The following is a 51,297-nucleotide window of genomic DNA, read 5'->3' on the forward strand; positions in this document are numbered from 1 at the left end:
CTCCGCCGGGGCGCCCGCGTTCGGCGCCCCGCCGCCCGGCGGCCCGAGGGACGCGTACATCGGCCGCGCCCCGATGCGGAACGTCGACGGCACCGACTGGCCGCGTTGGTACGCCGAGCACCGCGTGCTGCCCTACCTGCGCCTGGCGGTCGACGACGGCACCGTGCGGCCCGCCGAGGCGGCCGTATTCGAGAGGGTCTGCGAGCGGCTGCCCGAGCTGGCGGGCCCGGCGGAGCCGCCCGCCCGGCTGCACGGCGACCTGTGGAACGGCAACGTGCTGTGGGGCGCCGACGGCCGGGCGTGGCTGATCGACCCGGCCGCACACGGCGGACACCGCGAGACCGACCTGGCGATGCTCCACCTCTTCGGCTGCCCCCACCTCGACGAGGTGCTGGACGGCTACCAGCAGCAGGCGCCGCTCGCCGACGGCTGGGCGGACCGCATCGGGCTGCACCAGCTCTTCCCGCTCCTGGTGCACGCCGTGCTCTTCGGTCGCGGCTACGCCGAACAGGCTCTCGGGCAAGTACGAGCGGCCCTGGCGCGCTGATCCACCAGGCGCCAGGGCCGCCGTACGAGCGCCTTCCGGCGTGACGTCGAGGGCGAGGAAAGCGAAGGGAGCAATTCGAACTGCCGCGCCGCGACGTCGCCCTCCCCGGCGGGTCCCGCGGGGGAGGGGATGCGATGGGTGTGCCGGATGACCAGCGGTTCCAGACGGTGGACCATCCCGGAATGATCGCAGGGCGGCGGGCGCCGACGCACACGAGTTTTCGAGTGCGCGGCCCCGGGGAGCTCAGGAACGCTCGGCGTTCTTCTCCTTGATCCGCGCCGCCTCCTTGCGGACCTCGGCCTGGGTGGCGCGCTCCTTCTCCAGCCACTCGGGCCGCTCCTCCTTGAGCGCCTCGATCTGCTCGGTGGTCAGCGCCTCGGTGATCCCGCCGCGGGCCAGGCCGGCGATGGAGACCCCCAGCTTCGCCGCGACCACCGGACGCGGGTGCGGGCCGTCGCGTCGCAGTTCCCGCAGCCACTCGGGCGGGTTCGCCTGCAGCTCGTTCAGCTCGGAGCGCGTGACGACGCCTTCCTGGAACTCTGCGGGGGTGGCCGGGAGGTACACACCCAGCTTCTTCGCCGCGGTCGCGGGCTTCATCGTCTGGGTGGTCTGGTGCGACTTCATGCTGTCCAGACTATCGACCGCGTACGAGACCTCCGACCACGGCGGGTAGCCTGGCGTGGTGAAAGGCTCGGCAGCATCCTCCTCCTTCCGCCTCGCGTACGTCCCCGGCGTGACCCCCGGCAAGTGGGTGCGGATCTGGAACGAACGCCTGCCCGACGTCCCCCTGGAGCTGATCACGGTGCAGGCCGCCGAGGCATCCGACGTCTTGCGCGCCGGCGACGCCGACGCCGCGTTCGTACGGCTCCCGGTCGACCGTACGGTCTTCAGCGCGATCCCCCTCTACACCGAGACGACCGTCGTCGTGGTCCCCAAGGACCACCTCGTCACGGCGGCGGACGAGGTGTCGTGCGCCGACCTCGCCGAGGAGGTCGTGCTGCACCCCCTCGACGACGTCCTGGACTGGGACCGGCCGCCGGGAGAACCCGCCTTCGAACGCCCCGCCACCACCGCGGACGCCGTCGAACTCGTCGCCGCGGGCATCGGCCTCCTCGTCGTCCCCCAGTCCCTGGCCCGCCTGCACCACCGCCGGGACCTCACCTACCGGCCGGTCGTGGACGCCCCCCAGTCGAGCGTCGCGCTGTCCTGGCCGGAGGACGCGACCACCGATCTGGTCGAGGATTTCATCGGCATCGTCCGCGGCCGGACGGTCAACAGCACACGCGGTCGCGCCAAGCCCCCGGCCACGGCCGAGGCGGAGCGCAAGCGGCCCGAGAAGAGCGGCGGACGCAAGCCGGCAGCGGGCAGGTCGACCGGAAAGGGCGCCCGGGGCGTATCCGGGGCGCGCGGCGGTTCCGGCGGTTCCGGCGGTGCCAAGGGCGCGCGTCGCGGCAAGCCCCGCCGCAAGTCGTAGCGCAGGCCCGTCACTTCTGGTGAACCCGGTGCCGGCGTCGCCGCGGCGAGTGCCGTGGCCTGGAGAAGGTGCTGTCCGGGGAGTGGTGAGTTCCGATCAGGAAGCCGGAGTCGAGCTCACCAGCCAGTCGTACGCGGCACGCGCCGTGAACTCGGCCTGACCGCCGGGCAGGAGGAGACCGGCGGTGGCGAACTCATGGGCGTCGGCCTGTGCGGCGACATACGGGATCGCGATGCAGCGCATACCGGCCGCGTGCGCGGCGGCGGCACCCGGTGCCGCGTCCTCCAGGACCACGCAGTGGGCCGGGGCCGCACCGAGCAGGCGGGCCGCTTCCAGGAAGACGTCGGGAGCGGGCTTGCCCTGGGCGACCTCGTCGGCCGACACGACGGTCCGCAGGTAGGTGCCGAGGCCCGTACCCGCCAGGATCGCGTCGATGGCCTCGGGCGACGAACCCGAGGCCACAGCCATCGGGACCCCCTCGCCCGCCAGCAACTCCACGAACTTCCGCATCTCGGGGTACGCGCGCGTGGAGGCGCGGGCCAGTTCCAGATAGCGGCGGTTCTTGGCGGCCAGGATCTCCTCCACCGGGGCGCGCAGTCCGTAGCGCTCCTTCCAGTCCGCGACCGTGTCCTGCGTGCCGATGCCGACGTACCGCTCGTGGTCCGTCCAGGTGAAGTCCGGGACGCCGTGCTCGGCGAGGGTCTGCCGCCCCGCTTCGTAGTAGTTGGGCTCGCTGTCCACGAGCGTTCCGTCGAGATCGAAGATGACTGCGGTGTCCCCGAGAATGCTCATGATCCCAGGATGTCAAAGGTCATTTCCGAGCAGTTCGCCCGATCGACTCCACCAGCGGCAGCAACCGGTGCGGGACGCGCTCCCGCAGGGCCACCTCGGTGCGGGTGCGGACCACGCCCGGCAGGCTGATCAGCTTCTGGATCACGTCCTCCAGATGCGCGTTGTCCCGTGCCACCACCCGCGTCAGCAGATCCCCGCCGCCCGTGATCGAGAAGGCCTCGACGATCTCCGGTACGGCGGCCAGCGCGTCGCCCACGTCGTCCAGATGCCCCTGGGTGACCTCGATGTGCACGAAGGCGAGCACCGGGTGGCCGAGCGCGGCGGGGGACAGGGACGGCCCCGTGCCGGTGATCACCCCGTCCCGCTCCAGGCGGTCGAGACGGGCCTGGAGCGTGCCGCGTGCGACCCCGAGGATGCGGGCGTACTCGCGCACGCTCGTGCGCGGCTGCTCCAGCAGCAGCCGCAGGATGCGGGTGTCGAGCTCGTCGACGACGGCCATGGTGTCAGTCTCCTCATACCTCGTCCGTATACCTGGTCCGTTGGCCCCTCGGTGGACGGGTCAAGACCGCTTTGTCTGTGCCAACGGCTCAGCATCCTAGGTATCACTTGAACCAAGTTGCCCCTCGATGCTGCAATGAACGCGTCGATGGCGCTGCGGACCCCGCGGCGCCTTTTTCGTGCCGGTGTCTTTCGTGCCGGTGTCCAAGGAGCGGGAAGCAATGCTGAAGAGGGTGTTCGTGGCGCCGGACCCGGGGCGGGCGCGGCTGCGCTTCGCCGCGCGGGCCGTGCTCGGCATCGGTCTGGCGGTCGTCGTGTGCGGGATCGCCGGGCAATCGCTGGTCGGGGTCGTGACCGGCGGACTCGCCGCGCTGCTCGCCCTGTTCACGGTCACCGACGCCACGGTCCGCGGGCAGGCGGTCACCACCGCGTTGCTGCCCGCCGTCGGCCTGCCCGTGCTCGCCGCCGCGGCCGAACTGCACGATCACCCCGTCGCCCGGGACCTCACCTTCCTCGCCGTGGTCGGCGCGGGCGTCTACGCGCGCCGCTGGGGCCCGCGCGGGCACAGCCTCGGTGTGTTCGCGTTCATGACCTTCTTCGTGGCGCAGTTCCTGCACGCGACCACCGACCAGCTGCCCGAGCTGTACGCCGCCGTCCTGCTGTCCCTGCTCACCGCGGCGGCCGTCCGCTTCGGCCTGTGGTGCTACGAGCGCCGCCTGCCCCCGGCCCCCGTGCCCGCCCCGCCGGGCGGCACCGGCCTCGCCCGCGTGACCACGCGCCAGGCGATCCAGGCCACCGCCGGCGCGGGCTTCGCCCTGGTGGTGGGCCAGCTGGTGTCCGGGCAGCGCTGGTACTGGGCCGTCGGCGCCGCCTGGTGGGTCTTCGTCAACACCACCTCGCGCGGCGAGACCCTGGTACGCGGCTTCCGCCGGGTCCTCGGCACGGTGGTCGGCATCGGCCTCGGCCTGCTCGTCGCCGTCCCCCTCGACGGGGCCGCGCTGCCGACCGTCGCGCTCCTGACCGCCTGCGTCTTCGGCATCTTCTACACCGCCGCGGTCTCGTACACCTGGATGATGCTCTGCGTGACGGTCCTCGCGGAGCTCCTCTACGGCCTCCTGGGCGTCCTCGATCCCGCGCTGCTCGCGCTGCGGCTCGTGGAGACGGGTATCGGCGCGCTCGGTGCCGTGCTGGCGGTGCTCCTCGTCCTGCCCGTCACCACCCACACCGTCACCGACGCCTGGATCCAGCGGGCGCTGCGCTGTGTCCACGCCTGCACCGCCGAGGCCGCCGCCCGCCTCGCCGGCTCCGAGACCGCCGACCCGGCACCCCGCGTGGCGGAACTGGAGCAACTGCTCGGCCGGGTACGGCTGTCCGTCGCCCCGCTGGTCCACCCCCTCAACCCGATGCTCGGCCGCAAGCGGCGCGCCCGCCGGGTGCTGGCCCTGCTCGACGACTGCGCCCGCGAGATCCGCGGCCTGGTCACCGTCGCCGCCGACCCGGAGGCCTCGCACGACGCACGCCTGGCCGCCGCCTGCTGGCGCGTCGAGACCGCGGTCGAGGCACTCACCGGCGGGACTCGCGAGAACGCCACCCCGCTCGCGCCCCTGCCGCCCGCGGCGGAACCCGCGCTGGCCCACCTGCACGGCCTGGAGCGCGCCCTCGCCGAACTGGCCACGCCCCTGCGGGCACCGTCGGGTTCACCGCTGGTGGGCACCTGAGGCAGCGGCGGCTTCTCGCCACCGGCACACCGTCCCTTGGTCTAGACCTTCCGTGATCGACTGCTACCGTCACCCCGAACGACACAGCACCGAGAGGGGACCGCGGTGACAGACGGCGGCAGGCGGCGACGACGGGCCTTCATCGGATCCTTCACGGCGGCCGGAGGTCCCGGGATCGTGACGGCGGCCGTGGACCGGGACAGTGGCGCACTGACCCTCCTCAGCGGCGCGAACAGCCTTGCCGACCCGTCGTACCTGGCGCTCTCGCCCGACGGGGCCACGCTGTACGCGGTCAGCGAGACGGCCGAGGGCGCGGTGGCCGCGTACCGCGTGACCGGCGACAAGCCCGAACCGGCCGGCCCGCCGGTACCGGTCGACGGCAGTGGGCCCACCCACCTCAGCGTCCACGCGGGCCACGTCCTGACCGCCAACTACGGCTCCGGCAGCGTGACCGCCGTGCCCGTCCGCGCCGACGGCACCCTCGCCGACGCCCCGTCCGGCGTGCTCCGGCACACCGGCTCCGGCCCGTACACGCCCCGCCAGCAGGGGCCGCACGCCCACCAGGTACAGCCAGACCCGAGCGGACGCTGGGCCGTCAGCGTCGACCTCGGCACGGACTCGGTGCGGGTGTGCACGCTGGTCGACGGCGCTCTCGTACCGCACCGCGAGATCGCCCTGCGGCCCGGCTCCGGGCCGCGCCACCTGGCCTTCCATCCGGACGGCCGGTACGCGTACGTGGTCAACGAACTCACGCCCACCCTCACCGTCTGCCGCTGGGACCCCGCAGACGGCACCTTGGAGCCGCTGGCCGAGACACCGGTGCTGCCCGGCGCCCCGGACGGCGACGCCTACCCGTCGGGCATCGCCGCCGCACCCGACGGCCGCTTCGTGTGGACCGCCACCCGCGGCGAGGACGTCCTCTCCGTATTCGACGTCGTCGCCGAGGACGAGGGCGGCCTGCGGCTGCTCGGCACGGTGCCCTGCGGCGGCCACTGGCCACGTGCGATCACCGCGTCGGACGGATTCCTGTACGTCGCGAACGAGCGCTCCGGCGACGTGTCCTGGTTCGCCATCGACCCGGACACGGGACTGCCGCGGTACGGCGGCTCGGTCGAGGTTCCGGCGGCTTCCTGCGTGGTCCTGGACTGAGAGCCTGTGTCACAGGCTCTGACACCTCGGCGCCCATGGCGAAGGGCCCGCTTCCGTGGGGAGCGGGCCCTTTCGCCGTACGAAGGTGAACGCGGTGCGCGTCAGCGGACCGGCGTGCCCTGCGGCTGCTGCGGGGCGATACCCAGCGCGGTCGTGTACTTGGCCAGCGCCAGCTTGCCGATGGCCGGGTACGGGCCGAGCGCCTCCGCGGCGGAGCAGTCCGCCTCCCTGGCCGCCTCCGTGATCAGCGCCGGGTCGATCTCCGGCCCTATCAGGTAAGGCGCCAGCGCCAACTGCTGCGAGCCCGAGGATCGCAGCTGCTCGGCGACGGACGCGATCGAGCCCTCCTGGTCCAGGGCCGCCGCCATCACCGGCACGGCCAGACGCGCGGCGAGCAGCATGCCGGTGATCCCGGCCGCCTGCACGGCCTCCTCGCCGCCCACCGAGGCCAGGATGATGCCGTCCGCAGCAGTCGCCACGGTGAACAGGCGGGCACGGTCGGCGCGGGCCAGACCGGCCTCCGACAGGCGCACGTGCAGCGCCTCGGCCAGCAGCGGATGCGGGCCCAGCACGTCGGTCAGCTCCGTCGCGACGCGGCTGTCCATCACGGCCTGGCGGATCCGGCGCAGCAGCGCGCTGTCCGGGCCGGCGAGCAGCGGTACGACGACGGCCACCGGGCCGTCGGGCTCCCTGACGTCCATACCGGCGGCCCTGGCCTGCTCATAGCGCGCGGTGCGCTCCTCGGCGGCGTGCGCGAGCACGGCCTGCAGCGCGGGGAACTCCGCGTCGCCCCCGTCCAGGTACCCGATCCGGGCGTCGAGGCCGGGGAGCTCGGAGCGGGCGATGCTCACGACCTCCGCGGCGAGACTGCGCGTGGCGGTGCCCGGAGTGCCCGGCACCGCGAGGACGAGCGCGGGCGCACCCTCGGGAGCCGCCAGGGGCTCCGGACGGCGGTGCCGTCCGGGCTGGCGGGGTCGCGGCATTCGTACTGGCAGGCCGGACGCGGGCCCAGTGGGGGAGCTCATGGCGTCGCATGTTACTGGCTTCTTGGGCTCCCCTGTTCGGGGAGGGTGCAGGTGAGCGGTATCCGTCCGGTTTTGTCTGATGAGTTACCTACGGATGAGTTACGCGGAGATCTGAAGTGATCAGTGGGTTTCCCGACGGCGGGATCAATCACCTTTCGTGTTCACCACGCAAAGCATCCTCTCGTCACCCGGAAGGGTGAGCGAACCGGCCGCCAGGTCGGTGGCGATGCGGACCGAGCCGTGCAACGGGTCTCCTTCGGCGGGCACCCGCCGAGCATGCGGCAGCCGCCTCGCCAACTCCTTCTCGAGCGGTACGACGAGAGGGTCGCCCATCTTGAACAGGCCGCCGGTGAGGGCGAGGCGGGGCTCGCCGTCGGGCGGGCAGACGGCGGCCACGGAGTCCGCCATGTGCCGGGCAGCCGCACGCAGGATGCCCACGGCGACGGGATCGGCGTCGGCGGCGCACGCGGACACCCGGGGCGCGAAGGAGGCGAGGACGGCGGGGCGGTCGGGGCGCGGATAGACCTTGCCGGGCAGCTGTGGCATCGGACCGAACAGTTCCTCGGCGCACGCCAGCAGCCGGGCGGAGCCGCCCTCCCGCCCGTCATGGGCGCGCAGCGCCGCCTCCAGCCCCGCCCGGCCGATCCACGCGCCGCCGCCGCAGTCGCCGAGCAGATGCCCCCAGCCGTCCGCGCGGCGCCAGCGGTTCAGGTCGGTGCCGATCGCGATCAGACCGGTACCGGCGGCGACGACCGCACCAGGCCGTGGGCCGAGGGCGCCGGCGTAGGCGGTGACGGCGTCGGCGACGAGGGCGACCGTGCGTACACCGAACTCCCGTGTCAGGGCGGCCGGGAGTTCGGCTCGCAGCGCGTCGCCCAGCGTGGCGAGCCCGGCGGCGCCGATCACGGCCGTGCCCAGCGGGCCGACACCCGTCTCGGCGACCAACGCGCGGACCAGGGGGGCCAGTTGCTCCATGAAGTGCCCCGGATCGATGCCGCGGTCACCGGTGCGCACCGGCTCCCGGGACTCCCGCTGGGCCGACGGGCGGGACTCGGCGGATCCGGCGGCGCCGACAACGATGCGAAGGCCGGAACCGCCGGAGTCGACGGCGAGGATCCCGTCCCCCGCACCGGTCACGGCAGACGCCAGTCCACCGGCTGTCCGCCCTGCCTGACCAGCAGGTCGTTGGCCCGGCTGAAGGGACGGGAACCGAAGAAGCCACGGTCGGCCGACATCGGGGAGGGATGCGCGGACTCCACCGACGGCAGGTCGCCCAGCAGCGGGCGGAGGTTGCGGGCGTCGCGGCCCCACAGGATCGACACCAGCGGCTTGCCGCGCCCCGCCAGGGCACGTATCGCCTGCTCGGTGACCTCCTCCCAGCCCTTGCCGCGGTGCGCCCCCGGACTGCGCGGTGCCGTGGTGAGCGCCCTGTTGAGCAGCAGCACGCCCTGCTGGGTCCATGGCGTCAGGTCACCGTTGGACGGCCGCGCCAGCCCCAGGTCGGTGTCGAGCTCGCGGAAGATGTTGATCAGGCTGCCCGGCAGCGGACGTACGTCGGGCGCGACCGAGAACGACAGGCCCACAGCGTGCCCCGGCGTCGGGTACGGGTCCTGTCCGACGATCAGGACCCGTACATCGTCGAAGGGTTGCTGGAAGGCCCGCAGGACATTCGGTCCGGCCGGGAGATAGGTGCGTCCCGCGGCGATCTCCGCGCGCAGGAAGTCGCCCATCTCGGCGATCCGCCCGGCGACGGGTTCCAGGGCGTTCGCCCAGCCCGGTTCGACGATTTCATGCAAGGGTCGTGGAGCCACGGGCGTCACCCTACTGCCGTACGGGCGGCGGAGATCAACCGGTGGCCAAGGCCGGTCCGTAACCCTGTCGGCGTCGGCCGCGCTCGCCTCCGGGTCATCCGACCACCGCGGCCCGCACACACAGCACGTCCGGCAGATGCGACGCCAACTGCCGCCAGCTGTCGCCGTCGTCGGCCGAAGCGAACACCTCGCCGTTGCGGTTGCCGAAGTACACGCCCGCCGGGTCCGTGTCGTCCGTGCACATCGCGTCCCGCAGCACCGTGCCGTAGTGGTCCTCCTGCGGCAGGCCCGCCGTGAGCGGCTCCCAGGTCTTGCCCGCGTCCGCCGTGCGGAAGACCCGACAGCGCCGGTCGGCGGGGACCCGGTCCGCGTCGGCGTTGATCGGGAACACGTACGCCGTGTCACCCCGGTGGGGGTGGGCGGCCACCGCGAAGCCGAACGTGGAGGGCAGGCCCTCGCCGATGTCCGTCCAGTGCGCGCCGGCGTCGTCGCTGCGGTACACCCCCCAGTGGTTCTGCAGGTACAGCCGGTCCGGCGTCGCCGCGTCCTGCGCGATCTTGTGCACGCACTGGCCGAACTCCGGGTTCGGGTCCGGCAGGAAGACCGCGGAGACACCGGAGTTGGACGGCTCCCAGCTCGCGCCGCCGTCCTTGGTGCGGAACACCCCGGCCGTCGACACCGCCACCGTCACCGCGCGCGGATCCCGCTTGTCGGTGATCACGGTGTGCAGGCCCTCACCGCCGCCGCCCGGCACCCACTGCGACCGCGTGGGGTGCTCCCACAGGGGCCGGACGAGCTCGAAGCTCTCGCCGCGGTCCTCGGAGCGGTACAGCGCGGCCGGTTCCGTGCCCGCGTACACCACGTCCGGCTCCGCGGCCGCCGGATGCAGCTGCCAGACCCGCTCCAGCGACGCGTTCGTGTCCTTGGGGAACTTCACGGCGGGCTGTGCCGGTTCGGTCCAGGTCCGGCCCAGATCGTCGGAGTGGAACACCGAGGGGCCCCAGTGCGCGCTGTCCCCGCCGGCCAGCAGCCGTGGGCTGTCGCCCCGGGTGTCGATGGCGACCGAGTACACGGCCTGTGCGTTGAAGTAGGGGCTCTCGTCGAACTCCCAGGCGCTGCCCTTTCTGCGCCCGATGAACAGGCCTTTGCGTGTGCCCACGGCGAGCAGTACTTCGGTCATGCCGATCACCTCCGCGACGTCTTCGTCTCAGACACCGGTCAGTCTGCACCCCACCACTGACACTCACCCCCGCAAAGAGCTTCGCCGCAGGTCAGAGCGGCGATGGCGGCCGGGCCGCGGGGAATCGCGGGCCGCGTTCGGGAAGATGCCCCGCACGGGCGAGGAGGGCATGGGAGCGCCTGAGCCGGAAACCCGGCGTGAGCATCCAGGACACGTCTGACGTATGGGAGGGCGGTCCGGCATGTTCGTGTGCTCGTGAGGAGGATGCCTTCGATGGCGTTCCGTGGTCGGAAGGTGTGGCTGTGGCGCTGGCGGCGCAATCCACTCAAGCGTCGGGCCGACTGGGTGGAGGGCTGGGTCGTGCTCGGCGCCTGGGTGGTCACCGTCCTCGCCGGGGTGCTCGCCGGTCTGGCGGTCGCCCGGTCCGTCGAGCACGATCTGGCGCGGGAGCGCGCCGAGTGGCGACCGGTCGTGGCGCACCTCACCGAGCCCGCACCCGGAACGGCCACCACGCAGTCCGGCAGGTCCAGCGGCGATCGGGTGTGGGCCGAGGTGCGCTGGACCGTGGCGGACGGTTCCGCACACACGGGCCAGGCCCGGGTCCGCCCGGGCAGCGCCCTCGGGGCTCCGGTCACGGTGTGGACGGACCGGGAGGGCCGGCTGGTGACGAAGCCCGCCACCGTGACCCAGGCCAGGGTGCGGGCCGCCATGATCGGCAGCCTGATCGGGGTGACCGCCGGGTCCGTGCCCTTCGTCGGCGGCCGTGCGCTGCGCGGCCGCCTGGAGCGCCGCCGCCTGGACCAGTGGGACGCCGAGTGGGCGCGGTTCGGTCCGCTGTGGAGGCGTACGGCGGGCTGAGAGCCTGTGTGGGATGTGACGGACACAGGCTCTGAGCGTGGGCCGACGGCGGGGACCGGCGCCGAGGACGGCCCCGGCCGTACGAATTCGCGTGCGGGAAGCGGGAAACCGAACGCAGGCGAGTGTCGAGTCGAGGCCCCCGCGCGCGGCGAATCAGCTCCCGTCGGGCAACGCGCGCGCCAGGATCGCGTCCAGGTCGGCGGCGTCGGGAAGCGTGCCGAAGGCGTGCCCCCAGTCGCCCCCGAGCCGACTCGCGCAGAAGGCGTCGGCGACGGCGGGCGGGGCGTGCCGGACCAGGAGCGAGGCCTGCAACGTCAGGGCCATCAGCTCCACCAGCCGCCGCGCACCGATCTCGGACGTCTCGGCCAACTGCCCCTTGAGACGGGCCACCGCGGCGTCCAGTCGGGCGTCCGCGCTCCGCGCCGAAGCGAGTTCGTCGAAGAGGGCCTGAGCGGCACCGGACTCACGCCGCAACGCCCGCAGCACATCGAGCGCGTTGACGTTTCCCGATCCCTCCCAGATCGACAGCAGGGGAGCCTCGCGGTAATGCCGGGGCATCCCCGACTCCTCGACATAGCCGTTGCCGCCGAGACACTCCAGGGCCTCGGCGGTGAAGGCCGGGCCCCGCTTGGTGACCCAGTACTTGCCCACGGCGGTCGCGATCCGGCGGAAGGCGGCCTCACCGGTGTCCCCGCGCACCGCACGGTCGGCCGCGCCGGCCAGCCGCAGGGTGAGCGTCGTCGCGGCCTCGGACTCCAGCGCCAGATCGGCCAGCACGTTGCGCATCAGGGGCTGGTCCAGCAGTCGCGCCCCGAACGCGCTGCGGTGGCGTACGTGGTGCCCCGCCTCGACGAGCGTCTTGCGCATCAGGGTGGCCGACATCATCACGCAGTCCAGCCGGGTGCAGTTGACCATCTCGATGATCGTCTTGATGCCCTGTCCCTCGGGGCCGACCAGCCAGGCGACCGTTCCGTCGAACTCGGGCTCGGAGGAGGCGTTGGACCGGTTGCCCAGCTTGTCCTTCAGCCGCTGGATGCGGAAGGTGTTGCGGCTGCCGTCGGGCAGTACACGCGGCACCAGGAAGCAGGACAGGCCGCCCGGAGCCTGCGCCAGCACGAGGAACACGTCGCACATCGGCGCCGAGGTGAACCACTTGTGCCCGCGCAGCGTGTACACGCCGGACTCGGCGGTGGGCGTGGCCGTCGTGGTGTTCGTCCGGACGTCGGAGCCGCCCTGCTTCTCCGTCATCCCCATGCCCGCCAGCAGGCCGCGCTTCTCGGTCGGCACCTTGAGGCCCGGTTCGTACTCACGGCTGGTCAGCAGGGGTTCGTAGATCTTGGAGAGTTCCGGCTGCCTGCGCAGCGGGGGGATCGCGGCGTACGTCATCGACGTCGGACAGCCATGGCCGGCCTCGGTGTGCCCCCACACCAGTCCACCTGCGGTACGGGCGACATGGGCGCCCGCCCGGTCCTCCGCCCAGGGCGTGCCGGCCAGCCCCTCGGCGACCGCGGCCCGCATCAGGTGATGCCAGCTCGGGTGGAAGTCGATCTCGTCCACGCGGTTGCCGTACCGGTCGTGCGTGCGCAGCTCCGGTTCGTGGCGGTTGGCCAGATCGGCCCACTCCTGCGCCTCGGCGCTGCCGGCCCTCAGTCCGAGACGCCGGATGCCCTCCTCGGCCCACCCCGCACCTTCCCGGCGCAGCCCTTCGAGCAGAGCCGTGTCCGCGGACGCGTCGTACGGGGCCAGGGGAGGGGGCTGGTTGGTGACGGCGTGGGTGGCGGAGCCCTCGTATTCCATACGAACAGTGTTGCACTATCTCTTCGGTCGCAGCAATCATGCAACATGCGTCCCGTACAGTACGGCCCCATGCGGATCAACGTTTCGGCGCAGTCCGCCGAGCTGGAGCTGCGTCCGCTGTCCGCGCGGTCGGTCGTGCTGAGCCTGCTGCTGGGTGTGCATCCCCCGGAGCTGACGGCGAAGGACCTCGTGCGGGCCGTGGAGCCCTTCGACGTCGGCGGCTCCACCCTGCGGGCGGCGCTCAGCCGGATGACGGCCGCGGGGGACCTGCGGCGCACCGACACCGGCTACCGGCTGAGCGACCGGCTGCTGGAGCGCCAGCGCCGTCAGGACGACGCCGTAGAGCCGCACGCGCGCGCGTGGGACGGCGACTGGGAGATGGTCGTGATCACCGCGACGGGCCGCGGCCCCGCCGAGCGCGCCGACCTGCGGGCGCGACTGGCCGGTCTCAGACTCGCCGAACTGCGCGAGGGCGTCTGGCTGCGGCCCGCCAACCTGCGCCGGCCGCTGCCCGAGGACCTCGACCGGGTGGCCCGGCACTTCACGGCCCGGCCCGACACGCCCGCCCGCGAACTGGCGGCGAACCTGTGGCCGCTCGACACCTGGGCGGCCACCGCCCGGGCGCTGCTCGCCCATGTCGCCCGCACGGACCGGCCCGCCGACCGCCTCACCGCCTTCGCGGCCCTCGTACGCCACCTGCTCGCCGACCCCGTCCTGCCGCCCGAACTCCTCCCCGCCGACTGGCCGGGAGCTGACCTGCGCGCCGCGTACGCGGACTACCGGCGCGAGATCACCGCGGCGGAGTGGGCGCGCGGACACCGGACATGACGGGGCGGCCGTACGAAGCGCCGTGCGGGGACGCTTCGTACGGCCGCCTTCACCGTGGGGGGATTACTTGTAGGTGATGTCCGAGGTCTTGTACAGGCAGTTCGTGCTGTCGGGGCCCGTACCGACCGCGGTGGTGTTGTTGTACTTCTGGCAGGGGACGACCTTGCGGCCGGCGTCGTTGAGGATCGTGATGCCCCTCAGCGTCGCCACGTCGTTGCGGTTGACGTTGATGCCGACGAGCCGCGCGGTGGAGCCCGTTCCGGTCACCTCGATGTTGCTGAGGTTCACCTTGCGCGTGTACTGCGTGGAGCAGTCACCGCAGGAGCGGTAGAGCGTCTTGAACTCGCTGACGGCGAAGTTGGAGATGTTCACCGTGCCGGGCCCGTTGTGCTGGAAGACCTTGTCGGCGGCCTTCTTGGCGCCACCGCCGATCACGTTGTAGGTGGAGCCGCCACGGAAGGTCGCGGCGTCCTCGCCGACGTCCGCCCACCACACGTTCTGCAGGGTGCAGTTGCCCTTGCAGTGAATGCCGTCGGCGCCGGGTGCGCCGATGATGACGTTCTTGAGCGTCGCGCCGGGCTCGAGCTCGAAGATCGGGTCCTGGCCCTCCTCCTGGCCGTCACCGGCCAGCTCCCCGGTGCCGTAGAACTGCTTCATGCCGTAGTCCTTGGTGCCGGACACGGAGATGGTGGAGGAGGTCCCCTGGCTGCCGTTGGGGGTCGGCCAGGTGGCGGCACTGGCCGGCGTGAGCGCGCCGGATGTCATGATCATGCCAACCGTTAAGCCGAGCGAGGCGAGCCCGCCGATGACCTTTTGCCGCCCGGAAATCCGGCGGCGGTGCTGCGTCTGTGAAGTCATGTCCCGTTTTCCTTCTCCGGTGGGGGTCAGAGCTTCCCGGCACCCGCGCCCGACGTCACCGAGGCGACGACACTGGAGGCGGGCTCTGCCGTGTAGCTGTAGGGCGGATTGGTGAACGTGCCGACCCGCGAGACCTCGGTCGCGGCTCCACCGAGGTCGTTGCCGCGCAGGTTGGCGTATCCGTCGACGTCACTGCTGCGGTTCGTGGTGACCGCGACCTTCGTCGAACGGAAGACGTTGTTCTCGACGAGCATCTGCGCGCCCATGCGGGAGTGCACGGCCGTCTCGGCACCGACGACGTAGTTGTCGTAGAAGTGACCGGTGCCGAAGCGCAGGCTGGGGATGCGCGAGTACACGTTGCTGAAGTGGTTGTGGTGGTACGTCACCTTCAGGTGCCCGGTGTCCTCGCTCGCGTTGTTGTCGCTGTGGCCCACGAGCGAGCCCTTGAAGTGGTCCTTGAAGGTGTTCCAGGACACCGTGACGTTGTCCGCGCCGTGGTTGATGTCCAACAGGCCGTCGTAGTAGTCCTTGTCGTGCGTGCGGTCGGCCGAGAAGGAGTTGTGGTCGATCCACACCTTCGTCGACGCCTCGACGGTGATGCCGTCGGCGGGCGCGACCGGCTTGCTGATGTTCAGATTGCGGATGACTACGTTCGTCACCCTCTTCAGCCGCAGCCCGCCCCCGGTGAACCCGGACGACGAACCGACGCCCAGGACCGTGGTGTTGGAGCCGATGTCGACCTGACCGCTGAGCGAGATCAGGCCGTTGACCTTGACGACCTTGGCCGCGTTGCCGGTCACGGCCGTCTTGAACGCGGCCAGCGTCGAGACGGTGACCGCCGAGGCGCCGCCGCCGCCGGTCGTCCCGGCGCCGAACCCGATCGGCGAGGTCTCGGCCGCCCCGGCCGGCTGGGGAAGGGCCAGGACGACCACCGTCGCCAGAGCGGCCGCACCGGCTGCCAGTGCGGATCTTTGCGCGTTTCTGCGTGGGGGACGAGTACGCATGCGGGTGCGTCCCTTCAGGGTGCCTGGTGGGTCATGTACGTGAATGTTGTTCGCCATGTTGTTCGCCGCGCATGTGCAGAGTGACCGAGTCGGAGGCTCCGCCGTAGTCCAGGGAGTGCACTTCCCTTGACTTCTCGGGCTCCAGTGGTCGTCGGCGCCATTCGCGAGATGACGGTGACGGGTCACACTGCTGAACGGAACGTAGGGGGCAAGCGCTTTCTAGTCAACGCCTCGCGCAGAACACATTCGGCCGACCCTGGTGAGCGGCGCGGCGAATCCTTTCGGAGAGTGGGAGCGCTTCCATGGCGGCCATGTCCATGCCACGATGCTGCGGATGCTTCCCTTCCGAGAGGGGCGAGTCGATGACGACTCCACGGATGCGTACGTCTCCACGGATGCGTACGTTCATCAGCGGGCTGGTGCCGGCGTTACTCGCCGTGTGCCTGACGGCCCTGTCGCCCGGACCGGCGGCCGCCGAAGTGGCCCCGCCCGGCCGGGCGGACCCGCTGCCCGGCTCCTTCAGCTGGTCCTCGACCGGCCCGCTGATCAGCCCCAAGCCGGACGCCGCACACCCGATCGTCTCCGTGAAGGACCCGACGGTGTTCCGCTACAAGAACCGCTGGCACGTCTACGCCACCACGGCCAACACCGCGGGTGCGTGGAGCCTGGCGTACACCAGCTTCACGGACTGGTCGCAGGCGTCCGCTGCACCGCAGACCTTCCTGGACAGCAACCCCAACATCGGCAACCGGTAAGCGGCCGCGCCCCAGGTGTTCTACTTCGCGCCCCAGAAGCTGTGGTACATGGTCTACCAGACCGGTCCGCCGTCCTACTCCACCACCACCGACCCCAGCAAACCGGGCAGTTGGAGCGCGCCGAAGTACTTCCTCGACAGCGAGCCCCCGATCGTCACGGAGAACAAGGGGCCCGGCAGCTGGCTGGACTTCTGGACGATCTGCGACAAGACCGACTGCTACCTGTTCTTCTCCGACGGCAACGGTCACCAGTACCGCTCCCGGACCACGCTCGCCGAGTTCCCGAACGGCTTCCGCGACACCACGATCGTGCTGACCGAACCCAACCGGTTCGACCTGTTCGAGGGGAGCAACGTCTACCGCCTCGGCGACAGCGGCAAGTACCTGATGCTCGTCGAGGCGCTCGCCACCAAGTCGGACTGGCGGCGCTACTTCCGGGCCTGGACGGCCGACAGCCTGGGTGGCACCTGGACACCGTTGGCGGACACCGAGGCGAACGCCTTCATCCGCTCCGACAACGTGACCTTCGCGGCCGGGCAGCCCGCCTGGACCACGGACTTCAGCCACGGCGAGATGATCCGCGACGGTGTCGACCAGACCCTCACGATCAACCCCTGCCGGCTGAGGTTCCTCTACCAGGGAATGGACCCGTCCTCGAGCGGCGACTACTCACAACTCCCTTGGAAGCTTGGCCTGTTGACCCAGACGAACTCCTCCTGCTGAACGAACACGGCTGAATCGAACACTACGGCTGAATCGACACTGCTGAAGGAACGCCGCACCACGTCCCCGAGCCGCGACCAGAAAGGGACAAGGACGTGTCCACCACCCCCCGCAACACCGCGAGGAGACCCCTGCGTTCGGTGCTCGTGGCGCTCCTCGGAGCGCTGGTGCCGTTGCTCGCGGCCACCGTGCTCACCGCGCCCGCCGCCACCGCCGGCCCCAGGGCGGCCGAGGCGGTCCCGACCGCGACGCTCACCGAAGTGACGAACTTCGGCACCAACCCCAGCAACCTCCAGATGTACCTGTACGTGCCGGACAACGTCACCGCGCGCCCGGCGGTCGTGGTGGCCGTGCACTACTGCACGGGCTCCGGGCCGGCCATGCACTCCGGCACCGAGTGGGCCCAACTGGCCGACCGCCACGGGTTCGTCGTCGTGTACCCGTCGGTCACCCGCGCCAGCAAGTGCTTCGACGTCGCCTCGCCGCAGGCGCTGAAGCGGGGCGGCGGCAGCGACCCGGTCGGCATCAAGTCGATGGTCGACTGGGTCACCCGCACCTACTCCGCCGACACCGGCAAGATCTTCGCCACCGGTATCTCCTCCGGCGCGATGATGACGAACGTCCTGCTGGGCGACTACCCCGACGTGTTCGCGGCGGGCGCCGCGTTCTCCGGCGTGCCCTTCGGCTGCTTCGCCACCACCGACGGCTCGGAGTGGAACAGCGCCTGCGCGAACGGCACGGTGACCCGCACCCCGCAGCAGTGGGGCGACCTCGCCCGCGCCGCGTATCCCGGCTACACGGGCCCCAGGCCGCGTATGCAGCTGTGGCACGGCACCGAGGACGACGTCCTGCGCTACCCCAACTTCGGGGAGGAGATCAAGCAGTGGACGAACGTGCTCGGCGTCAGTCAGACCCCCGCGGCCACCGACTCGCCCGTCTCCGGCTGGATCCGCACCCGCTACGGCGCCACCGGTGACCGGGCGCCCGTCGAGGCGATCAGCCTCCAGGGCGTCGGCCACAACCTGTACGCCTGGGGCATGGCGGACCGCGCGCTCACCTTCTTCGGCCTGGACGGCTCGGGGCCCACGCCCCAACCCCAGCCCGGCGCCTGCAAGGTGATCGCCACGACCAGTGCCTGGAGTACAGGCCTGACCGCCTCGGTCACCATCACCAACACCGGCACGAGCTCGGTCAACGGCTGGCAGCTCGGCTTCACCCTGCCCGCCGGCCAGACCATCACCAACGGCTGGGGCGCCACGTACACCCCGTCGTCCGGCTCGGTGACGGCGACCAACGCGACGTACAACGGCACGCTCGCGCCCAACTCGAGCGTGACCATCGGCTACCAGGCGAGCCATACCGGCAGCAGTGCGGCACCGGGCGCGTTCACGCTCAACGGCAAGGCCTGTACGTGACCCCGCGCTGATCAGACCGACCGGTGGTACTGGTCCGGCACGTGCACCTGCGCGTCCCCGCCCAGCTCCCGTGCCGCAAGCCGTGCCCACGACGGGTTGCGCAGCAGTTCGCGGCCCAAGAGTACGGCGTCGGCCTCGTCGTTGGCCAGGATCTTCTCGGCCTGTTCGACCTCGGTGATCAGGCCGACCGCGGCGACCGGAAGAGTGGTCTCGGCCTTGACGCGGGCGGCGAAGGGCACCTGGTAGCCCGGGCCGGTCGGGATGTGGACGCCGGAGGCGTTGCCGCCGGAGGAGACGTCCAGGAGGTCGATGCCGTGCGCCTGGAGGTCCCGGGCGAAGCGGACCGTGTCGTCGGGGGTCCAGCCGCCCTTCTGGAGCCAGTCCGTCGCCGAGATGCGGAAGAACAGCGGCTTGTCGTCCGGCCACACCTCCCGTACGGCGTCGACGACCTCGAGGGCGAAACGGGTGCGGTTCTCGTACGAGCCGCCGTAGGCGTCGGTGCGGTGGTTGGAGTGCGGGGAGAGGAAGTTGCCGATCAGGTAGCCGTGGGCGCCGTGGATCTCGGCGATCTCGAACCCGGCGTCGAGCGCACGGCGGGCCGCGTCCGCGAACTGGCCGACAACTTCCTGGATCTGGGCGAGCGTCAGCTCGGTCGGCACCGGGTGCCGCTCGTCGAACGCGAGCGGGCTCGGGGCCACCGGCTGCCAGCCGTGGGCGTCCGGCCCGACCGGAGCGCCGCCCTTCCACGGCTGGTCGGTCGACGCCTTCCGGCCGGCGTGCGCCAGCTGGACGGCCGGAATCGTGCCCTGGTCCGACAGGAAGCGCGTGATCCGGCGGAAGGCCTCGACCTGGGTGTCGTTCCAGATGCCGAGGTCGTAGGGGGTGATCCGGCCCTCGGGTCTGACGGCGGTGGCCTCGACGATGATCAGCCCGGTGCCACCCGCCGTGCGTGCCGCGTAGTGCGCGAAGTGCCAGTCGGTCGGGGCGCCGGCGTCCGGTCCCTCGGGCGCGGCCGAGTACTGGCACATCGGTGGCATCCACACACGGTTGGGGATCGTCACATCGCGCAGGGTGTAGGGCTCGAAGAGCGCGCTCACGGCCAACTCCATTCGTCACGGGGCCGGTGGTCCGACTCGTACGATAAGCATCGTAGTACGGCGGATGTCAAACTACGAGGGTTCTCGTACAATGGAGTTCCCCGTAGAAGTGGAGCCGCCGTGACCACCCCCGCCGTCAGCAGCCGTGACCTCCCGCACCCGGCGCGCGAGGAGATCCGGTTGGAATCCGTGATGCACGCGCTGTCCGACCCCATGCGGCTGCGGATCGTGCGAGAGCTCGCCGCCGACGGCGACGAGCTCTCCTGTTCGCACTTCGACCTGCCCGTGACGAAGTCGACCACCACGCACCACTTCCGGGTGCTGCGCGAGGCCGGAGTGATCCGGCAGATCTACCGGGGCACGGCCAAGATGAACGGCCTGCGCAGGGACGACCTAGACGATCTCTTCCCGGGGCTTTTCGACTGTCTGCTCGCCGCCGCCGACCGGCAGGCCGTCCGCCTCGGGAGCGACTGAACCGGCCTTCGCCGGCAGGTGGTTGAAGAGCAGGTTCAGCACGATCGCCGTCAGGCAGCCCGCGCTGATGCCGCTGTTCATCACCGTCTGGAACCAGTCCGGGAACTTCTCGTAGATCGTCGGCACACCGACCGGCAGTACGCCCATGGCCACCGACACGGCCACCACCGTCAGGTTGTTGTTGCCCTTGAAGTCCACCTGGGCCAGGGTCCTCAGGCCGCTCGCCGCGACCGTGCCGAACATCACCAGACCCGCGCCGCCGAGGACCGGCGCCGGAATGGCCGCGACCACCGCGCCCAGCTTGGGCAGCAGACCGAGCAGGACGAGGATGCCGCCGGCGGCGGCGACGACCCAGCGGCTGCGCACGCGGGTCATGCCGACGAGGCCCACGTTCTGCGCGTACGCCGTGTAGGGGAAGGTGTTGAAGACGCCGCCGAGGACGGTCGACAGGCCGTCGGCGCGCAGGCCGTCGGAGAGGGAGCGTGGCTCGACCTTCCGTCCGGTCATCTCGCCCACCGCGATGAAGTCACCCGTGGTCTCGGTCATCGTCACCAGCGCCACCACCAGCATGGAGATGATCGCCGACGCCTCGAAGGTGGGCGCACCGAAGTGGAACGGCGTGCTGATCCCGACCCAGTCGGCGTCCCCGACCCCGCCGAAGTCCGTGAACCCGAAGGGCACGGCGACCGCCATGCCCACCACGATGCCGATCAGCACCGCGATCCGGCTGAGGAAGACCGGCGCGAACCGCTGCACGCCCAGCACCACCGCGAGCACGAAGGCGGCCAGCGCGATGTTCTTCGGCTCCCCGAAGTCCTCCGCACCGGCGCCGCCCGCCACCCAGTTGCCCGCGACCGGCAGCAGCGAGATGCCGATGACCAGGATCACCGTGCCCGTGACGAGCGGCGGGAAGAAGCGCAGCAGCTTCCCGAAGACCGGCGCGAGCAGCACGATCGCGAGCCCCGCGACGATCACCGAGCCGTAGATCGCGGGCAGTCCGCCACCCGTCGTACCGATGAGCACCATCGGCGACACGGCCGCGAACGTACAGCCCTGCATGATCGGCAACCGCACGCCGAAGCGCCAGAACCCGATGCACTGGATGAGCGTGGCGATGCCGCACACCAGCAGATCGGCGGTGATCAGATACGCCAGATCCGCGGGCGACAGCTTCATCGCCCCGCCGACGATCAGCGGAACGGCCACCGCGCCCGCGTACATCGCGAGCACATGCTGCAGACCGAAGGCGGCCAGCTGTCGTACGGGTGGGACCTCGTCGACGGGATGCACGGGTGTGGTGGTTGCCATGGGGGCTCCAGAGCGGCGGATGAGCGGGGACGGTCCAACAGCACGAGACCGTAAGCGGCTTGAACAGTTTGTTGATTTCCGGTGTGTTGCCGCTTTGTGTCATGCCCACTGAATACCCGCCGACTCTGCTAGGGCCGGTCCGCCGGACAGGTCCTAGGAAGCCGCCGTCCGCGCCGCCGCCAGCAGGGACTCCCAGTCCGGCAGCTTGACCACACTCCGCCCGAGCGAGGCACCGAGCTCCGCCTCCGCCCGCTCGATGGCGCACCACCCGGCCCACTCGACCGGTTCGATCCCCTCGGCGCGCAAGGCCGCGAGCGGGTCGCCGGGCAGCTCCTTCTGTACGAGCACGGAGGCGTCCTCGAGCAGGGAGGTCACCGTCTCCTTGGCGTCGGGCCGGTTGGTGCCGATGACGCCGGTCGGGCCCCGCTTGATCCAGCCGGCCACGTACTCGCCCGGCGCGACGAGGCCGTCGCGCAGCACGCGCCCGGCCAGATGCGGAACCGTGCCATGCGCCGCGTCGAACGGCAACCCCTCCAGCGGCACACCGCGATAGCCCACCGACCGCAGCACCAGCTGCGCCTCGATGTCCTCGTACCGGCCCGTGCCCGTCACTCCGCCCTGTCCATCCGGCGCCGTCCGCTCGAAGCGCACCGCTCCCACGCGCCCTCCGTCGGCGAGCAGCTCGACGGGACGCAGGAAGAAGCGCAGCCGGATCCGGCGCGACGCGTCCTGTGACTCGGACTCCGCCCAGCCGCGCAGCGCCTCCACGTTGCGGCGCTGCGCGGCGGGCAGCGCGGAGGGATCGGCGTACCCGGGATCCATCGCCAGCTCCGCCGGATCCACGGCCACTTCGGTGTCCGGCAGCGTGCCCAGCTCGCGCAGTTCCTTGGTGGTGAAGCGCGCCTGCGAGGGGCCGCGCCGCCCCACCATGCTGATGTCGGTCACCCGGCTCGCGGCCAGCGCGGTGAGCGCCGCCTGCGGCATGTCGGTGGGGCTCAGCTCCGCCGGGTCCCGGGCCAGCATCCGGGTGACGTCGACGGCGACGTTCCCGACGCCGATGACGACCGCCGACCGTGCGCCCAGCACGAAACCGTCGGCGGCGGCGTCCGGATGAGCGCTGTACCAGGACACGAACTCGGTCGCCGACCAGCTGCCCGGCAGGTCCTCCCCGGGAATCCCGAGGTGCCGGTCGGTGGCGGCGCCCACGCAGTACACCACGGCGTGGTACAGCTCCCGCAGCCGCGCGGCCGGCACCCCGCCGGGGCCGACCTGGACGCCCCCGAGGAACCGCACCCGCTCGTGCTCCAGGACGGTCCGCAGATTGTTCTGCAACGACTTGATCTTTTCGTGGTCCGGTGCCACGCCGTACCGCACCAGGCCGTACGGGCACGGCAGCCGGTCCAGGACGTCGACGTGCGTCTCGGAATCCTGCTGTACGAGGCTCTGGGCGGTGTAGCACCCGCTCGGCCCGGAGCCGACGACGGCGACATGCAGCACGGCGGAACTCCTTGTCCCGGGTCGGAGGAGATCGCTGGTACTTCCAGCATCGCACCGCCGCCGCTCCGCTGACAGGGTGCTGTGCGCCGTATGGGCATGCGTGTCCGCCCGCGAGGAGTGTGATCATGCGGTTACGTTGCGTGTGTGCTCGAAGCATCATTTCTTGACCTTTCTGATCGTTCTCCGACGGACGGCACCGTGTCCGTCTGGTCCGCGTGGGAAGTGCAGGAGGACGGGGGAGCGACGTCGTGGTTCGACGTCCGGCTGGCGTTCACCGACGGCGCCCGCGTCGACGTGCTCGCCGTGCTGTCCGAGGGATGCGTCTCCGTCGAGGACGTCCGGGCCCAGCCGGCGCTGTCCCTCGACGATCTGGCGGTGCTCGCGGACTGGATCGAGGGCCCGCTCGCCGAGGCCTGCGGAGGCGGGCCGGAGCCTGCCCCGGAGGTGGCCGGAACGCGCCGCGCCCGCCCCGTGTGGCCGCACGGCGTCGAGGGGCGGTGGCTGGCCGCCCAGGAGTACCGCGCGGCCCAGGAGGAGGGCGTCGATCCCGTTCTCGCGGTGATGTGCGCCACCGGGCACAGTCGCCGCATGTCGCTCCGGCTCATCGCCCAGGCGCGTGACGCGGGCTTCCTGGCGCCACGTCACGCGCGGCGCTGAGCGGGCCGGTTACCTGCAGCCGGTCACACCATGTCCCGCATCCGCGTGATCTCGCTGGTCTGCTGAGCGATCACGTCGTCGGCCATCTCCTCGATCCGGACGTTGTTGCCCTGCCCCTTCACGTCCGTGGCCATGGTGATCGCGCCCTGGTGGTGAGTGATCATCAGCGTGAGGAAGAGCTGGTCGAAGGCCTCCCCCCGCGCCGAGCGCAACTTCTTCAGCTGGGCCTCGGTGGCCATTCCGGGCATTGTGGCGTGATCGTGGCCCGTGCCCTTCTCGTCCTCGCCGTGCTCCTGCAGCCAGCCCCGCATGCCGGCGATCTCCGGCTTCTGCGAGGCCGCGATCCGTGCGGCGAGTGCCTTCACCTTGGCCGACTCGGCGCGGTCCGGGGCCAGTTCGGTCATCTCCAGGGCCTGGGAGTGGTGCTCGATCATCATCCGCGCGTAGGAGACGTCCGCGGAGTTGGGGGAGTCGTCGTCGGCGCGCTGCCGCGCCGCGTCCTCGGCGGACATCTTCCGGTTCGCCTCACCGGGCTTGCCGGGCACGAGTACCGACGGGCCGGTCTCGGCGGCCGGCTTCGCGTCCGATCCGGAGTCGCAGCCTCCGACACCGAGTACGACCAGGGCGGCCAGCGAGGCCACGGCAAGGGGCACGCGGGACGCACGGCGGATGAGCACAACGACCTCCTGTGGCAGGCGGGATGAGGGACACCTCGTAAGGCGTCGGACACCTCGTGAGTGTCGAAGACCGTCCTAGCACGCTTCCGCGCGTGACTGATCAAAAACCTTTATTACGTGTTCGTTGCCCCCTGTTGATATGAGCATGGTGATGACGATACTTCGTGGGTACGTGATCCGTTCCCACGAGAACGGCACCAGGGAGGAAACAGTGATCCTGAAAGACCCCCGAACCCGGCACAGACGCCTGGGAGTTGCCGCTACAGCCGTCGGTCTCCTGGCCGCGCTGCTGACGGCCGGTCCGGCGGCCGCGACCCCCGATCCCGGGGACAAGCCGGCCACGAGTGAGGAGGTGTCCAAGAGCACCGAGGCCCAGGTCCGGTCGGCCATCGCCGAGGGCGAGATACCGGGCCAGGACGAGATAGTCCACTCCGCGAACATCGAGCACGTCGTCAACGTCCCCAAGGACGTCCTGCCCGGCACCAACTCCGACCTGGCCTTCCAGGGCAAGTACGCCTACGCCGGCAACTACGACGGCTTCCGCATCTTCGACATCAGCAACCCGAAGGCGCCGAAGACCGTCGCCCAGGTCCTGTGTCCGGGCTCGCAGAACGACATCTCCGTCTCCGGGAACCTGCTGTTCCTGTCCACCGACTCCTCGCGCAGCGACAGCAGTTGCAACAGCACCACGCAGCCTGCCACCGAGAAGTCGTCGTGGGAGGGCATGAAGGTCTTCGACATCAGCGACAAGAAGAACCCGAGGTACGTCGCCGCCGTCGAGACCGCCTGCGGCTCGCACACCCACACGCTGGTGCCCGAGCGCCGGAACGTCTACATCTACGTGTCCTCGTACTCGCCGAACGCCGCGTACCCGGACTGCCAGCCGCCGCACGACGGGCTCTCGGTCATCAAGGTGCCGCGCAACGCGCCCGAGAAGGCGGCGGTCGTGGGCTTCCCCGTGCTCTTCCCCGGGGAGGGCCCCGACGGCGGCGGCAACCCCGGCGCGCCGACCAACCCGGGCGTCTCCAAGACCACCGGCTGCCACGACATCACGGTCCTGCCGTCCAAGGACCTGGCGGCGGGCGCCTGCATGGGCGACGGCATCCTGTTCTCCATCGAGGACCCGGAGCACCCGAAGGTCATCGACCAGGTGCAGGACAACGTGAACTTCGCGTTCTGGCACTCGGCGACCTTCAACCAGAAAGCGAACAAGGTCGTGTTCACCGACGAGCTGGGCGGCGGCGGTGCGGCCACCTGCAACGCGGAGATCGGCCCGAACCGCGGTGCCGACGGCATCTACGACATCGTCGGCAAGGGCGACAGCCGCAAGCTGGTCTTCCGCAGCTACTTCAAGATCGAGCGTCACCAGGCGGACACCGAGGTCTGTGTGGCCCACAACGGATCGCTGATCCCGGTCAAGGGCAAGGACCTGATGGTCCAGGCCTGGTACCAGGGCGGCGTCTCCGTCTGGGACTTCACGGACTCCTCGAAGCCCAAGGAGATCGCCTACTTCGAGCGCGGCCCGCTGACCACCGACCGGGTCACGACCGCCGGCTCCTGGTCGGCGTACTACTACAACGGCTACATCTACTCGAACGACATCGCCAAGGGCTTCGACGTACTGAAGCTGAACGACCGGCGCACGGACCCGGCGAAGTGGGTCCGCATGAGCGAGCTCAACGTTCAGACGCAACCGGACTACTTCGACTGATCGGTCGGATCGGTCTGATCGGCCCGACCGGCCTGAGCGATCTGGCCGGCCTGGCCGTCGGTGCCGCACTCCGGTGCGTCCCCGGTCGCGAAGAACCGTGACAGATCCGTGTCACACGTCCCGCCGGACGCCCTCCCGGCGTCCGGCGGGACACCCAGCTCCCAGTCGAGCCGGTACCGCTCGAACAACTCCGCCCGCAGCACCGGAAGGGGCATCGGCACCCCCGGCACCAGTGCCGCGAAGACCGAGCCCATGAGCAGGGCGCGCAGCATGGGGTAGTCCGCGTCGACGTCCTCGGAGCCATGGCGGGCGACGGTGTCCCGCAGCAGCTGGGACAGGCGTTGCTGCTCCGGGCACTGCACGAACCCCTCGGCCTGCAGGATCCCGGCCATGTGCTGGCGCATCAGCACGGGCTGGTCCCGGGCCAGGCCCAGGATCGCGTCGATGGCCCGCGCCATCCGCTCCCGGCCGTCCTCGGTACGCGGCTCGCGCTCCAGCGCCTCCTCCAGCGTGCGGTGCATCAGCCGGTGTACGGCGGACTGCACCAGCGTGCGTTTGCCGGGGAAGTAGTACGACACCAGACCGCGTGCCGAGCCCGCTCTGTCCGCGATGTCGCCGAGCGTCGTCGCCTCGTAGCCGCGCTCGCTGACGAGCTCGATGGCGGCCTGCAGAAGCCGCTCCCGGGAACGCCGCCGCAACTCTTCATTGACCGAGGCGCTGCGCGGGGACATCCTGTAACTCCTGCGTTGACTGGCTGCCAGCCAACTATACTCAGCGCGTCCGGATCCGCCCTGTGAAGGGGCTGGTCGGGCTGCCGTCTGCCTCGGGCGACGCGGGGGATCGTCCGAGGCGACGGCACGCACCGACCGGAGCCTAAAAGGCCAGCACCACGGAAACCGAGGCTGACCAGGGGCGCAGCCGGTCAGGACTCACTCCGCCTCCCCATCTTGGCGATCTTGAGTTTCAAGGTTGGGAGATTCCTGGGAGATCAACTTACGAGGCTTCCGCTCCCGGGGCGGACGAGGCTCCTCCCACTCCCGGTGGTGATCCGTGACCCCCACCGAGGTCTCCCACAGCTTCTGCAGATCCGCCGCGATGTCCAACTCCATCGCCAGCGTCGTATGGGAATACGTGCCCTCAACTCCAGGAACAACATGACGCATCCGCTCCTCGACGGCAACCCTCGGATGCTTGAGCTCGTCCAGCCACACCTTCATCGAATGCCGCAACCCGTGCGGCACGATGCCCTCAATCCCCGCCACGGCCTTCATGCCGGGCAGCCGCGGCGGCCGGCCGAGCGGATCGGGCGCGGCCTTGTGGCCGTCCACCCAGCGCCGCCACACCGCCGCGTAGAACCACGTGCCGGTGTGCATCTTGCCGCCCTTCGGGGCGGGGAACACCCACTCCGAGGCATGCGAAGCCAACACCTGGCGCAGCAGATCAGCGAGGAACACCGGCACGATGAGGCTGCCCGTCGAGTCGTACTTCGGCGCCACCTGCGCCGGCTTGCCGTCGACGTACTGATTCTGTTCCCGCACCAGGAGGCGACAGCCCTGCCCTTGGTCTTCCAGGAGGAGGTGCTCGCGGCGCAGGCCCGCCACCTCGGAAATCCTGAGCCCGCAGTAGGCGATCGTCAGGACCATGGTGAAGCCGACGATGCCGCGCATCTCGCGCGCGTTGCGGGCCAGCAGCAGCGCTTGGCGGGGTGTGGCGATGATGACCTCGTCGTGCTGCTGCTTGCCCTTGTACCTGCCGCGCCGTCGCGATTTGAGTGTGGGCACTGGGTTGTCGGCGCGCACCTTGTCGGTGACGGCATCGTCGAACATGACCCGCATCACTGACATGACCGACTTCACGTAGCGCGGCTTGTACTGCTGTCGCAGCCGTTTCTCCCACGTCTTCACGGCGACGGTGGACACGTCGGCCATGGCGGCGGTGCCCCAGCGGGGAAGGATCACGGTTCTCAGGCGCTGCCTGTACGTCTTGTCGCTGCGGTTGCCGAGCTCAACGGATTCGATCCACACCTCGGCCCACTCGGCGACTGTGATGCGACCGTCGCTGGGGTTGATGAAGGTCTTGCGGCGAACGTCGGTTTCGAGGCCGCCGGCGTAGTCTTCGGCGGCCTTCTCTGTGTAGAACGGCTGCCCGTTGTCGTCGCGGGAGACGGAACCCCAGCTGCCGTCGGGCTTCTTGTACCGGCCTCGCCATCGCCACTTGCGCTTCTGCTTGTCGTAGGTGCGCTTCTCTGCGTGCGCCATCTGTCACCTCACGCACTGATCGTTCGAACAGTAGAACCTTGGCATGGTGTGGGGGAGTTGACCATCAGCCGGTTACTGCCCTGAGCGTGCGGTAGACGGTGTCGTTGTCGATGCGGCGCCAGCCGGTGGCTGTCGTGCGCAGTATCTGCTGCAACGCGACCGCGCCAGGCTTGGTGATCAGCTTCTTGTCGATGTAGATCGTGAAGCAGTCCGGCTCATCGACTACCCAGACTTGCGTGTTGAACGGCATGGCCGAAACACGCAGAACCCGCAGGTACATAGGTCCCCCAAGACCACTGCGGGCGCCCCCCATTGTGGTGTCCCGGTATGAGACCACACTTACGGGCGGTTACAGCAGGGGATGTGAGCAATATGTGTGCGTGATGTTACGAACCGTTCGCAGCCTGCTGTTCATCGTCATCGTCGTCGTCGGGCAGGCGGTGCAGCTGCTCCTCGGTCTTCCGCCACGCGAGCAGGGCCTCCTGGATCTGCTCTGGGGTGGCGTCCGGGTTGCCGTGCACGACGACGGTCATGCGCGCGCCGTCAGTGCCGGGAAGACGGATGACGGCGCTGTCGAGCAGGGGATCGTCGCTCTCCAGTTCATCGACAATCCGCAAGGGGAGCTTCCGGCGCAACCTGTCAGAATCCTGGCGGCTGCCACTGTCGGCTGAAGCGCTAATTGCGATGGGCTCTCCGCCGTCGAGGATGAGACGGCCGGACCCGGCGACCCATCCGAGGTGAGGCTCGATCTTGGCCAAGGTCTGAGGCATACGACTGCGCGGCTTGCCGCTTTCGAGGTTCTGGACGCTCCCCTCGGCGACGCCGGCGAGCTCGGCGAGGGCTTCCTGCGAAAGGCCGCGCGCTTCGCGGGCTGCCCGGATGGCGGTTGCGAGCGCGGCCCAGTGCAGTTTGGTCCGGTCCTCTGTCATGGCTTTCATCATGCCGCACCGTTTGGCAACACGCACCTATCGAATCCCCTAATTGACCAGGATTGATCGGGCTTGGGGGAGCGTTTTTGTTGCCTCGTTGGCGCCTCGTTGCGCATGCGCCCCGTATGTGCGCCCTCGCGCGCCGTGCATCTCTGGCCACAGATTCACGGGTTCGGCCCTACGAAGCACCCAAGTAGACCCAAGGAACACCCAACGAATCCCGCGCAACCCCTTGCGTGTGCCGCTTCATTGCGTCTACGTTGTGCCTCGTGAGACCCAACGGAGACGCAATGAAGGCCATCCGCACGGCACGGGGGATTGGCCTGCGGCGTCTCGCCGAAGCCATCGGCATCGACCCCGGCTACCTCTCCCGCATCGAGAACAACAAGCAGGGAGCAGCCAGGGGGACCCTCCACCGCTACGCCGAAGTGCTCAGCGTGCCCATAGAAGCCATCACCCACGAGGAGAAGCCCCGTGACCAGGAATGACCTGGCTCCCCCCACTGAGTCCACCGCCGAGACCACGCTGATCCTGCGCCTGACGGAAATCAAGGAAGCCGTCGAGCGCCTCGCTGCAGCCCCCACGTCCGCCGAGCTGGAGCTCATGGCGTTCACGCCGGCCAAGGCCGCGGAACTGCTCGGCAAGACCGAGAACTGGGTGATCGAGGCCTGCCAGCAGGGCCGTATCCCCTTCACCTACGTCGGGAAGTCGCCGCGTCTCACCGCCGCCCACATCCGCTGGGTGCAGGCCAACGGCGAGCGCTTGCCCAACAGGTACGCGAAGCCGATCGCCGCCTGAGCGGCTTTGAGCCCCAACCGCCGTTGCGACCGGCAGCCGGGGCCCTGCGGCAAACGCCGCGCGATCCACCCACAGATCCCTGAGAGAAACAGGAGTGGACCCAGTGACCATGGTCCCAGATCAGCACGGTGAGTTGATCCTCACCGAGTCCCGCACGATGCGGGCTCAGACCGCCGGCCGTGTCGATGTCCTCGACAAGGTGAAGGCGCTGGCGCTGCTGCCAGACGGCGTGCACGCCACCACAGACATCGTCTCTTCGTACTACGAGGTCGACGTCGAAGCCATCCACAGTCTTGTGCGGCGCAACCGCGACGAGTTGACCGAGAACGGGATGCGCACGCTCAAGGGCGACGACCTGCGTGCGTTTGAGGCGGTCAACCTGACCACCTCAAAGCGGCAGGCCCTTCGCGTCTTCTCTCGCCGCACGATCCTGAACGTCGGCCAGCTGCTGACCGAGTCGGACGTCGCCCGTCAGGTGCGCACCTACCTGCTGGACGTCGAGGAGATCGCAACGCCGGCGCAGCGCATCGAGGGCGTGGAGCGGGCGCAGCTGGCCCGTGAGCGGCTGACCGCGATGGGTGTGGCGAAGCAGTTCGGCCTCGTCAACTCCTCTTACGTCGAGGCGATGGCCCGCACGGAGTTGGCGCGGATGAACGGCGAGGAGCCCGACATCGACCCCGCCGACATGACCATCACCTGCGACGAGTACCTCGACGGCCGCGTCGCGCGAGCTGATCTCGGATCGGCTCGTACCCGCCTGGGGAAGACCGTCGCGGCCCTTTACCGGGCCCGCTACGACGGCAAGGACCCGCAGAAGATCAAGCGCCCGATCCACGGCGTGCACCGCGAGGTGGCCGTGTACACGCACCGGGACATCGACCTGTTCGACACCGCCTGGGTTGAGGTCTCGAAGCACTACGACGTCCAGGACCGCTTCGAGCTGGGCGGTGCGGCATGACCGACCTGACCCCGTTCGACGTGATCACCGCGAAGCTGCCGCAACTGTCCGCGTGGCAGGCCGTGTGGAACGAGGCGGAGGAACTGCTGGCCGAGGCGCACCCGGAGGGCTACGACGTCCTCGACATCGGCCGCATCGCCTTCGACTGCCTGCCCGAGGACGAGAAGCCGGCCGCGTTGGACGCGCTCTTCTACTGCTGGTGGACGGCACTCCAGTCCGACCGCGAAGCCCGCGCCCGCTACGAGGCGATCGGCGGTGCGCTGTGACTGTCGACGCCGCTGTCTCGAAGCTCCGCTGGCTGCTGGCCCACCCCGAGGCCGTGGCTGCCGCGAAGCCCGCTTCGGACGGTGAGGCCGCCGAGCTGCGGCATCTGCTGTACGACGCCGACCCGGACGCCACCACCACACCCCTGCCCTACCCGAACCCGCTGGAGGCGTCGTCGTGACTGCGATCTCTCTGCTGGCCATCAAGGTCGACAGCCCGCCCGAGCAGATCCGCCTCGACACCGAGCACGGGCTCGTTCTGCGCCTGGAGGCCGGGGTGCACCTCAACCTCACCGACACATCCGAAGAGACCTGCACGGCGCTGGCCAAGCTTCTGATGGACGCCGCGTCCCTGAAGCGGCTTAAGGCCCTGCGCCTGCGGGAGGTGGCGTGATGGCGACGCCGACCCGCCTCGCCGACGTCGTTGAGGAAGCTCTCATCCGCGTGTGGACCGCAGCTCACCGCGAGTTCGGCCCCGACGAGCGCACGTGGACGCCGGGCCAGATCCGCGAGTACGAGCTGCGTCTCGACGCCGCACGCCTCGACCCTGCGGTGGTGGCGTGATGAGCATCCTCGACCTTCCGCCCACCCCGGCCGACGCCACCCCGGTGATACTGCCCGGCCTCCTCACCGGCCTCGGCATCACAAGCCGCCTGGTGCCCGCCTGGATCACCGACCCGGACCTGATCGACGACATCCTCGCCGGTCACGCCGACATCCCCGCCGACCTCGTGGGCGACGCCGCTATCGACCGCACCGGACTGGAGACGCCGTGATCTGGCTGCTTAACGGCCTGCTCATCACAGGGACCGTCTTCCTCCTCCTCTTCGGCGAGTACATCGCCGACCGCCTCACCAACCGCCGGGAGAGCCAGTGAGCGCCATATCCATCGGGGCCACCGGGAAGCACACCGCGGCCTACGCCGAACTCCGCACCCACGCCCACCGAGTTGAGGCCGACAACCGTGAGTTGACCGGGGCTGTCGAGGACCGGGAGCGGGAGATCCACACCGCGCTGCTCCGTGGCTGCCAGGACGCCATGCTCATCGCCCAACTCCAGGCCGAGCGTGACGCGCTGGTGAAGGCCAACGAGAACCTGCGGCACGCCGCAGTCCGCGCGAAGGCCGAGCAGGAGCGACTGCGCCGCGCCGTCGTCAACGCCCGGCCGAAGATCACCGTCGGCTACCAGAACCTCGACCGGCCCTACGTGTCCCACGTGCAGGTCCCGTACCCGGTGCCCGTCGGGCAGTCCACCGCCAACGACGAAACGCAGCAGCTGCCCGTCATCGAACTGCCCCAGCCCGGGCCGTGGCCGACGTACCGGATGCGCACCGCCTGATCCACAACCTCCCCATACGCGGCGTCGAGCACCGCTTCCCCCCAGCAGCTCCGCCGCAGCCGAGGCCTCGCCGCCCCACCAACCCCCCGGTCACGGGCGGCGAGGCCCGGCACCCCACACCTTGAAACGGAGAACCATGAGCACCAGCAGCCCCACCATTCCCGCCGAGACCGCACGCCACGTGCTGTGGATGTTCGGCCACAAGGGCGGCTACCAGCCCGGCACCTTCAGCCAGAAGCTCCTTGAGCTCCTCGCCTACGCCCCGCCCGTCCAGATGGCGAAGCTCGCTCTCGGCTACCCCGTCGAGACCGAAGCCGTCCGCATGGCCAAGTACGACGAGGACGGCATCGGCAAGCTCAAGAAGGCCGCCGGGCTGCTCTGCATCCGCTGTGGCGACGAAGACGGCCCGTTCGTCGGTGCCCCCAAGCAGCCGCTGTGCGAGCCCTGCGCCCGCCCCATGCCCCTGGACGGTGTTGCGTGACCGCCGCGGTGGAGGTCGAGGGGCCGGCCGAGGTCGAGCCGGGCCTGTACGACATCCCCGCCGAGCTGTACCACGCCGATCCGATCCCCGGCGGCAGCCTCTCCTCGACCGGAGCCCGCAAGCTCGCCACCCTGTGCCCCGCCAAGTTCAAGTACTGGTCCGAGCACCCGCAGCCGCCGAAGAAGGAATTCGACCTCGGCACCGCCGCCCACACCCTCGTCCTCGGCAACGGGCCCGAACTGGTCGTCGTCAACGCGGAGAAGTGGACCACCAACGCCGTCAAGGCGGAGGTCGCCGCGATCCGCGCCGAGGGCAAGACGCCGCTCAAGCCGTCCGAGCTGGAGCAGGTCAAGGCCATGGTCGCCGCACTGCGCGCCGACGAGGAGGCGTCTGCGCTACTCCACCCCGAGTCCGGTGTCGCCGAACAGTCCGCCTTCTGGGAGGACAACGGCATCTGGCGCCGGGCCCGCTTCGACTGGCTCCGTCACGACGGCCAACTCGTCGACTACAAGACCACCAAGTCCGCGAACCCGATCGACCTTCCCAAGGTCATCCACGACTGGGGTTACCACCAGCAGCAGGAGTACTACCTCGACGCCGGCCTCGCCCTCGACCTGGTCGACCCCGAGAAGCCGTTCCAGTTCGTGCTGCAGGAGAAGGAACCGCCCTACCTCGTCGTCGTCACGACCTGCGACCCGATGGCCCGAGAAGTCGGCCGCCACCTCAACACGGTCGCCCTGAACGCCTACGCCATCTGCCGCGAGAACGGCGAATGGCCCGGCTACATGCCCAACCCGATGACCGCGCTGCCCTCGTGGGTCGAGCGCCAGTACGCCTAGGAGAACCATTCATGTCCCAGCTTCCGCCGCCTGTCCGCACCGGACGCCCCGCCGCCGAACAGAACGGCTCCTCAGGGCAGTTCGCGTTCCGACCCGCCAGTAAGGCAGGCCGCAAAGCCCGCCTGTCCATCCAGGGGTTGTCCGGCTCCGGCAAGACCTGGACGGGCCTCGGCATCGCCCACGGCCTGTCCGAGGGGCGCCGCTTCGCCGTCATCGACACCGAGAAGGGCGCCGCCAGCCTGTACGCCGGGATCGGCGGCATCCAGTTCGACACGCTGCCCATGGACCGCTACGACCCCCGCGACCTCGGCCGCGCCCTGGAAGCCGCCGCGCAAGCCGGCTACCCGACCGTCTTCGTCGACAGCCTGTCCCACTTCTGGAAGGGCACCGACGGCACCCTCGACCAGGTCGAGAAGGCCAAGGCGAAGTACGGCGGCAACAAGTTCGCCGGTTGGAAAGACGGCACCCCCATGCAGAACGACATGGTCGCCGCGATCCTCGACTACCCCGGCCACGTCGTCGCCTCGATGCGCTCCTACACCGAGTGGGTGCTGGAGGGCGGCAAGCCGCAGCGGGTCGGCATGCGGCCCGAGCAGCGCAAGGGCATCGAGTACGAGTTCGACGTCGCGGTGGCCATGGACATCGACAACACGCTCGAAGTCCTCAAGTCCCGCTGCCCGGCCCTGAACCGCAAGGTCATCCAGCGCCCGCAGGGAGCCCGCGACATCGCCGGCCCGCTCCTCGCCTGGCTGAGCGCCGAGCCGGAAGCCCAGCCCGCGCCCGAGCAGCAGTAGCCCACCTCGTTCGGCGGTCGGCCGCACCCGTAATGCGGCCGGCCGCCGCCTCCAAGGAGACCACGATGACCCATCTCCCGTACACCGACGCCGACCTCCGCGCCGAGGCGGCCCGCCAGTACGCCGAGGTCCTGCGCGCCCCGGATCGCCTTGAAGTGGGCGACGAGATGCGGAACACCCCCATCCCGTCCGCTGTCGGCGGTCCGAACGCCGAGGACGGCATCACCTGGGGCCACCTGCCCTACGACGACTTCCACGACGCCAGCCGCGAAGTCCACGAACTACTGGACGACGCCCCCGACCTCTCCCGCTGGGCGGTCGACCTCGCTGCCAGCCACCTGACCCGCACCACCGAACTCACCTGGGGCCACGGCAGCAACTGGGCGCTCGCCGTGCAGCTCGCCCACCGGCCCCGCCTGAGCCCCGACCTGCACAACGAACTCGTCACCGCCATCCGCGGCGCGGTCCGCCTCGTCCTCGACAACCGCAGCATCGACACCCCCGAGATCAGGCAGCAGGCCGCGACCGAGGAGGCGACCCGATGACGACGCTCCCCGAGTCGACGCTGCTCGTCTGGTACTGCCGCCGCTGCGACAAGTCGTGCAAGGTGCAGCCCCCGGACCCCGAGCAGGTCGCCTGCCGCTGCGACAACCCCGTCCCCGGCCTGCGCCCCACCCGCGTCACCGTCCTGCACGCCCCGAAGCCGCGCCCCCTGCACGCCCTCAGCGACGAAGAAGCCCGACTCCGGGCGCTCGCCCGCAAAGGCACGAAGGTGCGGGTCACGTTCGAGGGCGAGATCGCCGACGCCTTGCAGTGGTCCAGCGCAGGCAGGCACGGCATCGACTTCGTCGTCAAGTCGCCGGACGGCCGCCGACACCCCGTCAACGGCACCCAGCCCGGCCTTCGTATCGAAGCCATCACCGACGAGGAGTCCGCCTCATGACCGCGACCGTGCAGCCTGCCCTCGACGGCAGCGTCCCCAAGCCGCGCGCTCAGCAGCGCATCGACGACTACGAGACGTGGGCCGAGCTGGTCCGCCCCACCTTCGTCGAGGTCGCCAAGACCGGGCAGCCGTTCCTGTTCTGGAAGGTCGCCCGCGAACACGAACTCCCCGACCCGCCCGACCGCGACCACGACTGGGGAAGGTTCGCCGCCACTCTCCACAAGGACGGCGTCACCCGCTGCGACGGCTTCGGCCTCACCCGCGACAAATCCTCCGTCCGCCGCTGGCGCGGAACCGTCGCCGCCATGCAGGGGAGGGCCGCATGATCGACGTCGCCCTGTTCCTCGCCTGCTTCACCCTCATGACCGGCATCGCCGCCGTCACCTGCGCGGTTCGCGTCCGCGCCCGGCAGGAGGACGGCGAATGAGCCCCGAGCAGATCGACGCCGCCACCAACGCCTGGATCTGGGCCGAAGACCAGGCCGCCATCTACGGGCCCGGCCTCGCCCTCTTCGCCGCCGGCATCGCCGTGTCGTGGGCGTGCGCCCGCGCCGGCCGGTGGCGGACCAGGCGCCGCGACATCCAACGGCTCGAAGCATTCGCCAACCACCCCGCACACCGCGCCCGGAAGGAGGACCGGTGACAACCCGCACCCTGCCCGACCACGGCACCACCGCCCGCGCCTACGGCAGCCCCGGCTACCGCCCGCCCTGCAAATGCGAGCCCTGCAACGTCGCACGCCGCCGACACCACAAGCACGCGCGCGTCCGGCGACAGCTCGGCCGCAGCCCCTTCACCAACCCCGACACCGCCCGCGCGCACCTCCAGGAACTCCACAAGACGATGTCGTGGAAGACCCTCGAGGCCGCCACAGGAGTACCCATCGGCGGCCTCGTCCTCCTGTACAGCGGGCGCCGCACGAAGATCCGCAACGAAACCCACGCCAAGATCATGGCGGTCACGGCGCCCACCCGAGGCGACCGCGGGCAGTACCTCGACGTCACCGGCAGCATGCGCCGCGTCCAAGCACTCTCCGCCATCGGCCACTCCTACTCCGCCATGGCCGAAGCCACCGGCAGCGCCCGCAACCGGATCCTCTCCATCGCCAACGGACGGCAGCCCACCATCCGCCGCGACCTCGCCGAACGCATCGACGCCGCCTACCAGCAGCTCGCCTTCATGCCGCCACCGGCCAACAAGTTCACCAACCGCACCCGCAACTTCGCCCGCGCCAACGGCTGGCGCGACCCCCAGTGGTGGGAGGACTACGGGCACATCGACGACCCCGACTTCAACCCGGCGACCGCCGACCGCGAACTCGGCCGAGACGAACTCGCCGAACTCCGCCGCGAAGAGATCGAACACCTCGCCAAGTTCGGCCACAACCCCGACCAGATCCACACCCGACTCGGCGGCGAAGTCTCCATCTCCACCGTCCGCGCCATCTACCGCGAATGGGCCACCGGCACCCGCCGCAACCGCCACCCCGACACCGAACAGGAGCTCGCCGCATGACGTACCACCACGACAACGACGCCTTGACGGTCATGGACTGGTTCTGCGGGGCCGGCGGCAGCTCGCAGGGCATGCACTCCATCCCCGGTGTCCGCATGGAGCGGGCGGCGAACCACTGGGAGCGGGCGATCGAGTCGCACGCCGCGAACTTCCCCACCGTTGACCACTACCGCGGCGACATCCGCGAAGCCCCCGTCGACACCTGGCCCGTCACCGACATCTTCTGGGCCAGCCCCGAGTGCCCGCAGTGGTCCAACGCCCGCGGCAAGAAGCGTGACTTCGACGCCTCCCTGCAGGGCGACCTCTTCGACGGCTTCGGCCCGTCCGAGGAAGTCGAACGGTCCCGGGCGCTCATGGAGGAAGTGCCGATGTACCTGCGCGGTGTCCAGGAGCGCGGCGGCCTGGTCAAGGCGGGTGTGGTCGAGAACGTCGTCGACGTCCGCGCATGGGACCAGTGGGATCGCTGGATCGGCGAGATCAAGAAGCTCGGGTACGAGACCCGCGTCATCGCCCTGAACAGCATGCATGCCGACCCGCGCACCGTTCACAAGGCGCCGCAGAGCAGGGACCGCCTGTACGTTGCGTACTGGCACAAGAGCCTCGGCCGCACCCCGGACTGGGACAAGTGGCTCCGGCCGCGCGCCTGGTGCACCGGCTGTGACACCTGGGTGCAGGCCGTACAACGGTTCAAGCAGCCCGGCCGCGACATGGGCCGCTATCGCCAGCAGTACGTCTACCGCTGCCCCAACACCACCTGCCGCAGCCAGATCGTCGAACCCGAGACCCTCCCGGCCGCCGTCGCCATCGACTGGAGCCTGCCGGGGCAGCGCATCGGCGACCGGACGAAGCCCCTCGCGGACAAGACCGTCGCCCGCATCCAGGCCGGCTTGGACAAGTTCGCCCGCCCGATCACCTTGGAAGCGGCGGGCAACACGTTCGAGCGCCGCCCCGGCGTCCGCACCTGGCCCGTTGACGCGCCGCTGACGACGCAGACCACGACGGCGACGAAGGCCATGGCCTACGAGCCGTTCATGGTCCCGGCGGGAGGGACGTGGCGCAATGACCCGTCCAGCGTCCTGGACCCGATGGCGTGCCGCACCACCAGGGAGAACGACGGCCTGGCCATACCGCCCCTCCTGGTCCCGGTCGAGGGCCGCGACGGAAAGGAGCCCGGCTCGGCGAACAACCCGCTGCGCACGCAGACCGCCCGAAACGAGACTGGACTGGCCTGGCTGCCGTTCATGGTGACCATGCGCGGCGGCGGCGACCAGCTGCGCGGCCGGTCCATCGGCGAACCCGTCGGCACGGTATCCGCCAACGGCAACCACCACGGCCTCGTCACCCCGAACCTGCCAGCGTTCGTGATGCGCAACAACGGCAGCGCCGGGAACGGCGGGGAGCACTGCACCACGGCCGCCGAGTACTTCCGCACCATGACCACGGCCGGCCACCAGTCGCTCGTCACGTGGGAGCACCTGCTGGTGCCGTACTCCGGGAACGGTACGGCGAAGACGGTCCGGGAGCCCGTGGGCACGCTCTCCACTCGCGACCGGTACGCCCTGATCCAGGGCGACGTCGACATCAACGACGTCCTCTTCCGGATGTTGGAGCCGCACGAGATCGGCCGGGCCATGTCCTTCGCCGACGCCTACATCGTCATCGGCAACAAGCGGGAGAAGGTCCGCCAGTACGGCAACGCCGTCACCCCCAACTGCGCCGAAGTCATCGTCTCCGCCCTCGTCGAAGCCATCACCGGCGAGGACATCGAACGGCACGCCGAGCCGCAGTACGAGGCCGCCGCGTGACCGCCGCCCACCGGCCGCGCGCCGCACCCTAACCCACCCGCACACGACAAAGCCCCGCCGAAAGGCGGGGCCCGGAGGAGAAGGAGGAGGACGTGGGATCAGGACTCGGAGTCGTTGAGACGCTCGAGCCGGCGCAGGGCGGCCTGCTTCTTGCGCCAGGCCTCGACGCGGGCGTGCGCGTGCCGGCGCAGGTCGTCCGCGCGGGACGTCCCCTCCGCTGCGCACAGCTCCCCGTATTCGCGCCACGTCTCGTCATCGATGCGGACTACGCGGCCAGGGGTTCCCTTCGTCGTCATGAGCACAGCGTAGCTGACCGTGCGATGGCTGGTCACCCACCTGCTACGGAATGGCTCTCTATTGACCTACTGGTGACCGGTCACCCTGAGGTAGGCTGGCCCTGCACCGAGGGCATCGAATCCGCCCTCGCGAAGCCTCCATGAGGGCTGTCCCGAAACAGCGACTGACCAGCGAAGACACCCTCCCGAAGGAAGTAACCCGTGAGTACTGAGGCCGTCACCTGGGCCATGGACCACGCGCCCATGCCACGCACCGAGAAGGGCAAGCCGGACACCACCGCCCGGCACGTCCTCCAGGTGCTCGCTGAGCACGCGAGTCCAACCGGCACCAACGCGTGCCCCTCGGTGCTCCGCATGCAGTACCGCAGCGGCTACGACCGGACCACCGTCCAGCGCGCCCTGCGCCGGCTCGAGAAGGCCGGACTGATCGTCAAGGACGGAACCGTCGACGGTCGCACCCGCTACAAGCTCGCGCTCGAGTTGCGCCGTCCGGCGACGGACTGGAGCGATCTCGAGAGGGAGGAGGACGAGTTCCGGGCCGCAGCCGCCGAGCGGAAGCGCCGGTCTCGCTCCAAGGGTGTCACGCACGCAGAGTCCGTGACGGTCACGGATTCAGAAGGCGTGACTGTCACGGACGCAGAGTCCGTGACAGCCGATGTCACGGACGGAACGCCTAGCCGTCACGCACTTAAAGTCCGTCCGTCACGCACGGAACGCCGCCCTAACCACCAACAACCGTCAGACAACCAACTACTAAAAGACTCTTCTCCCGCAGCCGCCTCGAACGAGCAGCAGGCCGCAGCCGCCCCGGTCCAGACCAAGAGCGGCAGCGAGAAGACTGACCACCACCTCAAGGCCTTCGGTGCCTTCTGGAGCAACTACCCGAAGAAGCGCGACCGCGAGGCAGCCAAGAAGGCGTGGATCGCCGCCATCGAACGCGGCGTAGAGCCCAAGCACATGGTCGACGCCGCCCAGGCCTACGCCCGCGAGCGCTTCGGCGAAGACCCCAAGTACACGAAGTTCCCGGCCAAGTGGCTCGACAACGGCTGCTACGACGACGAGCCCGACCCGCAGCCCGGCCCCCAGCTCCGCGCCGTGTCCGGCGGCTATCAGCCGTACCGCAACCCCACAGACCAATCCGTCTACGACGAGGACTTCTGATGCAGTACATCCCGCCCAGCAACCTGCGCGGCCACGACGTCGAACCGCTGCTCGCGAACCGCGGCCTCACCGCCGACTGGTTCAACACCCACGACTTCGACCCGCACAGCGCCGCCAACGTCGCCCGGCACAGCTACACCGAGGCTGCCGCGAAGATCCCCTTCCACTACCGGACCGCCGTGTCGTCGCTTCCGCAGCTGCGGACCTGGATCGACACCCTCGTCGCCGACGCCAAGGCGGTGCAGACCGAGCGGGGGGCGCCGATCGCCTCGGTCAACACCGGCCCGTCGCTGCTGCTGCTTGGCAGTACAGGCGTCGGAAAGACCCACGAGGCCTACGGGGCAATGAGGGAGCTGGCCGTCACCGGCGTGTCTGCCCGCTGGGCCGTCACCACGGCCGCTGACCTGTACGCCGCGCTCCGACCCCGCCACGGTGTCGACTCGGAGGCCGAGTTCGCCCGCTACCGAAAGGCCGCCCTGCTCCTGGTCGACGACCTGGGCGCGGAACGGAAGCCGACCGAGTTCACGGAAGAGGTCAACTTCCGGCTGATCAACTACCGGTACGAGCACCACCTCCCGACGTTGCTCACCTCCAATGTCGAGCCGAAGGAGCTTGCTGGCCGCCTCGGTGATCGCGTCACCTCTCGGCTCGCCGAGATGTGCGAGCGCGTGGCGATGAAGGGCAACGACCGCCGCCGGAGGGCCGCGTGACCACCGAGACCGAGATGTGGGCCCCCGACGAGGCCGTCGCCGATGCCGGCCCGCGCCCACCGGAGCGGCCCCGCGACGTCGAAGCCGAACGCGTCCTCGTCGCCACCGCCATGCAGCAACCCAACGTCGTCGACGAACTCGGCGCCGAAGGCTTCGACCCCGCCGACATCACCACCGACGCCTACCGGTGGATCTGGTGGGCCGTCGAAGAACTCCGCTCCGACCTCCGCGACGGCGAAATCCGCTGGGTCCCCATCGCCCGCCAACTCGAAACCTGGCACGCCGACGGCCGCATGCCCACACGCCCCCTCGCCGAATCGCAACTCTCCGAGCTCTACAGCCAAGCCCACCCCGGAGCCGCCGCCTGGTACGCGGCCCGCGTCACCAAAAAGGCCGTCGCCGCCCGCGTCGTCGCACTCGGCTACGACGCCATCCTCAAAGGCGCCTCGCCGGCCTTCGACGAAGACGCCGACGTCGCCGCCATCCAGGCCGACCTCGACGGGGCAGTCCGCGCCCCCGACGACGCCAGCCTGGCCGCGATCGGCGACCTCCTCGGCGACAGCCTCATCCGCGCCGTCACCCCGCCCACCAACGAACAGCGCATCCTCACCGGGTTCATGGACCTCGACAGCCTGTTCTGCGGCGGCTGGGCGCCCGGGCAGCTCGTCGTCATCGGCGCCCGACCCGCCATGGGCAAGTCCACGCTCGCCGCGGACTTCGCCCGAGGCGCCGCCATCCGCAACAAGATCCCCACCCTGTTCGAGTCGCTCGAGATGGGCAAAGACGAACTGTCCGACCGGATCCTGTGCGCCGAAGCCCGCATCCCGCACCACCACTTGAAGCAGGGCGTCGTCTCCGACGCCGACATGGCCAAAGCCGCCCGCCGCGCCCCCGACATTGCCGCCGCACCCCTGTGGATCAACGACGGGGCGCTGCTGTCCCTGCCGATGCTCCGCGGCCGGATCCGCAACCTTGTTCGCACCCAGGGCCTTCGGCTCGTCATCGTCGACTACCTGCAGCTCATGCAAGCACCCAAGGCCGAGTCCCGGCAGCAGGCCGTCGCCGAGATCTCCCGGAACCTGAAGCTGATCGCCAAGGACTTCCAGATCACCGTGATCGTGCTGTGCCAGCTCAACCGCGGGCCGGAGCAGCGGCAGGAGAAGAAGCCGATGGTGTCCGACCTCCGCGAGTCGGGGGCGATCGAGCAGGACGCCGACATCGTCATCCTTCTGCACCGCGAAGACGCCTACGACAAGGAATCCCCACGAGCGGGCGAAGCCGACCTGATCGTCGGCAAGCACCGTGGGGGCCCCACCGCAACGATCACGTGCGCTTTCCAGGGCCACTTTGCCCGCTTCTGTGACATGGCGGTGGCCTGATGAACGATCTCAGCGCCGAAGACATCGCCGCCCTCCGAGCCGACGGCGACCTCGAGGGCTACCTCCGCAGCCTCATCGGCCGGCCCGCCAAGGCAGCCCCCAAGCCCGCCCTGGCCGCGGTCCCCGATCCCGGCTACCGGATCGCCCACGTCGGCGGCTGGCCGTTGGGCACCGCCGCGACCGGCCCGACTCCGCCGCCTGACGTGTGCACGTGCGCGAAGTGTGGCGGCAACGCGGCCAGCCCGACGCCGCACCGGAACCCGGAGGCCGCCTGATGTCCGCCGACCGTCCGAAGTGCCTGGGTCGTTGCGGGCGCCGTCTGACGAACCCCGTCTCGATCGCCCGCGGCTATGGCAAGACCTGTGCCGAACGCCTCGGCATCGACACCAGCCCCCCACCGACAGCCCGCACCCCGACCGCCGCCCCGGTCGCGCTCCACCCCGGCCAGACCGAACTGCCCCTCCAACCCTTCCAACCCACTTTGGAGAGCCTCTGATGCCGATCCGACTCCAGCGCAAGCGCACCGCTGGCTGGCGTGCAGCCGACGCCTGCACCAACCCGAACGGCTACGTGTTCGTCGGCCGTGGCTCCGGCTACGGCAACACCTGGAAGGTCGGCGACACCGCCTGGACCGTGCTGCCCGGCGGGTGGATCGACAAGCGCCCGCACGAGCCGCTCACCCGCGAGCAGGCCATCGCCTCCTTCCGTAACGCGCGCACCCACGATGTGGAGTTCCTGCGGCAGATCCGCAAGGACCTGGCCGGACGGGACCTCATGTGCTGGTGCCGACTCGACCAGCCCTGCCACGCCGACTGGCTGCTGGAAGTCGCCAACAGCCCGTTGCCCGTCGAGGCGTTCGTCGACCGCAGCCCGAAGCCCGGCTTCCTCGCCGCCGCCTAAGCCCCGCCCGGGCGCGCGTTGACCTGCGCCCGCACAACCCCACGAAGCATCCCCGCCAACCAGACAGGACCGACATGACCCGGCAGCAGCCACTCACCGACGAACAGCTCAACGCCATCGACGCCCGCTCCAACGCCGCCACCAAGGGGCCGTGGACGGCCTGGGCCGAGACCTACCCGCACCTCGTGCTCCAAGGGCCCAAGGGCGTGCACCCGTCCGACGCTGAGGGGATCGTCTCGACGAACCTGGCCGTCAACGAGGGCGTCGACGCTGAGTTCATCGCTCACGCCCGGGAGGACGTGCCCGCGCTGCTCGACGAAGTCCGCCGCCTCCGCGCCGAGCTGGCCCGCCGCGTGCAGTGCAACGACTGCGGCGCGGTCGGCGAGATCTTCACTGGCGACGACGGACACGCCTACCTCGACCCGAGCGGCCAGATTGGTCACCGCTCCGCCTCTGCCGTGGGGGGCCAGGCGCTCACGGCGTTCTTCGCCGCCCAGCAGGACGGGGGCGAGATGGCCGAGAGGCTCACCGGCACCCGACCGTGCGGGCACGACGACTACCACGACCCGCACGAGTGGGCTGAGCGTCCGGGCGTCTGGTGCCCCGGCCACAGCTGCGACGAGCCCGCCACCGCGTCCGGTCCGCAGGTCGCCGCCAGCGAGGAGACGAACCGATGACGGTTGCCGTGTACCGCCGCCTCTGGTGCGACCACAAGCCCTGCGGGTCGTGGCACGGCCCCGCCGACCTCCCCGGCGAGACAGCCGCCGAGCTCCGCCGGACCGCCCGTTCCGCTGGCTGGCGCCGGAAGAACGGCAAGGACCTCTGCCCCGACCACGCCGCCGGGGGGACGCGATGACCGCCGCCACACCGTGCCCGTCCTGCCGCACCCGCACCAAAGGCCCCGGCAAGTACCTCTGCGGCACATGCTGGTACGCCCTCAACCCCGCCGCCCGCCGCGCCCTGTCCCGCAGCGACTCTCGCGCGTTCGCCCGCCTGCGGGAGCTGCACGCGCAACTCGACGCAGGGACGCCTCTGCTCGACGTCCGCATCACAGCCTGAGCCCGCGCTCACCCCGTGACCAGCACCCGCTGTCAGTGCCACCCCCTACCGTCCCAACACACCACAAACCAGGAAAGAATAACCATGACCAAGCCCCGCTGGAAGTCCCGCATCCGCTGGAACGACGGCCGCGCCACCCACGACGGCCGCAACTACCTGCTCTGGTCCCACGGCTACGAAAACGGCTACAGCAGCAGCGGCGAACAGCTCTACTCCCGGCACGACGCCTGGCACCTGCACGAGGTCCTCAACAACAACCAGCCCGACCCGCGGCCGATGAGCAACGCACTCAGCCGCAACCAGCGGCAGGCGGCGCGGCTGGCGGAGCTGTGGATCCTCGGCTGGCGGCCGGCGCCCGGCTACCGGTTCGCGGAGTACGGCTACCGGGAGATGTGGCGTGCCCCGGACGAGGCGCTGCACCCGATCGCGGATGTGCTGTCCGGTGCCATCCCGCACTGACCCGCCCCTGGACCGGCCGCCGCGCTCGAACCGCGGCGGCCGGCGCCCCGACCCTCTCAGGAGCAGACCATGACCAACAACCCGCCCCGCCCCGAAGTCGACGACCCCCGCGTCGTCGCCCTCGCCAAAGCCCGCCAGCAGCGCGCCCGGATCGTTGCCGCGATCAAGACGTCGCCGTTCGAGGAACTCCGCACCGTCGACTATTCGCCGAACGGCCCACTTCAGATCACCATCGAGGTCGAGGCGCTCGCGGACGCGCTGCTGCCTGTGGTGTCGCCCCCGCCCGCCACACGAGCCGACGACCAGACCGCACTCCGCGACCGCATCGCCGAGTTGGAGCACAGCCTGGCCACTGCCGAGCGCATCCGTGAGAACGCGGACTTCCACCTCGGGCAGGAGATGGCACGCCGCCAGCTCGCCGAGAAGGAGGCCGCCCGCCTTTCCGCCGACCGGGCCGCCGTCCTCAACGCTGCCGCGCAGCACCTGTACACGGCGCTGTTCCCGGCGGTCTACGACGACATGGGCCAGAAGGCTGCGGAGGGCGTCAACCGCGCCGTGTCTGAGCTGCGCCGTATGGCCGACGAGGCGCAGCCCGAGTGCCCCGCGTCGATCTCCGGCAACTGCCTGCGCGAGTCCCAGTCCGAGACCGCGTGCGACACCGAGGCGGGCGAGTGCGTACACGGCGGACAGCCCGCCGCCGAGGCGCAGCCCACCACCAAGCCCGAGGACGAGCCCACCGAGTCGGTGATCTACGAAGTCGTCGGCGACTGGGGCGTCGACAGCGCAGACAGCGCCGCAGGCGCGCGAGCTGCCGTCACCAAGTGGCTACGGGCGTATCCGAAGTGCGGGGCGTATGCGCAGCAGCGGATCGTCCGCGAGTGGCCGGACGGGTCGGAGTTCTACGGCCCGTGGACCGACCTGCCCGTCGAGCCCGCTGCTGGGGCGCGGCACGACGAGGAGGCCTGACCGTGGCCGACGACTCCACCCCGCTCCGCGACCAGATCCGCGCCACGATCAAAGCGGCTGGCCTCAAGCAGATCTGGATCGCCCAGCAACTCGGCATCAGCCAGAAGCACCTCAGCCAGATGCTCACCGGCCGCGTCGCGCTCACCCTCGACTGGGCGCAGCGCATCGCAGGCCTGTGTGGCTACAAGGTCACCGTCGTGGTCGAGCCTGTGGCCGCATGGGAGCGAGAGCGTCAGCGGGCCGAGACGGCTGAGGCGGCGCTGCGGGATGTCCTTGGGGTGGCCGAGGTGATCGAGGCGAACGGCATCGGCTGGGCCGCCGACTCGGTACGCCGCGCTGTGAAGGGCGAGATCTCGTGATCGGGATGCTCGCGTATCTCGCGCTCGTGGTCGCGATCCCCGCGCTGCTGTGCGGGCATCAGGGGCAGGACTTCCCGCCCGCACGGTGGCTCCGGGCGGGGAGGGGCCGTGAGCGCGGCTGTGCGCCCGCTGGGGCGCCTCAGAGCCCATCTCAGGACTCGCGTCCTCGCGCACGCTCCTGGGGCCTCACAGACGCCGTCACGCCCCTCGTGGGCCCGAACCGACAAGGAAGCCGCATGACCCGCATCGCCATCGAGATCACCGTCGACATCAGCGACCTCGCCACCGAGGACGAAGCCGACGAGATCCGCGCCCGCATCGAAGAAGCCACCGCCGAGTGGAAACCCACCGTCACCGCCACCACCCGCGAGTACGGGAGCCACGCCTAATGCCCCTCACCCCGGTCACCGTGCACGCCCTCACCTGCGACGCCTGCAACACCGTGTTCGACGACGAGGAAGGCGGCACCCTCTTCGCCACCCCCGCCGACGCCAACACCGCCGCCCGAGCCTCCGGCTGGACTGTCCTCGGCGACGAGTACCTGTGCCACATCCGCGACGAGACACACCAGGCGCTCATCGACGAGCACCTGCCGCCCGAGCCCGTCATGCAGGCGCCCGGCCAACTCGCCCTCGACGGCAGCGAAGAACCCGCCTGACCGTCCCTCGTGCCGGGCCCACACCAGGCCCGGCACCCCACCAGCCACGACCACCGGAGACACACGTGACCGACCAGCCCCGCGAACGACACACCCGCCGCCACGCCCAGGGATTTCGCCCGACTACCCCGCCTACGGACAACCGCCCTTACCGCCGCGCATCGGAAAGCGGCGGCAGCACCATGCGCACCCACACCCTCGACGCCACGCAGACCTGGCGGCAGATCGGCTGGCACGGCCAGACCGGCGCCTTCTACGCCCTCGACGAGAAGCCCTCCAACCACGAACCCGGCAGCTGGAGCCCGCTGTGGCTGCTCGTCGACAACGAGCCGCCGATCCTCCCCGACGAAGACGACTCGGAGGCGCAGCGATGACCACGGCCGCCGACAACCACCCCGACTGCGAACCCGCCTGGACCGACGACTACCAACCCAGCGACCACACCCCCACCCGGTTCGACCTCCGCCAGCACGAGATGCGCGACCTCCGCGACCAAGGCCCCGGCCCCGTCGCCCTCTGGACCGCCGACACCCTGCCCACCGGGGAGTACCTGTGACCGGCCGCCCGTCCCTGCCGCACGTGCAGCCCACCGCCCGCATGTGGACGATCCTGCGCCGCTGCTACGCCAGCCAGAGCCGGCCGCCGTCCTCGGCCGCGCACTCCACACCACCCAGACCCAGGAGTAGCCGTGCACTACCAACTCCGCGCCGTAGACATCGCCCGCACCCTCACCGCCCGAGGCCACACCAACTCCCTGACCGGACCCACCTGGCGGCCCGGCCACCGCTCCACCCAAGCCAGCCCCAAAACCGTCCGCCTCTGGCACGACGGCCTCGACGAAGCCGCCCACCTCGACCGATACGCCGCCGCGCTCCAGGCCGCGGGGTACACCGTCGCCGCCGAACGCCCGGCCGGGAAACGGCCATGCCTCCGGGTCACCAAGCAGACCAAGGAGCCGTCGTGAGCCGAACCCCGCTCCGCTGGATCCCGGACGACGGAAGCGCCGCCATCCTCGCCGCCTACGCCCGCCGCCGGGAGCCGCTGCGGTCCGTCCTCCGCCGCGCCCTGATCCTCCTTGCCCAAGCCGACGGCATCCTCGATGGGCGTGGGCGCGTCCGCCAGCCCGGACCCGGGCGGACACCGTGAGAGGCCTGCCCGCCGACCGCCCGCTGGTCACGGCCCGTCGGCTCGAGGTCCTCCGCCTGGCCGCGAACGGCCACACCAACGCCGAGATCGCTCGGAAGCTGTTCATAGCCGAGGACTCGGTGAAGTCCCACATGCGGCTGGCCTACGAGCAGTTGGGCGCCCGCGACCGCACCCACGCCATCGCTGTCTGCCTAGTCCGCGGGCTCATCCACCCGCACGAGATCCAGCTCTGCCCGCCACGCACGAAGGAGACCACCGCATGACCGCGCCGCCGACCACGGCCCGCAAGGACGCCGCCCTCCGCGACCTGCACGCCGCCCTCACCCGGATCCGCAACCTTGACCGCGTCCCGCCACAGGCCGACCCGGACAGCGACACCGGGCGGGCCTACGCGCAGGGCTGGCAGGCCGCACTCGCAGCCGTCGACACGGCGCTCCTCGACGTGCCCACGTGCCCGCAGGAGGCGCCAGACGGCCCCAGGAGCGGCCCGCAGGTCCCGAACCGGCATCCGGCGGCCCCGGAGGGGCGGAACGGCGCCCAGACGCACGCTCAGCGCTTCGGCGACGTCCAAGGCCGCTGCCCCGCCTGCGGAGGATCCAGCCTGTTCCTCGCCGAGGGTGGCTACATCACCTGCGCCCGCCTCGACTGCCCCAACCCCGACGTCGCCAGCCAGCTACTCGAACGGCAGCCGCTCGCCACCGGGGAGTGGCTGCGCACCGGCACCCGCGACCTGGCCATCCCCGCCCACGACACCGGGCCCACCGTCCGCGAGTGCGCCGCCGATGATCGGCGGTGGCCGCTACAGAAGGAGGGCTCATGAGCAGCGAGGAACTCCCACGGTTCGTCTACCTGCACTGCAGCCGCTGCAACGCATGGCTCACCATGTTCGGCCTGCCCAGCCAAACCGAACCCAAGCTCGAAGCAGCCGCACCCAACCAGGGATGGGTGCGGCGCGGCGACGGCAGCTGGCTGTGCGACGAACACGCACCGAAAGCCCAGCCATGACCTGGCGGCTCCTCGCCGCCACGCCCGCCGCCGGCCTGGCCGCCAACGCCGCGCTCGCCTGGCACGACTGGCGGGCACGGAAACGGCGGCGAAGACGCAGGCCAGCGCCATGACGACTCCGATTCGGCCGAGTGGGGCCCTTCGCTACGTGTTCCTCAGCGTGGAGGGATAGACCTCATGCCTCGGATCCCACCACACCACGTGGAAGACGTTCCCTTCCAGGAAGCCGTACAGACGCTGTAAGCCCGTGAACTCAAGGCGTTGGATCTTCGTCATGTCGTCCCGGCGTATCGCCGTCAAGCGATCCAGAGCGTCCTTGCACAGGCCGCCCGGGAGGTCGTACTCCTTGAACAGTCTGCGAGTGCCTCGAAGCTCTGACACCGTCATCGACTCGCAGTCCGCCAGCTTCCGCAGCACCTCGCACAGCACAGCCGGCTCCATGCCCTCGAAGCCCCACCGGCCGTCGTGATCGACGTGCGTAAAGCGCCAACACAGGCGATCCCCTGAGCTGTCCGAGCCAGGCAGCAGCGATGATGGATTACCAGTCCGCTTACCGACCGCGACACCGCCAGGCGGCAGAGCCAGTTTCTTCTGCGCCTTCCCCCGCTTGCTCACTCAGTCCTCGCGGCCCACAAGCGCGCCGAAGAAGTCGGCGATCTCCTCGTCCCGCAGTTCCTCGTTGCTGCGCTGCAGATCCGTCACGCCGGCCCGCTGCCGGGCATCCAGCCACGGCCCCGGCTGATGCGTCATCGCCGACAGTTCGTGGGCGTCGTAGGCGCGGAAGTTCTCGAGAACCACGTTCACCGAGTCGCGCTCGTCATCATCAAGCGCCGCCGGATCCCCAGCGATGTCGCCCTTGTCGAGGTTGAAGCGGCCCCGATGCTGGTCGTACAGCTCGTACACGACTGGCCCGTTCGCCCACGCCTCGAAGCGCTCCGGGAACAGCTGTCGGTCCTCCCACGCCAGGTGGTACCCGTAGGCGAAGTAGCACAGCTTCTGCAGCTTCATGGCGGACATCGGCGCTTCCTTGGCCAGTATGTAAGCCGCCACATCCCGCACGGTTGCCATGATCAGTGTCCCCTCTTGCGCCTGCCCTCACCGTAGATGAGTCGCCCCCAGCTGCAACTCGTCGGGTCCACGGGCATGCAGGCGCATCCCCCAGAAAGACCAGCGTAACGGTGGTCTGCGACAGCCCGGAAGTGGGCGGGTGAAGGTCTGGACAGCGCGTGACTAATCGAACGAACGTGTGGACGAGTGGGGAGTTTGACCAGCCAGACGGGCCGACCGTCCAGCTACCCCACGTCCGGCAGCTCGACCTCCGCCAGCACCGGCGCAGTCTCCCCAGCCGCGTGCCGCTGCGCCTTACGGGCGTTCTCCTCCCGCATCGCCGTCAACCACGGCCACAAGTCTGGTAGCTGCTGCCCCGCACACGCCAACCGATGCTCGATCCGGCAACGCTGCTGTGGGTCCGGCGGGCACACCGCGTACACCGTCACCCGACCGTCGGACAGTTCGATCCACCGGTACTCGGCCGGCACCACGTGCGCCGGCGGGTTCACGTCCGGCTCCAGCAGCACCCAGTCATGCTCCAACGTCGGCACCCGGTCCTGCGGCAACCCGCAAAACGGGCACGCGTACTGTCCGCCACCAAGCCGCGGCACTTTCCCATTTGCCCCCATACCGTGAGCGTGAGGCCCGACCAGGCCCGGCACACCCCAGCATCCGGACGGGAACCCTGCGCCACCAAAGGCACGCGACGGCAGCCGAGACGACACGGAGACTCCGCAGCCCCAGACGCCACAGTGGCAGCGGCCAGACAGGCGCTGTAGACAGAGCAGCGCCCCCACCCCATCTGGGGCGGGGGCGTTTTGCTGTACGACTACTCGTTCGGCACGCCCGGCTCCGGCAAGTCCGCCCACAACCGCGCCGCGATCAGTTCCGCCTCCTCCTGCGACGTGCCCGCCTTCACCAAAATGAACCCGTGGGAACCGTCCGGGAAGGCGACCTCCCGCATCTCTGTACCCAACGGGCCAGGCGACGGCTCCTCCGACATGACGGCCCCTCTCATCGACGAAACCGTCACGCTAACGAGCAGCGCCCCCGCACGGAAGCGGGGGCGCTGCGGCGTTCGGGTGATCAGAGCTCCGTCAACTGGTACGGCTCCGGCAGCGGCGGCATCGGAACCCGCAACGCCGCACCCAGCATCGCGCGGGCGATCATCTCCCGCTCCGCAGCCGGCTGGCCCCGCCGCATCGCGAACAGCATGGTTCCGTCCCTCCGCACATACGTGCCGCCCGTGAAGCCGGGGTCCTCGATCGGCAGCTCCGACACGTCGACACGGAACTCGGCGAGAAGACTGTTGAGCGGGGCGTCCATCAGATGGTCGACGGTCGGGACGGGACGCGGGGGCGCGGGGCATGTACTCT

The 51,297-nt window shown here is 70.3% G+C and carries 73 protein-coding genes and 1 pseudogene (1 of these 74 only partly in view); 50 read left to right on the top strand and 24 right to left on the bottom strand.

The annotated features are described in order from the left end of the window. Window positions 1-547 (top strand): fructosamine kinase family protein (locus tag CLM62_RS51435; RefSeq protein WP_257003817.1); only part of this gene is annotated, 547 nt, incomplete at its 5' end. A gap of 243 nt (window positions 548-790) precedes the next feature. Here CLM62_RS51435 and CLM62_RS12335 read toward each other — a convergent pair. Beyond that, on the bottom strand, window positions 791-1,171 hold the full coding sequence (locus CLM62_RS12335) for a DUF5997 family protein (protein ID WP_095749867.1): 381 nt from the start codon (window positions 1,169-1,171) through the stop codon (window positions 791-793). Between the two features lie 58 nt (window positions 1,172-1,229). Between CLM62_RS12335 and CLM62_RS12340 the strand changes: the two genes are divergently transcribed. Next, window positions 1,230-2,021, top strand: coding sequence for a LysR family substrate-binding domain-containing protein (locus CLM62_RS12340; protein ID WP_095750059.1), 792 nt, complete (start codon window positions 1,230-1,232; stop codon window positions 2,019-2,021). Between the two features lie 96 nt (window positions 2,022-2,117). Here the strand turns inward: CLM62_RS12340 and CLM62_RS12345 are convergent, their stop codons facing one another. Further along, window positions 2,118-2,813 carry an HAD family phosphatase gene (locus CLM62_RS12345; protein WP_095749868.1) on the bottom strand — a complete coding sequence of 232 codons (696 nt, stop codon included), beginning with the start codon at window positions 2,811-2,813 and terminating at the stop codon, window positions 2,118-2,120. A 19-nt stretch (window positions 2,814-2,832) separates the two neighbouring features. Beyond that, window positions 2,833-3,312 carry an Lrp/AsnC family transcriptional regulator gene (locus CLM62_RS12350; protein WP_095749869.1) on the bottom strand — a complete coding sequence of 160 codons (480 nt, stop codon included), beginning with the start codon at window positions 3,310-3,312 and terminating at the stop codon, window positions 2,833-2,835. Between the two features lie 220 nt (window positions 3,313-3,532). Between CLM62_RS12350 and CLM62_RS12355 the strand changes: the two genes are divergently transcribed. Beyond that, window positions 3,533-5,029 (top strand): FUSC family protein, encoded by a 1,497-nt coding sequence (locus CLM62_RS12355; protein WP_095749870.1) that lies wholly within the window; start codon window positions 3,533-3,535, stop codon window positions 5,027-5,029. Window positions 5,030-5,134: 105 nt separating this feature from the next. Next, window positions 5,135-6,178, top strand: a complete 1,044-nt coding sequence (locus CLM62_RS12360; RefSeq protein ID WP_095749871.1) for a lactonase family protein — start codon at window positions 5,135-5,137, stop codon at window positions 6,176-6,178. 101 nt (window positions 6,179-6,279) lie between these two features. Here the strand turns inward: CLM62_RS12360 and CLM62_RS12365 are convergent, their stop codons facing one another. The 4 genes from CLM62_RS12365 to CLM62_RS12380 all read right to left on the bottom strand — a co-directional run bounded on the left by CLM62_RS12365 (window position 6,280) and on the right by CLM62_RS12380 (window position 10,194). Next, entirely contained in the window at window positions 6,280-7,203 is a 924-nt protein-coding gene (locus CLM62_RS12365) for a sirohydrochlorin chelatase (RefSeq protein ID WP_095749872.1), read from the bottom strand. Window positions 7,204-7,347: 144 nt separating this feature from the next. Further along, window positions 7,348-8,340 carry an N-acetylglucosamine kinase gene (locus CLM62_RS12370; RefSeq protein WP_095749873.1) on the bottom strand — a complete coding sequence of 331 codons (993 nt, stop codon included), beginning with the start codon at window positions 8,338-8,340 and terminating at the stop codon, window positions 7,348-7,350. Further along, window positions 8,337-9,014, bottom strand: coding sequence for a uracil-DNA glycosylase (locus CLM62_RS12375; protein WP_095750060.1), 678 nt, complete (start codon window positions 9,012-9,014; stop codon window positions 8,337-8,339). The genes CLM62_RS12370 and CLM62_RS12375 overlap by 4 nt, the downstream gene beginning before the upstream one ends. 94 nt (window positions 9,015-9,108) lie before the next feature. Continuing rightward, window positions 9,109-10,194, bottom strand: coding sequence for an exo-alpha-sialidase (locus CLM62_RS12380; protein ID WP_179382062.1), 1,086 nt, complete (start codon window positions 10,192-10,194; stop codon window positions 9,109-9,111). A 273-nt stretch (window positions 10,195-10,467) separates the two neighbouring features. Between CLM62_RS12380 and CLM62_RS12385 the strand changes: the two genes are divergently transcribed. Next, on the top strand, window positions 10,468-11,052 hold the full coding sequence (locus tag CLM62_RS12385; RefSeq protein WP_095749875.1) for a hypothetical protein: 585 nt from the start codon (window positions 10,468-10,470) through the stop codon (window positions 11,050-11,052). Between the two features lie 153 nt (window positions 11,053-11,205). Here the strand turns inward: CLM62_RS12385 and CLM62_RS12390 are convergent, their stop codons facing one another. Further along, window positions 11,206-12,849 carry an acyl-CoA dehydrogenase family protein gene (locus tag CLM62_RS12390; protein WP_095749876.1) on the bottom strand — a complete coding sequence of 548 codons (1,644 nt, stop codon included), beginning with the start codon at window positions 12,847-12,849 and terminating at the stop codon, window positions 11,206-11,208. Window positions 12,850-12,918: 69 nt separating this feature from the next. On the opposite strand from CLM62_RS12390, the gene CLM62_RS12395 reads away from it, so the two are divergent. Then, window positions 12,919-13,677, top strand: coding sequence for a PaaX family transcriptional regulator C-terminal domain-containing protein (locus CLM62_RS12395; protein ID WP_095750061.1), 759 nt, complete (start codon window positions 12,919-12,921; stop codon window positions 13,675-13,677). A gap of 63 nt (window positions 13,678-13,740) precedes the next feature. On the opposite strand, the gene CLM62_RS12400 is transcribed toward CLM62_RS12395, so the two are convergent. Continuing rightward, the gene (locus CLM62_RS12400; protein ID WP_095749877.1) at window positions 13,741-14,535 is read right to left on the bottom strand and encodes a pectate lyase; all 795 of its coding nucleotides are present in this window, start codon (window positions 14,533-14,535) and stop codon (window positions 13,741-13,743) included. A 26-nt stretch (window positions 14,536-14,561) separates the two neighbouring features. Next, complete coding sequence (locus CLM62_RS12405) at window positions 14,562-15,539, bottom strand: polysaccharide lyase family 1 protein (RefSeq protein ID WP_095749878.1); 978 nt, start codon at window positions 15,537-15,539, stop codon at window positions 14,562-14,564. Between the two features lie 395 nt (window positions 15,540-15,934). Here CLM62_RS12405 and CLM62_RS12410 point away from each other — a divergent pair. Next, window positions 15,935-17,017 (top strand): annotated as a pseudogene (locus CLM62_RS12410) (non-reducing end alpha-L-arabinofuranosidase family hydrolase). Window positions 17,018-17,112: 95 nt separating this feature from the next. Then, complete coding sequence (locus CLM62_RS12415; RefSeq protein WP_095749879.1) at window positions 17,113-18,432, top strand: PHB depolymerase family esterase; 1,320 nt, start codon at window positions 17,113-17,115, stop codon at window positions 18,430-18,432. An 11-nt stretch (window positions 18,433-18,443) separates the two neighbouring features. Here CLM62_RS12415 and CLM62_RS12420 read toward each other — a convergent pair whose 3' ends face one another. Next, window positions 18,444-19,529 (bottom strand): NADH:flavin oxidoreductase/NADH oxidase, encoded by a 1,086-nt coding sequence (locus tag CLM62_RS12420; protein WP_095750062.1) that lies wholly within the window; start codon window positions 19,527-19,529, stop codon window positions 18,444-18,446. A gap of 120 nt (window positions 19,530-19,649) precedes the next feature. On the opposite strand from CLM62_RS12420, the gene CLM62_RS12425 reads away from it, so the two are divergent. Further along, entirely contained in the window at window positions 19,650-20,003 is a 354-nt protein-coding gene (locus CLM62_RS12425) for a helix-turn-helix transcriptional regulator (protein WP_095749880.1), read from the top strand. Here CLM62_RS12425 and CLM62_RS12430 read toward each other — a convergent pair. Together CLM62_RS12430 and CLM62_RS12435 are read right to left on the bottom strand one after the other, a co-directional pair. Next, window positions 19,923-21,311 (bottom strand): nucleobase:cation symporter-2 family protein, encoded by a 1,389-nt coding sequence (locus CLM62_RS12430; protein ID WP_095749881.1) that lies wholly within the window; start codon window positions 21,309-21,311, stop codon window positions 19,923-19,925. The two genes, CLM62_RS12425 and CLM62_RS12430, sit on opposite strands and share 81 nt — an antisense overlap. A 153-nt stretch (window positions 21,312-21,464) precedes the next feature. After that, window positions 21,465-22,808, bottom strand: a complete 1,344-nt coding sequence (locus CLM62_RS12435) for an FAD-dependent oxidoreductase (protein WP_095749882.1) — start codon at window positions 22,806-22,808, stop codon at window positions 21,465-21,467. A gap of 198 nt (window positions 22,809-23,006) precedes the next feature. Between CLM62_RS12435 and CLM62_RS12440 the strand changes: the two genes are divergently transcribed. After that, window positions 23,007-23,465, top strand: a complete 459-nt coding sequence (locus tag CLM62_RS12440; RefSeq protein ID WP_095749883.1) for a DUF6214 family protein — start codon at window positions 23,007-23,009, stop codon at window positions 23,463-23,465. Between the two features lie 23 nt (window positions 23,466-23,488). On the opposite strand, the gene CLM62_RS12445 is transcribed toward CLM62_RS12440, so the two are convergent. Beyond that, window positions 23,489-24,142, bottom strand: a complete 654-nt coding sequence (locus tag CLM62_RS12445) for a DUF305 domain-containing protein (protein ID WP_095749884.1) — start codon at window positions 24,140-24,142, stop codon at window positions 23,489-23,491. 151 nt (window positions 24,143-24,293) lie between these two features. Between CLM62_RS12445 and CLM62_RS12450 the strand changes: the two genes are divergently transcribed. After that, window positions 24,294-25,853 (top strand): LVIVD repeat-containing protein, encoded by a 1,560-nt coding sequence (locus CLM62_RS12450; protein WP_095749885.1) that lies wholly within the window; start codon window positions 24,294-24,296, stop codon window positions 25,851-25,853. Here CLM62_RS12450 and CLM62_RS12455 read toward each other — a convergent pair. From CLM62_RS12455 to CLM62_RS12470, 4 genes are all read right to left on the bottom strand, one after another. Beyond that, window positions 25,841-26,584, bottom strand: a complete 744-nt coding sequence (locus tag CLM62_RS12455) for a TetR/AcrR family transcriptional regulator (RefSeq protein ID WP_095749886.1) — start codon at window positions 26,582-26,584, stop codon at window positions 25,841-25,843. The genes CLM62_RS12450 and CLM62_RS12455 overlap by 13 nt on opposite strands. Before the next feature lie 198 nt (window positions 26,585-26,782). Continuing rightward, entirely contained in the window at window positions 26,783-28,111 is a 1,329-nt protein-coding gene (locus CLM62_RS12460; protein ID WP_095749887.1) for a hypothetical protein, read from the bottom strand. A 64-nt stretch (window positions 28,112-28,175) separates the two neighbouring features. Continuing rightward, on the bottom strand, window positions 28,176-28,361 hold the full coding sequence (locus CLM62_RS12465) for a hypothetical protein (RefSeq protein ID WP_143659032.1): 186 nt from the start codon (window positions 28,359-28,361) through the stop codon (window positions 28,176-28,178). 136 nt (window positions 28,362-28,497) lie between these two features. Further along, a complete protein-coding gene (locus tag CLM62_RS12470; RefSeq protein WP_107483781.1) occupies window positions 28,498-29,040 on the bottom strand; it encodes a helix-turn-helix transcriptional regulator in 543 nt (180 codons plus the stop codon). 290 nt (window positions 29,041-29,330) lie between these two features. Here CLM62_RS12470 and CLM62_RS12475 point away from each other — a divergent pair, with 290 nt between their 5' ends. The 18 genes from CLM62_RS12475 to CLM62_RS12555 all read left to right on the top strand — a co-directional run bounded on the left by CLM62_RS12475 (window position 29,331) and on the right by CLM62_RS12555 (window position 38,773). Continuing rightward, window positions 29,331-29,528, top strand: coding sequence for a helix-turn-helix domain-containing protein (locus CLM62_RS12475; protein WP_095749890.1), 198 nt, complete (start codon window positions 29,331-29,333; stop codon window positions 29,526-29,528). Beyond that, entirely contained in the window at window positions 29,515-29,838 is a 324-nt protein-coding gene (locus tag CLM62_RS12480) for a hypothetical protein (RefSeq protein WP_095749891.1), read from the top strand. Before CLM62_RS12475 ends, CLM62_RS12480 begins: the two co-directional genes overlap by 14 nt. 103 nt (window positions 29,839-29,941) lie before the next feature. After that, window positions 29,942-30,796, top strand: a complete 855-nt coding sequence (locus tag CLM62_RS12485) for a hypothetical protein (RefSeq protein ID WP_095749892.1) — start codon at window positions 29,942-29,944, stop codon at window positions 30,794-30,796. Continuing rightward, the gene (locus tag CLM62_RS12490) at window positions 30,793-31,062 is read left to right on the top strand and encodes a hypothetical protein (RefSeq protein WP_095749893.1); all 270 of its coding nucleotides are present in this window, start codon (window positions 30,793-30,795) and stop codon (window positions 31,060-31,062) included. The genes CLM62_RS12485 and CLM62_RS12490 overlap by 4 nt, the downstream gene beginning before the upstream one ends. Further along, window positions 31,059-31,241: a hypothetical protein gene (locus tag CLM62_RS12495; protein WP_095749894.1), complete on the top strand. Its 183-nt coding sequence runs from the start codon at window positions 31,059-31,061 to the stop codon at window positions 31,239-31,241. The genes CLM62_RS12490 and CLM62_RS12495 overlap by 4 nt, the downstream gene beginning before the upstream one ends. Next, complete coding sequence (locus CLM62_RS12500; RefSeq protein WP_095749895.1) at window positions 31,238-31,453, top strand: hypothetical protein; 216 nt, start codon at window positions 31,238-31,240, stop codon at window positions 31,451-31,453. The genes CLM62_RS12495 and CLM62_RS12500 overlap by 4 nt, the downstream gene beginning before the upstream one ends. Then, the gene (locus tag CLM62_RS49970; RefSeq protein WP_179382063.1) at window positions 31,453-31,623 is read left to right on the top strand and encodes a hypothetical protein; all 171 of its coding nucleotides are present in this window, start codon (window positions 31,453-31,455) and stop codon (window positions 31,621-31,623) included. Before CLM62_RS12500 ends, CLM62_RS49970 begins: the two co-directional genes overlap by 1 nt. Further along, window positions 31,623-31,835: a hypothetical protein gene (locus CLM62_RS12505; RefSeq protein WP_095749896.1), complete on the top strand. Its 213-nt coding sequence runs from the start codon at window positions 31,623-31,625 to the stop codon at window positions 31,833-31,835. The genes CLM62_RS49970 and CLM62_RS12505 overlap by 1 nt, the downstream gene beginning before the upstream one ends. A gap of 97 nt (window positions 31,836-31,932) precedes the next feature. Continuing rightward, window positions 31,933-32,397 carry a hypothetical protein gene (locus CLM62_RS12510; protein WP_095749897.1) on the top strand — a complete coding sequence of 155 codons (465 nt, stop codon included), beginning with the start codon at window positions 31,933-31,935 and terminating at the stop codon, window positions 32,395-32,397. A 136-nt stretch (window positions 32,398-32,533) separates the two neighbouring features. Next, window positions 32,534-32,878, top strand: a complete 345-nt coding sequence (locus tag CLM62_RS12515; protein WP_095749898.1) for a hypothetical protein — start codon at window positions 32,534-32,536, stop codon at window positions 32,876-32,878. After that, window positions 32,875-33,717 carry a PD-(D/E)XK nuclease-like domain-containing protein gene (locus CLM62_RS12520; RefSeq protein ID WP_179382064.1) on the top strand — a complete coding sequence of 281 codons (843 nt, stop codon included), beginning with the start codon at window positions 32,875-32,877 and terminating at the stop codon, window positions 33,715-33,717. Before CLM62_RS12515 ends, CLM62_RS12520 begins: the two co-directional genes overlap by 4 nt. 11 nt (window positions 33,718-33,728) lie before the next feature. Then, complete coding sequence (locus CLM62_RS12525; RefSeq protein ID WP_095749900.1) at window positions 33,729-34,511, top strand: ATP-binding protein; 783 nt, start codon at window positions 33,729-33,731, stop codon at window positions 34,509-34,511. Window positions 34,512-34,576: 65 nt separating this feature from the next. Further along, the gene (locus tag CLM62_RS12530; protein WP_095749901.1) at window positions 34,577-35,056 is read left to right on the top strand and encodes a hypothetical protein; all 480 of its coding nucleotides are present in this window, start codon (window positions 34,577-34,579) and stop codon (window positions 35,054-35,056) included. Beyond that, window positions 35,053-35,454 (top strand): hypothetical protein, encoded by a 402-nt coding sequence (locus tag CLM62_RS12535; protein WP_095749902.1) that lies wholly within the window; start codon window positions 35,053-35,055, stop codon window positions 35,452-35,454. Before CLM62_RS12530 ends, CLM62_RS12535 begins: the two co-directional genes overlap by 4 nt. Next, the gene (locus CLM62_RS12540) at window positions 35,451-35,780 is read left to right on the top strand and encodes a hypothetical protein (protein ID WP_095749903.1); all 330 of its coding nucleotides are present in this window, start codon (window positions 35,451-35,453) and stop codon (window positions 35,778-35,780) included. The genes CLM62_RS12535 and CLM62_RS12540 overlap by 4 nt, the downstream gene beginning before the upstream one ends. Before the next feature lie 97 nt (window positions 35,781-35,877). Continuing rightward, window positions 35,878-36,096, top strand: a complete 219-nt coding sequence (locus tag CLM62_RS12545) for a hypothetical protein (RefSeq protein WP_095749904.1) — start codon at window positions 35,878-35,880, stop codon at window positions 36,094-36,096. After that, the gene (locus tag CLM62_RS12550) at window positions 36,093-36,968 is read left to right on the top strand and encodes a hypothetical protein (protein WP_095749905.1); all 876 of its coding nucleotides are present in this window, start codon (window positions 36,093-36,095) and stop codon (window positions 36,966-36,968) included. The genes CLM62_RS12545 and CLM62_RS12550 overlap by 4 nt, the downstream gene beginning before the upstream one ends. Continuing rightward, the gene (locus CLM62_RS12555; protein ID WP_095749906.1) at window positions 36,965-38,773 is read left to right on the top strand and encodes a DNA cytosine methyltransferase; all 1,809 of its coding nucleotides are present in this window, start codon (window positions 36,965-36,967) and stop codon (window positions 38,771-38,773) included. The genes CLM62_RS12550 and CLM62_RS12555 overlap by 4 nt, the downstream gene beginning before the upstream one ends. 98 nt (window positions 38,774-38,871) lie before the next feature. Here CLM62_RS12555 and CLM62_RS12560 read toward each other — a convergent pair whose 3' ends face one another. Further along, window positions 38,872-39,069, bottom strand: a complete 198-nt coding sequence (locus CLM62_RS12560) for a hypothetical protein (protein ID WP_143659034.1) — start codon at window positions 39,067-39,069, stop codon at window positions 38,872-38,874. Between the two features lie 201 nt (window positions 39,070-39,270). Here CLM62_RS12560 and CLM62_RS12565 point away from each other — a divergent pair, with 201 nt between their 5' ends. From CLM62_RS12565 to CLM62_RS12650, 21 genes are all read left to right on the top strand, one after another. After that, window positions 39,271-40,230: a helix-turn-helix domain-containing protein gene (locus tag CLM62_RS12565; RefSeq protein ID WP_095749908.1), complete on the top strand. Its 960-nt coding sequence runs from the start codon at window positions 39,271-39,273 to the stop codon at window positions 40,228-40,230. After that, on the top strand, window positions 40,230-40,940 hold the full coding sequence (locus tag CLM62_RS12570) for an ATP-binding protein (RefSeq protein ID WP_095749909.1): 711 nt from the start codon (window positions 40,230-40,232) through the stop codon (window positions 40,938-40,940). Before CLM62_RS12565 ends, CLM62_RS12570 begins: the two co-directional genes overlap by 1 nt. After that, window positions 40,937-42,319, top strand: coding sequence for a replicative DNA helicase (locus tag CLM62_RS12575; protein ID WP_257003818.1), 1,383 nt, complete (start codon window positions 40,937-40,939; stop codon window positions 42,317-42,319). Before CLM62_RS12570 ends, CLM62_RS12575 begins: the two co-directional genes overlap by 4 nt. After that, on the top strand, window positions 42,319-42,594 hold the full coding sequence (locus CLM62_RS12580) for a hypothetical protein (protein WP_095749910.1): 276 nt from the start codon (window positions 42,319-42,321) through the stop codon (window positions 42,592-42,594). The genes CLM62_RS12575 and CLM62_RS12580 overlap by 1 nt, the downstream gene beginning before the upstream one ends. Further along, entirely contained in the window at window positions 42,594-42,815 is a 222-nt protein-coding gene (locus CLM62_RS49975; protein ID WP_179382065.1) for a DUF6011 domain-containing protein, read from the top strand. Before CLM62_RS12580 ends, CLM62_RS49975 begins: the two co-directional genes overlap by 1 nt. Next, window positions 42,815-43,219, top strand: coding sequence for a DUF4326 domain-containing protein (locus tag CLM62_RS12585; RefSeq protein ID WP_179382066.1), 405 nt, complete (start codon window positions 42,815-42,817; stop codon window positions 43,217-43,219). Before CLM62_RS49975 ends, CLM62_RS12585 begins: the two co-directional genes overlap by 1 nt. Window positions 43,220-43,293: 74 nt before the next feature. Then, window positions 43,294-43,896, top strand: a complete 603-nt coding sequence (locus CLM62_RS12590; protein WP_095749911.1) for a hypothetical protein — start codon at window positions 43,294-43,296, stop codon at window positions 43,894-43,896. After that, the gene (locus tag CLM62_RS12595; RefSeq protein ID WP_095749912.1) at window positions 43,893-44,075 is read left to right on the top strand and encodes a molecular chaperone TorD family protein; all 183 of its coding nucleotides are present in this window, start codon (window positions 43,893-43,895) and stop codon (window positions 44,073-44,075) included. The genes CLM62_RS12590 and CLM62_RS12595 overlap by 4 nt, the downstream gene beginning before the upstream one ends. Beyond that, entirely contained in the window at window positions 44,072-44,278 is a 207-nt protein-coding gene (locus tag CLM62_RS12600) for a hypothetical protein (protein WP_095749913.1), read from the top strand. The genes CLM62_RS12595 and CLM62_RS12600 overlap by 4 nt, the downstream gene beginning before the upstream one ends. 84 nt (window positions 44,279-44,362) lie before the next feature. Further along, entirely contained in the window at window positions 44,363-44,737 is a 375-nt protein-coding gene (locus CLM62_RS12605) for a hypothetical protein (RefSeq protein ID WP_095749914.1), read from the top strand. A 69-nt stretch (window positions 44,738-44,806) separates the two neighbouring features. Next, a complete protein-coding gene (locus CLM62_RS12610) occupies window positions 44,807-45,703 on the top strand; it encodes a hypothetical protein (protein WP_095749915.1) in 897 nt (298 codons plus the stop codon). 2 nt (window positions 45,704-45,705) lie between these two features. Then, window positions 45,706-46,062 carry a helix-turn-helix domain-containing protein gene (locus CLM62_RS12615; RefSeq protein ID WP_095749916.1) on the top strand — a complete coding sequence of 119 codons (357 nt, stop codon included), beginning with the start codon at window positions 45,706-45,708 and terminating at the stop codon, window positions 46,060-46,062. A gap of 236 nt (window positions 46,063-46,298) precedes the next feature. Next, window positions 46,299-46,451: a hypothetical protein gene (locus CLM62_RS49980; RefSeq protein ID WP_179382067.1), complete on the top strand. Its 153-nt coding sequence runs from the start codon at window positions 46,299-46,301 to the stop codon at window positions 46,449-46,451. Next, window positions 46,451-46,720 carry a hypothetical protein gene (locus CLM62_RS12620; RefSeq protein WP_095749917.1) on the top strand — a complete coding sequence of 90 codons (270 nt, stop codon included), beginning with the start codon at window positions 46,451-46,453 and terminating at the stop codon, window positions 46,718-46,720. The genes CLM62_RS49980 and CLM62_RS12620 overlap by 1 nt, the downstream gene beginning before the upstream one ends. Before the next feature lie 182 nt (window positions 46,721-46,902). Then, the gene (locus tag CLM62_RS12625) at window positions 46,903-47,094 is read left to right on the top strand and encodes a hypothetical protein (RefSeq protein WP_095749918.1); all 192 of its coding nucleotides are present in this window, start codon (window positions 46,903-46,905) and stop codon (window positions 47,092-47,094) included. Further along, window positions 47,091-47,276 carry a hypothetical protein gene (locus CLM62_RS12630; RefSeq protein WP_095749919.1) on the top strand — a complete coding sequence of 62 codons (186 nt, stop codon included), beginning with the start codon at window positions 47,091-47,093 and terminating at the stop codon, window positions 47,274-47,276. Before CLM62_RS12625 ends, CLM62_RS12630 begins: the two co-directional genes overlap by 4 nt. Before the next feature lie 132 nt (window positions 47,277-47,408). Beyond that, window positions 47,409-47,684 carry a hypothetical protein gene (locus CLM62_RS12635; RefSeq protein WP_095749920.1) on the top strand — a complete coding sequence of 92 codons (276 nt, stop codon included), beginning with the start codon at window positions 47,409-47,411 and terminating at the stop codon, window positions 47,682-47,684. After that, the gene (locus CLM62_RS49985) at window positions 47,681-47,866 is read left to right on the top strand and encodes a hypothetical protein (RefSeq protein ID WP_179382068.1); all 186 of its coding nucleotides are present in this window, start codon (window positions 47,681-47,683) and stop codon (window positions 47,864-47,866) included. Before CLM62_RS12635 ends, CLM62_RS49985 begins: the two co-directional genes overlap by 4 nt. Continuing rightward, window positions 47,863-48,129 carry a helix-turn-helix transcriptional regulator gene (locus CLM62_RS49990; RefSeq protein WP_179382069.1) on the top strand — a complete coding sequence of 89 codons (267 nt, stop codon included), beginning with the start codon at window positions 47,863-47,865 and terminating at the stop codon, window positions 48,127-48,129. Before CLM62_RS49985 ends, CLM62_RS49990 begins: the two co-directional genes overlap by 4 nt. Continuing rightward, window positions 48,126-48,686 carry a DUF6085 family protein gene (locus tag CLM62_RS12645; RefSeq protein ID WP_095749922.1) on the top strand — a complete coding sequence of 187 codons (561 nt, stop codon included), beginning with the start codon at window positions 48,126-48,128 and terminating at the stop codon, window positions 48,684-48,686. The genes CLM62_RS49990 and CLM62_RS12645 overlap by 4 nt, the downstream gene beginning before the upstream one ends. Next, a complete protein-coding gene (locus CLM62_RS12650; RefSeq protein WP_095749923.1) occupies window positions 48,683-48,871 on the top strand; it encodes a hypothetical protein in 189 nt (62 codons plus the stop codon). The genes CLM62_RS12645 and CLM62_RS12650 overlap by 4 nt, the downstream gene beginning before the upstream one ends. Window positions 48,872-49,015: 144 nt before the next feature. On the opposite strand, the gene CLM62_RS49995 is transcribed toward CLM62_RS12650, so the two are convergent. The 5 genes from CLM62_RS49995 to CLM62_RS12670 form a co-directional block, all read right to left on the bottom strand. After that, entirely contained in the window at window positions 49,016-49,486 is a 471-nt protein-coding gene (locus tag CLM62_RS49995; protein ID WP_179382070.1) for a hypothetical protein, read from the bottom strand. Then, complete coding sequence (locus CLM62_RS12660) at window positions 49,487-49,888, bottom strand: type II toxin-antitoxin system antitoxin SocA domain-containing protein (RefSeq protein ID WP_218835591.1); 402 nt, start codon at window positions 49,886-49,888, stop codon at window positions 49,487-49,489. Between the two features lie 275 nt (window positions 49,889-50,163). Next, window positions 50,164-50,550: a DUF6083 domain-containing protein gene (locus CLM62_RS12665; RefSeq protein WP_179382071.1), complete on the bottom strand. Its 387-nt coding sequence runs from the start codon at window positions 50,548-50,550 to the stop codon at window positions 50,164-50,166. 200 nt (window positions 50,551-50,750) lie between these two features. Then, the gene (locus CLM62_RS49305) at window positions 50,751-50,897 is read right to left on the bottom strand and encodes a hypothetical protein (RefSeq protein WP_179382054.1); all 147 of its coding nucleotides are present in this window, start codon (window positions 50,895-50,897) and stop codon (window positions 50,751-50,753) included. A gap of 110 nt (window positions 50,898-51,007) precedes the next feature. Further along, window positions 51,008-51,297, bottom strand: partial view of a hypothetical protein gene (locus tag CLM62_RS12670; RefSeq protein ID WP_095749927.1) — the 3' portion only. 7 nt of this gene lie beyond the right edge of the window; only the last 290 of its 297 coding nucleotides appear in the window; its start codon lies off the right edge, out of view — the gene reads right to left on this strand; its stop codon occupies window positions 51,008-51,010.

Origin of the sequence: Streptomyces sp. SA15 (genome assembly GCF_002291145.1) — a bacterium.
Lineage (GTDB): Bacteria > Actinomycetota > Actinomycetes > Streptomycetales > Streptomycetaceae > Streptomyces.

What these genes read in the sequence shown, in the direction of transcription:
- CLM62_RS12555 (WP_095749906.1), top strand. Translation starts at nt 36,965, where the DNA reads ATGACGTACCACCACGACAACGACGCCTTGACGGTCATGGACTGGTTC.
- CLM62_RS12345 (WP_095749868.1), bottom strand. Translation starts at nt 2,813, where the DNA reads ATGAGCATTCTCGGGGACACCGCAGTCATCTTCGATCTCGACGGAACG.
- CLM62_RS12620 (WP_095749917.1), top strand. Translation starts at nt 46,451, where the DNA reads ATGCCCCTCACCCCGGTCACCGTGCACGCCCTCACCTGCGACGCCTGC.
- CLM62_RS12515 (WP_095749898.1), top strand. Translation starts at nt 32,534, where the DNA reads ATGAGCACCAGCAGCCCCACCATTCCCGCCGAGACCGCACGCCACGTG.
- CLM62_RS12460 (WP_095749887.1), bottom strand. Translation starts at nt 28,111, where the DNA reads ATGGCGCACGCAGAGAAGCGCACCTACGACAAGCAGAAGCGCAAGTGG.
- CLM62_RS49970 (WP_179382063.1), top strand. Translation starts at nt 31,453, where the DNA reads ATGGCGACGCCGACCCGCCTCGCCGACGTCGTTGAGGAAGCTCTCATC.
- CLM62_RS12525 (WP_095749900.1), top strand. Translation starts at nt 33,729, where the DNA reads ATGTCCCAGCTTCCGCCGCCTGTCCGCACCGGACGCCCCGCCGCCGAA.
- CLM62_RS12535 (WP_095749902.1), top strand. Translation starts at nt 35,053, where the DNA reads ATGACGACGCTCCCCGAGTCGACGCTGCTCGTCTGGTACTGCCGCCGC.
- CLM62_RS12650 (WP_095749923.1), top strand. Translation starts at nt 48,683, where the DNA reads ATGAGCAGCGAGGAACTCCCACGGTTCGTCTACCTGCACTGCAGCCGC.
- CLM62_RS12665 (WP_179382071.1), bottom strand. Translation starts at nt 50,550, where the DNA reads ATGGGGGCAAATGGGAAAGTGCCGCGGCTTGGTGGCGGACAGTACGCG.
- CLM62_RS12455 (WP_095749886.1), bottom strand. Translation starts at nt 26,584, where the DNA reads ATGTCCCCGCGCAGCGCCTCGGTCAATGAAGAGTTGCGGCGGCGTTCC.
- CLM62_RS12610 (WP_095749915.1), top strand. Translation starts at nt 44,807, where the DNA reads ATGACCAACAACCCGCCCCGCCCCGAAGTCGACGACCCCCGCGTCGTC.
- CLM62_RS12450 (WP_095749885.1), top strand. Translation starts at nt 24,294, where the DNA reads ATGACGATACTTCGTGGGTACGTGATCCGTTCCCACGAGAACGGCACC.
- CLM62_RS12475 (WP_095749890.1), top strand. Translation starts at nt 29,331, where the DNA reads ATGAAGGCCATCCGCACGGCACGGGGGATTGGCCTGCGGCGTCTCGCC.
- CLM62_RS49975 (WP_179382065.1), top strand. Translation starts at nt 42,594, where the DNA reads ATGTCCGCCGACCGTCCGAAGTGCCTGGGTCGTTGCGGGCGCCGTCTG.
- CLM62_RS12390 (WP_095749876.1), bottom strand. Translation starts at nt 12,849, where the DNA reads ATGGAATACGAGGGCTCCGCCACCCACGCCGTCACCAACCAGCCCCCT.
- CLM62_RS49980 (WP_179382067.1), top strand. Translation starts at nt 46,299, where the DNA reads ATGACCCGCATCGCCATCGAGATCACCGTCGACATCAGCGACCTCGCC.
- CLM62_RS12385 (WP_095749875.1), top strand. Translation starts at nt 10,468, where the DNA reads ATGGCGTTCCGTGGTCGGAAGGTGTGGCTGTGGCGCTGGCGGCGCAAT.
- CLM62_RS12350 (WP_095749869.1), bottom strand. Translation starts at nt 3,312, where the DNA reads ATGGCCGTCGTCGACGAGCTCGACACCCGCATCCTGCGGCTGCTGCTG.
- CLM62_RS12605 (WP_095749914.1), top strand. Translation starts at nt 44,363, where the DNA reads ATGACCAAGCCCCGCTGGAAGTCCCGCATCCGCTGGAACGACGGCCGC.
- CLM62_RS12645 (WP_095749922.1), top strand. Translation starts at nt 48,126, where the DNA reads ATGACCGCGCCGCCGACCACGGCCCGCAAGGACGCCGCCCTCCGCGAC.
- CLM62_RS12560 (WP_143659034.1), bottom strand. Translation starts at nt 39,069, where the DNA reads ATGACGACGAAGGGAACCCCTGGCCGCGTAGTCCGCATCGATGACGAG.
- CLM62_RS12490 (WP_095749893.1), top strand. Translation starts at nt 30,793, where the DNA reads ATGACCGACCTGACCCCGTTCGACGTGATCACCGCGAAGCTGCCGCAA.
- CLM62_RS12505 (WP_095749896.1), top strand. Translation starts at nt 31,623, where the DNA reads ATGAGCATCCTCGACCTTCCGCCCACCCCGGCCGACGCCACCCCGGTG.
- CLM62_RS12465 (WP_143659032.1), bottom strand. Translation starts at nt 28,361, where the DNA reads ATGCCGTTCAACACGCAAGTCTGGGTAGTCGATGAGCCGGACTGCTTC.
- CLM62_RS12355 (WP_095749870.1), top strand. Translation starts at nt 3,533, where the DNA reads ATGCTGAAGAGGGTGTTCGTGGCGCCGGACCCGGGGCGGGCGCGGCTG.
- CLM62_RS12595 (WP_095749912.1), top strand. Translation starts at nt 43,893, where the DNA reads ATGACGGTTGCCGTGTACCGCCGCCTCTGGTGCGACCACAAGCCCTGC.
- CLM62_RS12400 (WP_095749877.1), bottom strand. Translation starts at nt 14,535, where the DNA reads ATGACTTCACAGACGCAGCACCGCCGCCGGATTTCCGGGCGGCAAAAG.
- CLM62_RS12660 (WP_218835591.1), bottom strand. Translation starts at nt 49,888, where the DNA reads ATGTCCGCCATGAAGCTGCAGAAGCTGTGCTACTTCGCCTACGGGTAC.
- CLM62_RS12590 (WP_095749911.1), top strand. Translation starts at nt 43,294, where the DNA reads ATGACCCGGCAGCAGCCACTCACCGACGAACAGCTCAACGCCATCGAC.
- CLM62_RS12580 (WP_095749910.1), top strand. Translation starts at nt 42,319, where the DNA reads ATGAACGATCTCAGCGCCGAAGACATCGCCGCCCTCCGAGCCGACGGC.
- CLM62_RS12430 (WP_095749881.1), bottom strand. Translation starts at nt 21,311, where the DNA reads ATGGCAACCACCACACCCGTGCATCCCGTCGACGAGGTCCCACCCGTA.
- CLM62_RS12570 (WP_095749909.1), top strand. Translation starts at nt 40,230, where the DNA reads ATGCAGTACATCCCGCCCAGCAACCTGCGCGGCCACGACGTCGAACCG.
- CLM62_RS12380 (WP_179382062.1), bottom strand. Translation starts at nt 10,194, where the DNA reads ATGACCGAAGTACTGCTCGCCGTGGGCACACGCAAAGGCCTGTTCATC.
- CLM62_RS12545 (WP_095749904.1), top strand. Translation starts at nt 35,878, where the DNA reads ATGAGCCCCGAGCAGATCGACGCCGCCACCAACGCCTGGATCTGGGCC.
- CLM62_RS12395 (WP_095750061.1), top strand. Translation starts at nt 12,919, where the DNA reads ATGCGGATCAACGTTTCGGCGCAGTCCGCCGAGCTGGAGCTGCGTCCG.
- CLM62_RS12625 (WP_095749918.1), top strand. Translation starts at nt 46,903, where the DNA reads ATGCGCACCCACACCCTCGACGCCACGCAGACCTGGCGGCAGATCGGC.
- CLM62_RS12600 (WP_095749913.1), top strand. Translation starts at nt 44,072, where the DNA reads ATGACCGCCGCCACACCGTGCCCGTCCTGCCGCACCCGCACCAAAGGC.
- CLM62_RS12405 (WP_095749878.1), bottom strand. Translation starts at nt 15,539, where the DNA reads ATGCGTACTCGTCCCCCACGCAGAAACGCGCAAAGATCCGCACTGGCA.
- CLM62_RS12335 (WP_095749867.1), bottom strand. Translation starts at nt 1,171, where the DNA reads ATGAAGTCGCACCAGACCACCCAGACGATGAAGCCCGCGACCGCGGCG.
- CLM62_RS12585 (WP_179382066.1), top strand. Translation starts at nt 42,815, where the DNA reads ATGCCGATCCGACTCCAGCGCAAGCGCACCGCTGGCTGGCGTGCAGCC.
- CLM62_RS12540 (WP_095749903.1), top strand. Translation starts at nt 35,451, where the DNA reads ATGACCGCGACCGTGCAGCCTGCCCTCGACGGCAGCGTCCCCAAGCCG.
- CLM62_RS12470 (WP_107483781.1), bottom strand. Translation starts at nt 29,040, where the DNA reads ATGACAGAGGACCGGACCAAACTGCACTGGGCCGCGCTCGCAACCGCC.
- CLM62_RS12630 (WP_095749919.1), top strand. Translation starts at nt 47,091, where the DNA reads ATGACCACGGCCGCCGACAACCACCCCGACTGCGAACCCGCCTGGACC.
- CLM62_RS12365 (WP_095749872.1), bottom strand. Translation starts at nt 7,203, where the DNA reads ATGAGCTCCCCCACTGGGCCCGCGTCCGGCCTGCCAGTACGAATGCCG.
- CLM62_RS12530 (WP_095749901.1), top strand. Translation starts at nt 34,577, where the DNA reads ATGACCCATCTCCCGTACACCGACGCCGACCTCCGCGCCGAGGCGGCC.